At 67.0% G+C, this 50,120-nt stretch carries 39 protein-coding genes, 1 tRNA gene and 1 riboswitch (1 of these 41 cut by a window edge); of the genes, 14 read left to right on the top strand and 26 right to left on the bottom strand.

The window, feature by feature from the left end; translation table 11 throughout:
• Positions 1–1,062: transcriptional regulator (locus tag MJ797_RS03415; RefSeq protein WP_239331733.1), on the top strand; the 1,062-nt coding region annotated here is incomplete at its 5' end.
• Positions 1,059–1,622, top strand: a complete 564-nt coding sequence (locus MJ797_RS03410; RefSeq protein WP_239331731.1) for a GNAT family N-acetyltransferase — start codon at positions 1,059–1,061, stop codon at positions 1,620–1,622. The genes MJ797_RS03415 and MJ797_RS03410, both read left to right, overlap by 4 nt.
• A 56-nt stretch (positions 1,623–1,678) precedes the next feature.
• Here the strand turns inward: MJ797_RS03410 and MJ797_RS03405 are convergent, their stop codons facing one another.
• The 6 genes from MJ797_RS03405 to MJ797_RS03380 form a co-directional block, all read right to left on the bottom strand.
• The gene (locus MJ797_RS03405) at positions 1,679–2,431 is read right to left on the bottom strand and encodes a type III pantothenate kinase (protein ID WP_239331729.1); all 753 of its coding nucleotides are present in this window, start codon (positions 2,429–2,431) and stop codon (positions 1,679–1,681) included.
• On the bottom strand, positions 2,431–3,486 hold the full coding sequence (gene nadC / locus MJ797_RS03400; RefSeq protein ID WP_239331727.1) for a carboxylating nicotinate-nucleotide diphosphorylase: 1,056 nt from the start codon (positions 3,484–3,486) through the stop codon (positions 2,431–2,433). Before nadC ends, MJ797_RS03405 begins: the two co-directional genes overlap by 1 nt.
• A gap of 41 nt (positions 3,487–3,527) precedes the next feature.
• On the bottom strand, positions 3,528–5,306 hold the full coding sequence (locus MJ797_RS03395) for an L-aspartate oxidase (protein WP_239331726.1): 1,779 nt from the start codon (positions 5,304–5,306) through the stop codon (positions 3,528–3,530).
• Entirely contained in the window at positions 5,303–5,806 is a 504-nt protein-coding gene (panD, locus tag MJ797_RS03390) for an aspartate 1-decarboxylase (RefSeq protein ID WP_239331724.1), read from the bottom strand. The genes MJ797_RS03395 and panD overlap by 4 nt, the downstream gene beginning before the upstream one ends.
• Before the next feature lie 2 nt (positions 5,807–5,808).
• On the bottom strand, positions 5,809–6,708 hold the full coding sequence (gene panC, locus MJ797_RS03385; protein ID WP_239331722.1) for a pantoate--beta-alanine ligase: 900 nt from the start codon (positions 6,706–6,708) through the stop codon (positions 5,809–5,811).
• Between the two features lie 391 nt (positions 6,709–7,099).
• Entirely contained in the window at positions 7,100–8,011 is a 912-nt protein-coding gene (locus MJ797_RS03380; protein ID WP_239331720.1) for a phosphoribosylaminoimidazolesuccinocarboxamide synthase, read from the bottom strand.
• Positions 8,012–8,285: 274 nt separating this feature from the next.
• On the opposite strand from MJ797_RS03380, the gene MJ797_RS03375 reads away from it, so the two are divergent.
• On the top strand, positions 8,286–8,867 hold the full coding sequence (locus tag MJ797_RS03375; protein ID WP_239331718.1) for a hypothetical protein: 582 nt from the start codon (positions 8,286–8,288) through the stop codon (positions 8,865–8,867).
• Between the two features lie 112 nt (positions 8,868–8,979).
• Positions 8,980–10,413: an adenylosuccinate lyase gene (gene purB, locus MJ797_RS03370; protein WP_239331716.1), complete on the top strand. Its 1,434-nt coding sequence runs from the start codon at positions 8,980–8,982 to the stop codon at positions 10,411–10,413.
• A gap of 63 nt (positions 10,414–10,476) precedes the next feature.
• On the opposite strand, the gene purE is transcribed toward purB, so the two are convergent.
• The 3 genes from purE to MJ797_RS03355 form a co-directional block, all read right to left on the bottom strand.
• Positions 10,477–10,998, bottom strand: a complete 522-nt coding sequence (purE, locus tag MJ797_RS03365) for a 5-(carboxyamino)imidazole ribonucleotide mutase (protein WP_239331714.1) — start codon at positions 10,996–10,998, stop codon at positions 10,477–10,479.
• Between the two features lie 189 nt (positions 10,999–11,187).
• Entirely contained in the window at positions 11,188–12,462 is a 1,275-nt protein-coding gene (gene purD, locus MJ797_RS03360; protein WP_239331712.1) for a phosphoribosylamine--glycine ligase, read from the bottom strand.
• Between the two features lie 191 nt (positions 12,463–12,653).
• The gene (locus tag MJ797_RS03355; RefSeq protein WP_239331710.1) at positions 12,654–13,694 is read right to left on the bottom strand and encodes a hypothetical protein; all 1,041 of its coding nucleotides are present in this window, start codon (positions 13,692–13,694) and stop codon (positions 12,654–12,656) included.
• Positions 13,695–13,985: 291 nt separating this feature from the next.
• Between MJ797_RS03355 and MJ797_RS03350 the strand changes: the two genes are divergently transcribed.
• Positions 13,986–15,269 (top strand): adenylosuccinate synthase, encoded by a 1,284-nt coding sequence (locus MJ797_RS03350; protein WP_239331708.1) that lies wholly within the window; start codon positions 13,986–13,988, stop codon positions 15,267–15,269.
• Positions 15,270–16,272: 1,003 nt separating this feature from the next.
• Positions 16,273–17,649, top strand: a complete 1,377-nt coding sequence (locus MJ797_RS03345) for an aspartate aminotransferase family protein (protein WP_374581327.1) — start codon at positions 16,273–16,275, stop codon at positions 17,647–17,649.
• A gap of 405 nt (positions 17,650–18,054) precedes the next feature.
• On the opposite strand, the gene MJ797_RS03340 is transcribed toward MJ797_RS03345, so the two are convergent.
• From MJ797_RS03340 to MJ797_RS03330, 3 genes are all read right to left on the bottom strand, one after another.
• Positions 18,055–18,522 carry a hypothetical protein gene (locus MJ797_RS03340; RefSeq protein WP_239331704.1) on the bottom strand — a complete coding sequence of 156 codons (468 nt, stop codon included), beginning with the start codon at positions 18,520–18,522 and terminating at the stop codon, positions 18,055–18,057.
• A gap of 28 nt (positions 18,523–18,550) precedes the next feature.
• Positions 18,551–18,772, bottom strand: a complete 222-nt coding sequence (locus MJ797_RS03335) for a hypothetical protein (RefSeq protein ID WP_239331702.1) — start codon at positions 18,770–18,772, stop codon at positions 18,551–18,553.
• 423 nt (positions 18,773–19,195) lie between these two features.
• A complete protein-coding gene (locus MJ797_RS03330) occupies positions 19,196–20,431 on the bottom strand; it encodes a helix-turn-helix domain-containing protein (protein WP_239331700.1) in 1,236 nt (411 codons plus the stop codon).
• A gap of 505 nt (positions 20,432–20,936) precedes the next feature.
• On the opposite strand from MJ797_RS03330, the gene MJ797_RS03325 reads away from it, so the two are divergent.
• A complete protein-coding gene (locus MJ797_RS03325) occupies positions 20,937–21,995 on the top strand; it encodes a methyltransferase domain-containing protein (RefSeq protein WP_239331698.1) in 1,059 nt (352 codons plus the stop codon).
• A 168-nt stretch (positions 21,996–22,163) separates the two neighbouring features.
• Here the strand turns inward: MJ797_RS03325 and MJ797_RS03320 are convergent.
• The 3 genes from MJ797_RS03320 to MJ797_RS03310 all read right to left on the bottom strand — a co-directional run bounded on the left by MJ797_RS03320 (position 22,164) and on the right by MJ797_RS03310 (position 23,339).
• A tRNA-Ser gene (locus tag MJ797_RS03320) sits at positions 22,164–22,250 on the bottom strand.
• Between the two features lie 104 nt (positions 22,251–22,354).
• Entirely contained in the window at positions 22,355–22,810 is a 456-nt protein-coding gene (gene tadA, locus MJ797_RS03315) for a tRNA adenosine(34) deaminase TadA (protein WP_239331776.1), read from the bottom strand.
• A gap of 43 nt (positions 22,811–22,853) precedes the next feature.
• Positions 22,854–23,339 carry a tRNA adenosine deaminase-associated protein gene (locus tag MJ797_RS03310; RefSeq protein ID WP_239331696.1) on the bottom strand — a complete coding sequence of 162 codons (486 nt, stop codon included), beginning with the start codon at positions 23,337–23,339 and terminating at the stop codon, positions 22,854–22,856.
• 374 nt (positions 23,340–23,713) lie between these two features.
• On the opposite strand from MJ797_RS03310, the gene MJ797_RS03305 reads away from it, so the two are divergent.
• The 3 genes from MJ797_RS03305 to MJ797_RS03295 all read left to right on the top strand — a co-directional run bounded on the left by MJ797_RS03305 (position 23,714) and on the right by MJ797_RS03295 (position 27,163).
• Complete coding sequence (locus MJ797_RS03305) at positions 23,714–25,015, top strand: M23 family metallopeptidase (RefSeq protein WP_239331694.1); 1,302 nt, start codon at positions 23,714–23,716, stop codon at positions 25,013–25,015.
• Between the two features lie 116 nt (positions 25,016–25,131).
• The gene (locus MJ797_RS03300; protein WP_239331692.1) at positions 25,132–26,397 is read left to right on the top strand and encodes a Mur ligase family protein; all 1,266 of its coding nucleotides are present in this window, start codon (positions 25,132–25,134) and stop codon (positions 26,395–26,397) included.
• Positions 26,398–26,410: 13 nt separating this feature from the next.
• Positions 26,411–27,163, top strand: coding sequence for a type 1 glutamine amidotransferase (locus MJ797_RS03295; RefSeq protein ID WP_239331690.1), 753 nt, complete (start codon positions 26,411–26,413; stop codon positions 27,161–27,163).
• Here MJ797_RS03295 and MJ797_RS03290 read toward each other — a convergent pair.
• Positions 27,127–27,642: a MarR family winged helix-turn-helix transcriptional regulator gene (locus tag MJ797_RS03290; protein ID WP_239331688.1), complete on the bottom strand. Its 516-nt coding sequence runs from the start codon at positions 27,640–27,642 to the stop codon at positions 27,127–27,129. The genes MJ797_RS03295 and MJ797_RS03290 overlap by 37 nt on opposite strands.
• A 273-nt stretch (positions 27,643–27,915) precedes the next feature.
• Here MJ797_RS03290 and MJ797_RS03285 point away from each other — a divergent pair, with 273 nt between their 5' ends.
• On the top strand, positions 27,916–28,572 hold the full coding sequence (locus MJ797_RS03285) for a plasmid partitioning protein (RefSeq protein ID WP_239331686.1): 657 nt from the start codon (positions 27,916–27,918) through the stop codon (positions 28,570–28,572).
• A gap of 483 nt (positions 28,573–29,055) precedes the next feature.
• Here the strand turns inward: MJ797_RS03285 and MJ797_RS03280 are convergent, their stop codons facing one another.
• From MJ797_RS03280 to corA, 3 genes are all read right to left on the bottom strand, one after another.
• Positions 29,056–30,039, bottom strand: coding sequence for a C40 family peptidase (locus tag MJ797_RS03280; RefSeq protein ID WP_239331684.1), 984 nt, complete (start codon positions 30,037–30,039; stop codon positions 29,056–29,058).
• 185 nt (positions 30,040–30,224) lie between these two features.
• Positions 30,225–30,395, bottom strand: a riboswitch (cyclic di-AMP (ydaO/yuaA leader).
• A gap of 448 nt (positions 30,396–30,843) precedes the next feature.
• On the bottom strand, positions 30,844–31,215 hold the full coding sequence (locus tag MJ797_RS03275; RefSeq protein WP_239331682.1) for a hypothetical protein: 372 nt from the start codon (positions 31,213–31,215) through the stop codon (positions 30,844–30,846).
• A gap of 686 nt (positions 31,216–31,901) precedes the next feature.
• Complete coding sequence (gene corA / locus MJ797_RS03270; RefSeq protein ID WP_239331680.1) at positions 31,902–33,089, bottom strand: magnesium/cobalt transporter CorA; 1,188 nt, start codon at positions 33,087–33,089, stop codon at positions 31,902–31,904.
• Positions 33,090–33,994: 905 nt separating this feature from the next.
• Here corA and MJ797_RS03265 point away from each other — a divergent pair.
• Together MJ797_RS03265 and MJ797_RS03260 are read left to right on the top strand one after the other, a co-directional pair.
• Positions 33,995–34,837 carry a hemerythrin domain-containing protein gene (locus MJ797_RS03265; protein WP_239331678.1) on the top strand — a complete coding sequence of 281 codons (843 nt, stop codon included), beginning with the start codon at positions 33,995–33,997 and terminating at the stop codon, positions 34,835–34,837.
• A 37-nt stretch (positions 34,838–34,874) separates the two neighbouring features.
• The gene (locus MJ797_RS03260; RefSeq protein WP_239331676.1) at positions 34,875–35,510 is read left to right on the top strand and encodes a TIGR03085 family metal-binding protein; all 636 of its coding nucleotides are present in this window, start codon (positions 34,875–34,877) and stop codon (positions 35,508–35,510) included.
• Positions 35,511–35,530: 20 nt separating this feature from the next.
• Here the strand turns inward: MJ797_RS03260 and MJ797_RS03255 are convergent, their stop codons facing one another.
• Positions 35,531–36,736, bottom strand: coding sequence for a glycoside hydrolase family 26 protein (locus MJ797_RS03255; protein ID WP_239331674.1), 1,206 nt, complete (start codon positions 36,734–36,736; stop codon positions 35,531–35,533).
• A gap of 509 nt (positions 36,737–37,245) precedes the next feature.
• On the bottom strand, positions 37,246–37,866 hold the full coding sequence (locus tag MJ797_RS03250; protein ID WP_239331672.1) for a TetR family transcriptional regulator: 621 nt from the start codon (positions 37,864–37,866) through the stop codon (positions 37,246–37,248).
• A gap of 276 nt (positions 37,867–38,142) precedes the next feature.
• Here MJ797_RS03250 and MJ797_RS03245 point away from each other — a divergent pair, with 276 nt between their 5' ends.
• Positions 38,143–39,636, top strand: coding sequence for an MFS transporter (locus MJ797_RS03245; RefSeq protein ID WP_239331670.1), 1,494 nt, complete (start codon positions 38,143–38,145; stop codon positions 39,634–39,636).
• A 64-nt stretch (positions 39,637–39,700) separates the two neighbouring features.
• Here the strand turns inward: MJ797_RS03245 and MJ797_RS03240 are convergent, their stop codons facing one another.
• The 5 genes from MJ797_RS03240 to MJ797_RS03220 form a co-directional block, all read right to left on the bottom strand.
• Positions 39,701–40,705: a beta-ketoacyl-ACP synthase III gene (locus MJ797_RS03240; RefSeq protein ID WP_255738224.1), complete on the bottom strand. Its 1,005-nt coding sequence runs from the start codon at positions 40,703–40,705 to the stop codon at positions 39,701–39,703.
• An 80-nt stretch (positions 40,706–40,785) separates the two neighbouring features.
• The gene (locus tag MJ797_RS03235; RefSeq protein WP_239331668.1) at positions 40,786–42,024 is read right to left on the bottom strand and encodes a DNA polymerase III subunit delta'; all 1,239 of its coding nucleotides are present in this window, start codon (positions 42,022–42,024) and stop codon (positions 40,786–40,788) included.
• 83 nt (positions 42,025–42,107) lie between these two features.
• Positions 42,108–44,498, bottom strand: coding sequence for a dTMP kinase (tmk, locus tag MJ797_RS03230; protein WP_239331666.1), 2,391 nt, complete (start codon positions 44,496–44,498; stop codon positions 42,108–42,110).
• Entirely contained in the window at positions 44,498–47,527 is a 3,030-nt protein-coding gene (gene topA / locus MJ797_RS03225) for a type I DNA topoisomerase (protein WP_239331664.1), read from the bottom strand. Before topA ends, tmk begins: the two co-directional genes overlap by 1 nt.
• 382 nt (positions 47,528–47,909) lie before the next feature.
• Positions 47,910–50,120 carry the 3' portion of a sodium-translocating pyrophosphatase gene (locus tag MJ797_RS03220; protein WP_239331662.1) on the bottom strand. Its footprint extends 129 nt past the window's final position, so the window shows 2,211 of its 2,340 coding nt (coding positions 130–2,340); its start codon lies off the right edge, out of view — the gene reads right to left on this strand; its stop codon occupies positions 47,910–47,912.

Genomic DNA, 50,120 nt, shown 5'->3' with positions numbered 1-50,120 from the left:
TTGGTGCAGCTCCGTGCGCGGATCTACCGGGCGCGGCACGGCATCGGCGAACCGCAGGAGGTGAGTTCCACGGACCGGCGGCAGATGTTGGGGGCAGGCGCGTTCACCATGCTGTCCGCGCTTGCTGCGGACACCTCCCGGGAGATCGCGCGCGGCGACCCTGATCCGCTGACGCTCGTGGACATCGATGACGACATCGACCGCATCGCCGCGGTCTACGCCGTCACCCCGCACGCCGTGCTTCTTCCCCAGGTTGAACGGCGCTGGCTTCAGGTTGACGCCGCGCTGAAGGGCCGGAGCAGCCTGGCCGTACATCGCCAGTTGAGTCTGGCGGCCGGAAGGCTGTCCTACTTCGCTTCCCGGCTAGCGTTCAACTTCGGTGACTTCGCCATGGCTCGGCATCTCGCTGTGCTCGCCGGACAGTACGCCGAGCAGACGCAGGACACGGTGTTGCTCGCGTCGGTTGCCGGGATGCACTCGTCGATCGCCTACTACCGGAAGCGGTATGAGGCGGCCGTGGCTGTCTTCGACGGGTGCCCGTCTGATCCGCCGTACCTGCGTGCCCGGAACGCAGCGTACCGGGCACGCGCCCACGGACGCCTCGGCAACGCGGCGGCGGCCCGGGCCGAACTGGCGCTGATGCACCGCTCCCTGGCTGATGGACCGCAGCAGCTGGGGGACCTCCCGCTCGGGGAGGCGGCTGCGGGCATGTTCACGGCCGGCACTCTCGCGTCGATCGGGCACGGCCAGGAGGCGGAGCCATGGGCGCGGCAGTCCGTAGCCGCGCATGAAGCCGCCGGGCCGCGAGCGAACCGGGAGGAGTGGGGACATGCTCTGCTCACCCTGTCCGCAGCGTTGATCTCCCGGGAACGCCCAGAGCCGGAAGAGGCTGCCCGGGTCGGTATCCAGGTCCTGGACGTCGTCGATGGCCATCCCACCCACACCGTGACCCACCGCGCCGGGGAGATGCTGACCATGCTGGCCGACCATCGCGCGCTACCTGCGGTCAGAGACTTCCGTGACCGGCTCGCTGCCGCACCACGGGCGGAGCTGACGGCGTGAGCGGCCCGCTCGGCAAGCCGACCGTCATCGTCGTACCCACCGTGGTCACCGACCGGCTGATCCTGCGCTGCTGGCGGGCGGGTGATATCGACCCGTACGCGGCGATGAACGCCGACGAGGAGACTATGCGCCACCTCAACGGCGCCTTCGACCGGGACGCTACAGAGCGGCTGATCAGCCATCTGATCGGTATGTGGGTGCTGCTCGGCCATGGCATGTGGGCCGTCGAGGATAAGGGCACCGGCGAATTTCTCGGTCGGGCCGGGCTCTACTTCGGTCCAGGATGGCCCGGGGTCGAGGTCGCCGTGTCGATCCGCCGGGACCGCTGGGGGGAAGGACTCGGTATGGAAGCATGCCGTGCCGCGATCGCCTGGGGGTTCGCCACCCTTGCCGTGGGCGAGATCGTCACCTTCACGAACCGGGACAACGCCGGGATGAACGCGATCGCCCGGAAGCTCGGGATGACCTTCCAAGGTGAGGCGTCCGCCATCGGCCCATGGCGGGACAACAACGTCTACGCCATCACCCGGCAGACGTGGGAGGCCCGTACCAGCGGGTGAGGTCCGCAGGCGCTGGCGGTCTGGCGGGGTCCTGGGCCCGGGGGTCGAAAACCCGTCTACGTGTTCTTGGTGAAGACCAGGCGCAGCCCGATAAGGGTGAGATGCGGTTCGTGATACGCCAGCGTCTCGCTTTCAGCAATGATCAACGAGGCGAGCCCGCCGGTCGCGATAACCACGGGCGCTGTGTCCAGCTCGTTGATGATGCGCCGTACCAGGCCGTCCACCTGCCCGACCACACCATAGATCATTCCTGACTGCAGTGCCTCCACCGTGCTTTTCCCGATCACTGACCGCGGCGGTGTGAGCTCGACCTTCCGTAGCTGCGCGGCCCGCGACGCGAGCGCGTCAAGGGCGATCTCGATGCCGGGAGCGAGGGCGCCACCGAGGAACTCACCCCGGCTGGAGACGACATCCAGATTCGTGGACGTCCCGAAGTCGACAACGATTGCCGGCCCCCCGTACAGGTGGTGTGCGGCGAGGGTGTTCATGATGCGGTCGGCGCCGGCTTCCTTGGGGTTATCGATGAGGATCGGCACTCCGGTGCGGGTGCCGGGCTCCACCACGACCGCGGGGATCCCGTCAAACGTCCGCACCAGCATGCGGCGGATCTCTCGTAACGCCGCCGGCACCGTGGAGCAGACCGATACTCCGTTGACGTTGTAGCCCCGCAGCAGCCCGCGGAACAGCAGTGACAGTTCGTCCGCCGTGGCGTGTGGGTCGGTACGTATCCGCCAGGAATCGATGAGCTCGTCGTTGTCGAAGACGCCTAGAACGGTGTTGGTGTTGCCGATGTCGATCGCGAGCAGCATCAGTCCGTCTCCGTCTCCGTGGTGCGACCGGGCTGGCCACCAGAATCCGGGCTCGGCTCAAGACTCAGATCGAGACCGAGATCCAGCGCGGGCGCGGAGTGGGTCAGCGCGCCCACCGCCAGGAAGTCGACACCGGTCTCGGCGACCGCCCGCGCGACCCGTAGCGTCAGCCCTCCGCTGGCCTCCACCCGCACCCCGGCCGGGTGCGCGATCGCGACCGATTCACGTAACTCGTCCGGGGCCATGTTGTCGCAGAGAATCAGATCCGCACCAGCTGTCACAGCCTCGGTTACCTGGGCCGGCGTGTCGCATTCCACTTCGATCGGCAGACCGGGGAAACGGGTGCGCACGGCGGTGAAGGCCGCCAGCACTCCGCCCGCGGCGATCAGGTGGTTGTCCTTCACGAGCGCGGCGTCCGCCAGCGACATCCGGTGGTTGACCCCGCCGCCGCAACGTACCGCGTACTTCTCCAGAGCGCGTAGCCCTGGCAGGGTCTTGCGGGTGTCGCGGATCAATGCGCCGGTGCCGTTGACCGCGTCTACCCAGCGGCGGGTCGCGGTCGCGATCCCGGACAGGTGACATATCAGGTTCAGCGCGCTGCGCTCCGCGGTGAGCAGCGCGAGTACCGGGCCGGCCACGGTCAGGACGGTGTCACCGGGGCTCACCCGGTCGCCGTCCGAAACAATGATCTTTGTATTCAGCTCCCCGGCAGGCTCGGCGACGGACCGCGGCGCCTGCTCGGCATCAGCCGTGTCATACCGTAGCCCGTACTCCTCGGCCAGAACCAGCTCGAACACCGCGGCCGCCACCGAGAGGCCGGCGACGATTCCAGGCGCGCGTGAGACGATCGCGGCCCGGCCGTGCAGCCCCGGGGTCACGGTCGCGACCGACGTCGCGTCCACCGGTCCCGCCGGGCCGTCGGCAAGATCCTCGGCGACGGCCCGGCGGACGAGCCCGATGACCGCTTCCGGGTCGAGACCGGCGGCTAGCAGCCTGCCCCGGGTTGCCGCCGACAGTGGTGACACGCTCGGCGACGGCTCGCCGCCGGCCGGCATGGGCAGCGATGCTGGGGGTGGCAGCGGCGGTGACGGCGGCATCAGGCGGCGTCCGACGCCCGCCCCGTGGCGGCGCTCGTGTCCAGGACGCGCGGGCCACCCGCGGCGTTTGACATATCCGAAATATCCAATGCCTCGTATGTTACTGATAGCTCACCCTCCGCGTCCAGGCGGGTGAGGATGTGGCCACGCCACGCAACATCATCAGTATCGGGGAAATCCTCCCGCCAGTGGGAGCCTCGTGTCTCGTGACGCATCGCCGCGGCAGCGACCAGCACGGTGGCGACCGTCCGCAGGTTCGTCGTCTCCCAGGCGTCTGGCCCGGCTGTGACCGTGTTCCCGCCAGCCCGTGGCATCCCGAGGGCGGTGAGCGTTCTGGCGCTCCTGCGCAGGCTGTCCGCGCTGCGCAGCACCCCCGCGCCGTCGGCCATCGCCCGGGCCAGGCTGGCGCGGGTTGTGGGGTCGGTAAGCCCGGCCGAGCCGCGTCCCACTACCGGGTCCTCGGGCCGCGCCGGTGCCGGCAGCCCCCGGGCGAGGTCGGTGGCGATCCGGGCGGCGAAAACCAGCCCTTCCAGCAGGCTGTTGGAGGCCAGCCGGTTCGCGCCGTGCACGCCTGTGCACGCGACCTCGCCGCAGGCATAGAGCCCGGGGACGCTGGTGCGGCCCCAACTGTCCGTCCGGACACCACCGCTGGCATAGTGCGCGGCCGGAGCGACCGGAATCGGGGCGCTGACCGGGTCCACCCCGGCGGCACGGCAGCGGGCGGTGATCGTCGGGAAGCGGCGCAGCAGCGTGGAGCCGCCCAGCCCGCGGGCGTCCAGGTAGAGATGATCGACGCCCTGGGCCGCCATGACGCGCGACATCTGTTTCGCCACGACGTCGCGTGGGGCGAGATCCGCCAGCGGGTGGACACCTGCCATGACAGCGGTGCCGGCGGCGTCCACCAGCCGGGCGCCCTCGCCGCGCATGGCCTCGCTGACCAGGGGCTGCTGGCCGGGCACGAGGTCGCCTCGATTGTGGGCCGTACCGGCGGCGCCGGGTCCGGCCAGCCACAGCGCGGTCGGGTGGAACTGGACGAACTCCAGGTCGGTGACGATTGCCCCAGCCCGCAGGGCCAGCGCCACGCCGTCCCCCGTCGAGACCGGCGGATTCGTGGTCGAAGCGAATACCTGTCCCATCCCGCCGGTCGCGAGGATCACCGCGCGGGCGGTTACGGCGCCCACGCCGTCTGCCGTCCCCTCACCGAGGACGTGCAGGGTCACTCCGGCGGCGTTGCCGTCCGCGTCCAACAGCAGGTCGAGGACGAGCGCGTGTTCGATCACCTCGACACCCGGGTCCGCGCGCAGCGCCGCGATCAGCGCCCGCTCGACCTCCAGGCCGGTGGCGTCCCCGCCGGCGTGCACAACTCGGTTGCGCAGGTGGCCGCCTTCCCGGGTCAACGCGAACCCACCAGTGGAGCTGTCGCGGTCGAACGCGGCACCGAGGTCGGCGAGCTCCCGAACCCGGGCCGGGCCTTCGGTGACCAGGATCCGGACGGCATCGACGTCACACAGCCCGACTCCGGCGACCAGGGTGTCAGTCAGGTGATCGTCGGGGGAGTCCTCGGGAGCGAGCGCCGCGGCAATCCCACCCTGCGCCCACCTGGTCGAGCCCTCGTCGAGGCGCGCCTTGGTGACCAGCAGCACCCGACCGCCGGGCACGGCCGTGCGGGCGTGCAGCACGGCGGTCAGCCCGGCGATCCCGGACCCGATCACGACGATGTCGGTTCCGCGGGTCCACCCCGGCCGGGGTGCGCCGAGCCGGCATGGCAGGACCGTCACGTACGGATCCGGTGGTTGGCCGATGCCTGGCCGGCTGCTGCCAGCCGTCCCGCCGGCTGGATCGCGGCGTTCTGGCCGGCGTTCTGGCCGACGATGTCCCCGCGCAGGCTCGACGGGTCGTCCGGGATTGCCTGCGCCGGGTCGTCCCCGTGGGCGACGACCCGGTTGGCGGCATCCACGAAGAGCACCCGTGGAGCGAACCGGCGGGCGTCCGTATCGGTCATGACCGCGTACGACAATATGATCACCAGATCGCCGGGATGGACGAGCCTGGCCGCGGCGCCGTTGATCCCGATGACCCCGCTGCCCCGCGGGCCGGCGATCGCATAGGTTTCCAGCCGGGCACCGTTGTCGATGTCAACGATTGTGACCTGCTCGCCGGGGAGCAGATCCGCATCCTCCAGCAGGCCGGCATCGATCGTTACCGAGCCAACATAGTGCAGGTCGGCCTGAGTGACCGTGGCTCGATGGATCTTTGATTTGAGCATGGTCCGGAACACGGTCAGCCGGCCTCCTCGGGCAGCGTGAGCTCAATGTTGTCGATCAGTCGGGTGGTGCCGACACGAGCCGCCACCAGCAGCAGCGCCTGGCCGGTGCGTACCGGCGTCAGGTCGTCGGGACTGGCGAGAGTGAGGTAGTCAACGTCAATACCGGGTTCGGACGCAAGGACGTTCCCGGCGGCCTCGAGCACCACGTCCGCGCCTTCGTCCGCGACGCTCACCCCCACGGCCAGCGCCCGCGACAGCGCGAGTGCGGCCTGGTGCTGATGGGTCGTCAGATAGGAGTTGCGGCTGGACAGGGCCAGCCCATCCGGTGCCCGGACGGTTGACACCCCGACGACCTCGGTCGGGAAGGCGAGGTCTCGCACCATGCGGCGGACAAGGACGAGCTGCTGGGCGTCCTTCTTGCCGAAGAAGGCCAGCTGCGGGCGGGTGAGGTGCAGCAGTGTCGCGACGATCGTGAGAACACCGTCGAAATGACCGGGACGGCTCGCGCCTTCCAGCAGATCGCCGAGGGGGCCGGCGCAGACCCGGACCGCCGGTGGGGCCTCGTGCACGATCGCCGGCGCGAAGATTATGTCTGCTCCCTCGCGGGCGCATGTTTCCAGGTCGGCATCGAGCGTCCGGGGGTAGCGCGAGAGATCCTCCCGCGGGCCGAACTGGAGCGGGTTAACAAAGATCGTTACGATCAGTTGATCGGCGCGTGCGCGAGCGGCCCGGATCAGTTCGCTGTGCCCGGCGTGCAGTGCCCCCATTGTCATTACGACCGCACGTGTTTGGTTGTGTTCCAAGGGTAATGAATGCAGCAGTCCCTCAAGATCTGCTCGGCTGCGTGCCAGCGCGGGCTCTCCGCCGCCGGGCGGTCGGGGGCGCGCCGAAGTCGTGGTTCCAGCTTTGGCCATCAGTGTCGTTCCAGTCCTCGTGGGGGTACCGGACGTCGGCGGTCAGCGTAACGCGCCCGCAATCGCCCGCGCTCAACTGTTGCCCACCGCACATCGCACTCATGTCCGTCCTCATGCCGGGACGAACAGAAAGATCTTCCACAAGAAGATCAATTAATGGCGACAGCAGTGGCCTGGCCTTGGCTTGTCCCGGCCTGACGGACATCCGCCCGAGGTTGACCGGAAGCGCGGAAAACATGGACACGGGCGCGGGCGGCTGGCCGCGACAGTGAAAGAACCGGCGCTGGCCGCGCACCGGGTTCGGCGCGGACACCGGGTCCGGTACGGACAGAGGAGCATCCGGCGTGACCACGCGGCCGAACCCACCGGCACCGGACCACCGTGCGTCAGCCTATGCCGCGGCGATGTAGTCGGCGAAGGACATACCTGTCAGGCGTTCGTACGCCTCCACATAACGGGCGCGGGTGGCTTCGACGATCTGGTCGGGAAGTTCGGGGCCGGGCGCGGAGCGGTCCCAGCCACTGGAGATCAGATAATCACGGACGAACTGCTTGTCGAAGGACGGCTGGGGGCGGCCGGGCTGCCATTTGTCGATCGGCCAGAATCTGGACGAGTCCGGGGTCAGCACCTCGTCGGCCAGCCGTAGCACGCTGTCGGTGTCATGACCGAACTCGAACTTGGTATCGGCGAGAATGATGCCGCGCTCGGCAGCGAGGCCGGTGGCGCGTTCGAAGATTGCCAGCGTGAGTCTCTCCACCTCGGCGGCGAGCCGGGTGCCGACGCGGGCGGCCGCGTCCGCCCGGCTGATGTTCTCGTCGTGCTCGCCGACCGGGGCTTTCGTCGACGGTGTGTAGATCGGTGCCGGCAGCCTGCTGCCGTCGAGGAGACCGGTCGGCAGGGCGTGGCCGCTGACCGTGCCGGTGCGGCGGTAATCGTTGAGTCCGCTGCCGGTCAGGTATCCGCGGGCCACGCACTCGATCGGCACCATGGACAGCCGCCGGCACAGCATCGACCGGCCGCGTAGCTGTTCGGCATAGGGCGACAGCTCATCGGGGTACTCGTCCACATTCGCGCTGATCACATGGGACGGCACGATGTCGGCGAGCTGGTCGAACCACCACAGGGACAGCCCGGTGAGAACGGCGCCCTTGTCCGGGATGCCAGTCGGCAGCACGACGTCGAAGGCGGAGATCCGGTCGCTGGCGACCAGCAGGACCGAATCGTCGCCGACAGCGAATATTTCCCGTACCTTGCCAGATCCGAGGTGGGTGAGCCCGGCGAACTCCTCGTGCGTCAGCGGCATACCCAGACCGTATCGAGCCCCGCCGGTCGTATCGAGCGTCGGTAGGCAGTCGTGGGCAGCGGGCGGCACGGGCGGTACGGGTGGCGGCGGTGCCGCCAGGCCGCCGTGTGCTCCGGCGCACATGTCCCGACGTGCGGGCTCGCTGTCCGCGGCCGACGATGGTAACGGTAAGCGAACGACCTTGGCGGTAAGCGAACGACCTTGGCGGGCCAGGCACGGCCTGGGCAAGGCCAGCCGGCGCCGCTGGCTGCCGGGCGTTGTCGTAAGGGGGATCGTGACGGAGCGACAATCGCCGCTGCCATCCGCGGACGCCCACACCGAGGTGGCTGGGCCGGCTGTCGCTGCCGGGGTGCCGGCGTGGCGTCGGGGTATCGCCCGCTGGCTGATCCTGCCGACCGGCGACCCCGCAAACGCCATCTACGGGACGATTCTCGTCGCGGCCGTCGTCGCGGCCGAGGATCCGCAGCAGACCCAGAGCTACGAGATCGCGTTGACGGTCGCCGTGACCGTCGCCGTCTTCTGGCTCGCGCACGGCTACGCGCGCGTCATCAGCAGCCGGCTCAGTACAGGCGCGGGACTGTCGCTGCGTGAGGTCCGCGCGGCACTGGCTGAGCACTGGCCGATCGTGCAGGCGGCCGTGCCGCCGATGGCGGTGCTGGCCATCGCCGCCGGGGAGGGTGCCACGGTGGAGGGCGCCCAGCAGGCGGCCTTGTGGACGTCGGTGGTCCTGCTCGGGATCTGGAGCACGGTGGCCGGCCGGGCCTCTCGGCTGGTCGGCTGGCGCCTGGTGTGCTATGCGGGCAGCAGCGCGGCGCTCGGTTTCCTAATGATCATCTTGGAGGTCCTCATCCACTGACTGACCGTACGAATCCTGACCGTACGGACCTTGAAAGATCCGGTCGCTCAGAGATCCGGCGGCGGGATCCGGCGCTGGGGATCCGGACCCGGGGTGGGGCACGATGGCCTGTATGGCGACCGAGTATGTGATCCCTGACGTCCTGGCGACCCGCTATGCCTCGGCTGAGCTGACCGACCTGTGGTCACCAGCGAACAAGGTTGTCCAGGAACGCAGGTTGTGGCTGGCGGTGCTGCGCGCCCAGCGGGACCTGGGCCTCGACGTCCCCGCGGGGGTGATCGAGGACTATGAGCGGGTTCTCCCCGACGTTGATCTCGATTCGATCGCGCGCCGGGAGCGAATCCGCCGGCATGACGTGAAGGCCCGGATCGAGGAGTTCAACGCTCTTGCCGGCCATGAGCACATACACAAGGGCATGACATCGCGGGATCTTACCGAGAATGTCGAACAGCTCCAGGTACGCGGCTCGTTGTTGTTGATCCAGAGGCGCATGGTCGCGGCGCTGGCCCGCCTCGGGCGCTTGGCCGCCGAATACGACACACTGGTGCTGACCGGACGCAGCCACAACGTCCCCGCACAGGCCACCACGCTCGGCAAACGCTTCGCTTCGGCCGGGCAGGAGCTGCTCGTCGCCTTTGAGCGGGTCGAGGAGCTGCTTGCCCGCTATCCGCTGCGTGGGATGAAGGGCCCGGTCGGGACCGGCCAGGACATGCTCGACCTGCTGGACGCGGATCCGGCGAAACTGGCCGAGCTGGAACGGCGGATCGCGGAGTTTCTCGGCTTCGGACGGGTGCTGACCAGCGTCGGGCAGGTCTACCCGCGGTCGCTGGACTTCGACGTCCTCAGCGCGCTGGCGCAGGCGGTGGCGGCGCCGGCGAGTCTCGCGGTGACCATCCGGCTGATGGCCGGCCATGAACTGGCTACCGAGGGTTTCGCCGCCGGTCAGGTGGGCTCGTCGGCGATGCCGCACAAGATGAACACGCGTTCGTGCGAGCGAGTCAGTGGCCTGGCCGTGGTGCTGCGCGGGTTCACGGCCATGACCGGTGAGCTTGCCGGGAACCAGTGGAACGAGGGGGACGTGTCCTGTTCGGTCGTGCGCAGGGTGGCTCTTCCGGGCGCCTTCTTCGCCGCGGACGGACTCTACGAGACCTTTCTCACCGTCCTCGACGACTTCGGGGCCTACCCTGCGGTGATCGCCCGGGAGCTGGACCGCAACCTGCCGTTCCTGGCCACGACCAAGGTCCTGATGGCGGCGGTGCGCCGTGGGGCCGGGCGGGAGACCGCCCACGAGGTCATCCGTGAGCATGCGGTCGCGGTCGCCCTCGCGATGCGGGAGAAGGGAGCTGACCACAACGATTTGATGAAGCGGCTCGCCAGCGATGAGCGGCTGGGGCTGGATGCCGCCGAGCTGTCGTCGGTGCTGGCCGAGCCGCTTGCCTTCACGGGCGCGGCCCAAGCGCAGGTCGCGGACTTCCACACCCGTGTTGACGACGTAGTACGTCGCTACCCCGACGCCGCGGGGTACCTTCCCGCGCCCATCCTGTGACCCGTCCCAGCGGGCTGTTCAGCGGCTGTCCAGTGTTGATCAGTTTGGTTGCTCGCCATGCGGTCAGCCGCTGGGGGGCAGCATCTCCGCGAGGCCCGCGGCCGCGGCCTTTTCGAAGTCGTCCTTGAACGCGGTGAGCAGGATGCGTAGGTCCGGGTCGCTCAGCGCGAGGATCTGGGTAGCCAGCACGGCCGCGTTCGTGGAGTTGTTCAGCCCGACCGTGGCGACGGGGACGCCGGGTGGCATCTGCGCAATGGCGAGCAGGGCGTCCATACCGTCCAGCGCACCACCCGAGATCGGGACGCCGATCACGGGCAGCGTCGTGAGCGCGGCGACCGCGCCGGGCAGGGCCGCGGCGAGGCCAGCCCCGGCGATGACGACCGCGATCCCGCGGGTCCGCAGCTCACCCACGTACCGGGCGAGGGCGTGGGGGGCGCGATGAGCTGACAGGGAGACCTGCTCGTAGGGGACGCCGAAACGTTCCAGCGTCGCGCCTGCCTTGCTCATCGTCTGCGCGTCGGAGGGAGAGCCGTACACGATGGCCACCCTGGGCGGCAACGCGGTGGAGATGGTCTGGTCGGCCATGTTCATACCTGCTCGCTCACTCACTTTCTCGGTGTGCCCCTACCAGTAGCAAGCTGGGCCAAAGGCCGTGCGATCGTGGCGGGTCGCACGGCCGGAGGCCTGGTGGAGGATGTGGGCCAAAGGCCGTGCGATCGTGGTGGGTCGCACGGCCGGAGGCCTGGTGGAGGATGTGGGCCGAAGGTCGTGCGATCATGGTGTGGGTCGCACGACCGGAGGTCCGGAGTAGCCCAACCGGCCCGGGTCCCCGATGTCGGTCCGGTAGTGTGCGCCGGCCAGGGAGATGCGGCTGACGGCTTCGTAGGCTGATCCTCTCGCGGCCTCCAGATGCGAGCCGATCGCGGTGACGCACAGTACGCGTCCGCCGGACGACACGATTCTGCCATCGGTGTCCCGGCGGGTTCCGGCATGCAGGACGTCCACGCCGGTGAGGGCAGTGGCGGCGGCAAGACCACCGATCGGATCACCGACTCTCGGCGCCTGCGGATAGCCGGCCGCCGCGACGACGACCGTGACCGCGGCGCCCGACCGCCACACCGGTGCCTGGTGCCCGGTCAGGACGCCGGTCAGTGGGCTGGACAGCAGGGCCAGGATTGCCTGTATCTCGGGGTCCCCGAACCTGACGTTGAACTCGATCACCCGTACACCGCGGGAGGTCAACGCGAGACCGGCGTAGAGAAGGCCGTGGAAGGGGGTGCCGCGGCGCGCCATCTCGTCCACGGTGGGCTGGATAACCGTCTGGACGACCTGGGCGGACAAGCCGTGCGGCGCCCACGGAAGCGGCGCATATGCGCCCATCCCGCCGGTGTTCGGTCCGGCGTCGCCGTCCCCGACCCGCTTGTGGTCCTGGGCGGGCAGCAGGGGAATGACGGCTCCGGCTTCGGTAACGATCGCGAACAGGGAGACCTCTTGCCCGTCCAGGTACTCCTCGATCACGACCCGGTCGCCCGGATTGCGCAGGCAGGCGTGTACCGCGCGGACCGCAGCCTGCCGGTCGGCGGTGACGGTGACGCCCTTGCCCGCGGCGAGACCGTCGTACTTGACGACGTATGGCGGGCCGAACTCGTCGAGATCGGCGAGGGCGGGCTCGACCTCGGTGTGATCACGTGATGATGCGGTGGGAACGCCGGCCGCGCGCATCACGTTCTTGGCGAAGGCTTTGCTGCCCTCCAGCCGCGCGGCCGCGGCGGTCGGCCCGAAACAGCGTTGGCCTCTGGCTCGCAGCTTGTCGGCCGCGCCGGCAACCAGGGGGATCTCCGGGCCGATGATGGTCAGCTCCGCCTGGACGGCTTCGGCCAGGTCGGCTACTGCGCCCGGGTCCGTGACATCGAGCGGATGCGGTTGTGCCAGCTCGGCGGTGCCGGCGTTACCGGGGGCGCAGACCAACGAGCCCACCGCCGGGTCACGCGCCAGCGCTCGGCACAGCGCGTGTTCCCGGCCGCCCGAACCGACGACGAGGATCTTCACCTCGCCACCCGTGCCGGCCCGGTTTGCCGGCGGCGGGCTGCCAGCGCGCAGCGCCCGGACTCGTCTCCGGTCACGGCGCCCGCGTCGCGGGCGCCGCGGTCGGTGGGGAAGGGCACGCGGTACAGGGTAGCGCCCGTGCCGACCACGTCATCCGGACTTGCGGACGGAGCTGGCGGTTGCGGAGCTGGCGGTTACAGGCTGATGCCGGCATTCCAGAGCAGGTGCGCCATGGCGTAGACGAGCTGGTGCGCGCAGCGCCGGGCGTCGACTTCCGCCATGGCCCCGATGACCGTGTGGACGTCCACCGGCCACACCCGGACCTCGCGACCGAGGACAGCCCGTGGCCCGGGGTCCTCGCGGCTTTCGAAGGTCCGCCCGGCGGAGTCCACGAACAGGTGCAGGGATCGGCCGGTATACGGGAAACTCTGATTGCGCCAGTGGAGTATCGGCCAGGCTCGGTGCTGGGCGCGCCGCCCGCGTCGAGGCGTCCCGTCGGCGGGTGGATCCGGTTCCTGGTCCGCGATCACTCGGATCGCGAAGGTCGGGGCAAGCTCCTCGGCCGCGCAGATGGCGAGGAACTCGGCAATCTGCGCGACCGCGTAGTTGGCGATGGCGTCCGCGCGTTCCTTGCGCTGCTCCTCGACCTGCTTGGCGCTGCGCACCGCATGGCTGCCGCGGTTGAGTACCTCGGGCAGGGTGGCGGGAAGCAGGTCGCCGATGGGCGAGAAGCCGACTGGCCAGGCCCGTATACCGATAACCGGGCTCGCTGCCTGCGACTGGCGAACGAGATTGGTGCGCAGCGCCGGTGTCCAGTGAACCGTGAGCGGACCGACCAGGCTGTCGGGCCGGGGGTCGGCTGACGCGGCCGCGACAGGTGGCGAGCTGTCCGGTGAGCCGTCTCCGTCGGGTTGCCGCAGCGCTGGTGGCAGGGGGGTATTGGGTAGATTCAGTGTGGTCAGGCCTCTCCCAGGTGGGTCCCCGGCCGGCGTTGGCGGCTGGACCGGCTGTGCTGATAGGGATCTGTTGGACGGATGCGGCGAATGGGCCGACGACTCCCTGCTGATCGTTTGTTCGTGTCGCCGTCGGTTGGCGGAAGCGCTCTCCGATGCCAGGTCGTCCGCCGTGCCGGTGCTCTGGCCGGAGCCTTCGGCAGGCACGGACCGGGCGGTGACAGCGGCCACCGTGACACCCCCGTCCCGATCGACTACTCCTGTTACCAGAACAGCCTCCACAGTAACTCTTGGTAATGCAAGTAGGACTTTCTTTTAGACGATCAAGTGTGCCCCCCCGCGCACCTCGGGTGCCCTGGGGCGCCCTGCACGATGATCTTTTTGAGTCTCTTATGGATCTTCCCGGGTTGCCGGAAGTGGAAAGAACCATGATTCTTTTTCTGACTGATTGGCGTGCCATGGAGCGTGCGAAGCTCTGGAGAAGGCGCGGCTTCTCCCTTGTCTGCCTAGATCAATATCAGGGTGCGCTGGCCTTCCGCACTCCATGGCCGGCGGGCCAGGTAACCTCGCTCGGTGCCCGCGCTCGTGCTCATCGGCGCCCAGTGGGGCGATGAAGGCAAGGGAAAAGCGACTGACCTCCTTGGTGGGGCGGTTGACTTCGTCGTCCGTTACCAGGGTGGTAACAACGCCGGACACACGGTTGTCATCGGCGAGGAAAGCTACGCTTTGCATCTGATTCCGAGCGGTGTGCTACGGACAGACTGTGTGCCCGTGATCGGTAACGGTGTTGTGATCGATCCTGGAGTCCTGCTCCAGGAGATGGACGGGCTGACCGCCCGTGGCATCGATGTATCCCGCCTGCTGATCAGCGCGGACGCTCATTTGATCATGCCGCATCATCGTGCGCTCGATAAAGTTACAGAGCGTTACCTTGGCAAGGCCCGGATCGGGACCACGGGTCGCGGGATAGGTCCGACTTACGGTGACAAGATCGCCCGGACCGGGATTCGCGTCCAGGATCTGCTCGATCCCGGGATCTTCCGGGCCAAGCTGGAGCTGGCGCTGCGGGAGAAGAACCAGATACTGACCAAGATCTATAATCGGCGGGCTCTCGACGCGGATGCGATCGTCGAGGAGTACGCCGGATACGCTCGCCAGCTCGGGCCGCATATCGTCGATACCGGGCTTGTCCTCGATCGGGCATTACGCGATGGTAAAGTTGTTCTGCTGGAGGGCTCGCAGGGTACGCTGCTAGATGTTGATCATGGAACCTATCCGTTTGTCACCTCGTCGAACCCGACGGCGGGCGGGGCCGCGACCGGTTCGGGCATCGGTCCGACTCGGATCACGCGGGTGATCGGTATCTGCAAGGCATACACGACCCGGGTCGGCTCTGGCCCGTTTCCGACAGAGCTCACAGACAAGGTCGGCGATGAGCTCCGTGCCGTGGGCGGCGAGTTTGGTGTGACCACCGGTCGAGCGCGGCGTACCGGGTGGTTCGACGCTGTCATCGCCCGCTACGCCGTACGGGTGAACGGACTGACTGATATTTTTCTCACCAAATTGGATGTTTTGTCTGGATTTGATCGAGTTCCGATCTGTGTCGGATATGATGTTCATGGTGTACGTCACGACGACATGCCCATGACGCAGACCGAGTTTCACCACGCCAGGCCTATTTACGATGAGCTGCCGGGCTGGGGTGAGAACATTGCGGGAGCCACCTCCTTCGACCAGCTGCCGCGGGCCGCTCGCGACTACGTGAAGGCTGTTGAGGAGCTGGCCGGAGCGCCGGTGTCAGCGGTTGGGGTCGGCCCCGGCCGGGATCAGACCATATCTATTCGTGATCTTCTTTGAGATCGTCACGGTTGGGCTGCCCGGCGGCTGGGAAACGGCCTCCGTATGATGGTCGGCATCCGGGGCTGCCTGCTCTCCTGTCGGCGGTGGGCATGGCATGCTCAGGCTTGGTCCGCCACCGATCCGCATGGGTTCGGTCCGTTGTTCAAGATGATATTGCTGGTGTGTCCCATGGCCGATGCGCCAGGGGCGATGCCGGTGTTGGAATGTTCTGTAACGCCTTTTGTCCGCATCGTGGAGGTACGCAATGAAGCGTTTCGCGCTGATCGCCCTGTTGGCCGCTATCGCTGGCGGCGGTTTCCTCTTCCGCAGGCGGGGCAAGCAGGACGTCTGAGCCGAGCAGCAGGCCGCGGGGCGTGCGATCGCGGCTCCTCGCGCGCCTGGGGCGACCCAGCGAGCATCTGCCTCTGACCGCGGGCGATCATGGCCCACGGTCGGCGCTCCGATACCCGTCATCGGCACTCCGATACCCGTCAAAGGGCAGGCGGTGGCCTGCCACCGATCCGGGCTGTTCGGCCGGTCCCGTTGAGAAGGCTGCGGTCGTGCTGTCGACCAACTGACTGACGGCCAGTTGGTCGATGGTCAACTTTTTGTTGATCCCTCATGATCCGTCTGGGTGTCACGCCCCGTTCCACGGGCTCGGATGCCCCGTTCCGGGGGCTCGGATCGGTTCGCGTCCGTGACGATCGCCGCGCGCCGCACACCTGGAATGCGGCAGCTGGGGGCTCCGGCGGTAAGAGCGCTCGGCCGAGGAGCGGCGTCCTGGGTGGATGGATCGCGGGTGACGGAGGGAACGATCCATCACCTCCGGTGGCTCCCTCCGCCGCCTTGCGATGCACGCGCCCCAGCCACGCTCCTTGATCGGTGCTCCTGTCGCCGGACCTTCTCGTTCCGTATTATTTTTTACATGTTTCCGGCTGTGCATCAATGCACATGAAATGCACATATTTTCACCGTGATATTCGGCCTCTATTGTCAGATGTGGCTGGCTATACTCTGTTCCGTGCATCGTTATGACAGGGATAGCGAGAATCTGACTCAGGCCATTGTTGACTATGCGCGGGAGCGCCTGCGTATGCATCCGGTCCCGCTGGACGGCTCCCGGTCACATGCGGACCTCGCCGCCACGGTGGGCGAGACCATAACTCCCGACGGTATGGGCGGCGTCGCGGTGCTCGGCCTTTTCGACAAGCTCTTGTCCAGGGCCTGCATTTCGGTCGATCATCCACGCAACCTCTCGTTCATCCCGGCGGCTCCCACCAAGGCCGCAGTCCTGTTCGATCTTGTTGTCGGAGCCTCCTCGGTATACGCGGGCAGTTGGCTGGAGGGCGCCGGCGCCGTCTACGCGGAAAACCAGGCACTACGCTGGCTGGCCGAGCTGGCCGGTTTCCCGCTCCAGGCGGGCGGTGTCTTCGTCCAGGGGGGGACGGTTGGTAACCTTTCCGCGCTGGTCACGGCCAGACACGCGGCGCAGCAGGCCAGGCACCGGGCGGCAGGTTCCAACACCGGGCCCATAGCTTGGCGCGTCGTCTGCGGTTCCGAGGCACATTCCTCGATCGAGACCGCCGCCCGGATTATGGGCGTCGACGTCCTGGTTGTCCCGACGGACCCCGACGGACGGTTCACCGGCGCTGCCCTGGCAAAGGCGTTGGACCTTGCCGGTACCGCTGTATCGGACACGGTCTTCGCGGTCGTGGCAACAGCCGGTACCACGCAGTTCGGTATTGTCGACGATATTCGAGGTATTGTCGAAGTAGCCCGTGAACGTGGTATCTGGGTACATGTGGACGGTGCCTACGGGCTGGCCGCGTTGGCTGCGGAATCAGTCCGTCATCTTTTTGCCGGCGTGGCGGCGGCGGATTCTTTCATCGTCGACCCGCATAAATGGTTGTTCGCGCCGTTCGACGCCTGCGCGCTGATTTACCGAGAACCAGCGCTGGCCCGCGCGGCACATGCGCAGAAGGCGGGTTACCTCAAGGTCCTGGAGTCTCCAGACGCCTGGAACCCGGCGGACTACGCGATCGGCCTGTCCCGGCGGGCGCGCGGGCTGCCCTTCTGGTTCTCGCTCGCCGTGCACGGTACCCGTGCGTACAGTGCCGCTGTCGAGAAGTCGTTGGCCACCGCCCGTGCCGCGGCAGAGCAGATCCGGGCGTTGCCCTACGTGGAGCTCGTGCGTGAGCCCCAGCTCTCCGTGGTTGTTCTGCGGCGTCTGAACTGGCCGCCGCAGACATACTACGAGTGGACGGAAAAGCTGCTGCAGTCAGGCTTCGCGTTGGTCACCCCGACCGTCCACGAGGGGGAGACGGTGACCCGTTTCGCGATCATCAATCCGTGCACCGAGCCGGCGGACATCGCCGCCATCCTGGAGACCATGGCCTGACCGGCTGCGCCCGAGCGCATCGAGCAGGAGAACCGAAGCGGGGGAGAGCCCCGAGCCGGGGGTGCTGGGTCGTTGGTGGGGGCTGTCTCGGGGCTGGGATGGCTCTCCGGGCTGGACAACAAGTATGAAAAGCCGACACAGACCCAAATTGGGGATTTGTAACCGAGTGGAGTCTTTCAACTACTGTTGATTGACGGGAGTTGTCGGCCACCGCGCCGACGGATCTCGATCAAGTCCGGGACTGATCTCGACATGATCCGATGAGATAACGCACACGGTCGCTTCGACGAAGCGCATCGTCCGCATGCCGATCTTTGACCCCGTCGCCCGGTTTTCGGCAGAGTACGCGCGTCTCAGCTCCGCGGAGCGGATACGGTCAGGCCGGGGAGGATTCCCCGCGACGATTCAGGCCGGGAACAGCACCTCCCACACCTCCACCACCGACACCGCGTCGTCCTCACGTAGCCGCACCGGATGGCCGGAGAAGCTCACCCCGGCCGGTACCAGATCCGCTGTCGGGCGTGCCCCCGTCATCACCACCCGAGGATCCGCACCCGCCAGCAGGCGTTGCCGCCGCAATCGGATGCCCACCGCCCACGCCACCCGGGACTGCACCAGTGGCGTGAACCGCCGATGCAGCATCACCAAGCCCACCGTCGACAGCTGCACGACGCCAATACCGGCCCCGACCATCACATCCGGCGCGACATCCACCATGTCGGACGCCATCATCTGCTGACCGTCCGAATCGGGGCCGAGCGGTTCGGGTAGCAGACCGATGATCAGACCGTCCTGATAGCCCACCCGCAGCTCCGGCAGATCCCCCACGGCGAGCTCCCAGCCCGCCGTACCCGCCGCCACGACCACCGTCATGAGCCCGCCCCCGACCGCTGCACCGGGATCACCGGATCGAGATCCGGCCCAGCCGCACGAACGGCAACGCCGCATACCCGCCCGATGGCAGCCCCAGATCCCCCGCATACCGCTCCACATCGCCGACGCCGACGAACGGCGCTACCACTCGTACTCCGGGCACCACCAGCGCCCACACCCCCGCCGGAGTGATCACTTTTCGGGTGTTCACCAGCCGCGCCAACGCCGGATTGATACCCGTTCTCGTCATCCCGCACCCAAGCATCGCCATCGCCATCGTCGTAGCCGTCCTCGTCGCCGAAACCGTCCCTGCCGTCGTAGCCCTCGCCAGGACCGTCACTTCTGCTCATCGGCACTCCCCGAATCAGTCAGATCGTCGAATTCCCGCTGAACGCTCATACGTCACCGTCATGACCGAGAACCGAGGGGACAACACTGAGGTTTTCCGTTCGGACGGCTTCACAGAAGGCGCGCCATTCAACAAACGGAACCAGCAGCGAGGACCATCCGGCCAGTCCGCCAGCCGCACCGCTATACCCACTCCGCATCTCAACCAGCCCCGGAGACCATGCGAAGAACCTAATGCCAAGCGGTAATCGGGACGAGTCGTGTAGCGTGGTAGTCTGCTCGATACGCTACGCGCAACTACCACGCCATATGGTAGCTAAACGATCTATTGCACCTGCATGAAGTCGGCAAGCTCGCGTAGCTCCGAGCTCAGCTTCCGCTTCCGCGAGTGCAGAACCGTGCTCAGAATGTCCTTGCCCTTGCGCTGATGTCGCAGCCACTCCGGCGCGCTGCGAAGCAGCAGCGTCAGCACGTCGACCGCATCCCCGAAGTCCCGAAGCGCCGCATGCGCAGCCGCCACGTCAAGCAGATGACGGCTGTAGTTGTCCGACCGCCGCAGCTTCCCACCGATGCCGCCAACGTCCTCCGCGATACGCAGCACCCCACGCGGATCATCAACGATCATCAGAGCCTCAGCCCGCTTCATCCGCACAACATTCGGACCGAACGTCGTCAGATACTGGTGGTATCGTCCAGTGGCCTCAGATCCCGTGATCCTGGACGCGGCGACCTCGGCAAGCGACAAGAAGTCATCCGAAGCATCAACCCGGTTATTCCGCACCGCCGCCGCCGAGCCACGCAGCAACAACCATCCCCACGCCGACAGCTCTGCATCACTCGCCATCGACAGGCGCGGCTCAACCTGCGATGCTGTCTCCCGGGCAAGCCGCTCCGCATCATCGAACCGCCCCTGACGTATAAACAGCCATGACTGTGAGATGGCACCCACCGCAGCCGTCAGCGGATCCTCGGAATCAAGCGCATCTCGCATCGCATCGCGAATTGCCGCATAGGCAAGATCGTATTGACGTACCTGGGTCAGAAACCAACCCGCGACCTGGAAAATCTCCGCCCGCAGCCGCGCCGTCTCCCGCCGGTCACCATCGTTCTCCGCACCGTCGACAAGCCCGCGACTTTCCTCGATCATCACCGGCAACATCGCAGCCACCGTGCCGAAGTCGTCAGTCTGGTAGACGCGGACCGCGTTCGACAGCGCGTCTCGAAGCTGGGACTGTGATTCCCGCACCGACCTGCCAGCAGGCGGCCGCGAAACGCCGATCAAGCCAACAGCAGGCGTGAGGACCTGGCGCAGCGGCAGCAGGTTCAGCTTCTCGTCTTCCATCGCATCAGTCACCGGCTCAGGCGAACGTGCCCCGAACAGCGACGACGTCTCCGTATCCAACGCACCGGCCAGTGTGCGCAGCGTTTCGATCCGCGCGCTTCCACCCTGCTCGATCTTCCGCACCGTCGACACGCTCAACCCAGCCTCGTCAGCCAGCCTCTCCTGGGAGAAGCCACGCCGCAGCCGGAGAGCCCGCAGACGAACGCCCGGATCGTCCACCACTTCGCACCCCTCCCCGCGCGTGCCTAGTAGTCAGGGTACGTGCACGCACAGCGCAACCGGTCGACCTGCACAAACAGACCACACGACGTGTCGGGCACGGATCAGGGAGCGGGGTTGGGGCGCGTGCGTCGCGAGGCTGCGGAGGGAGTCACCGGAGGTGTTGGGTGGGGAGCGACGACAACGCGGCGAGGTGCGTGCCCCAGCCCCGCGACGCCGCGTCCCCTATTGCCGGGCGCTCTTAACTCCCCCTTGCCCGTCAGCGATCTCGTGACGGAGGTTGTACAGATCGACTACCGTGTACAGCGCGGACATCCGCGCTGTACACGGTGCACGGGGCAGTTGCGAACGGGGGCCAGATGGGCAAGCACGCGCAGCCGCCACCGGACTGCCCGGCCTGCGATGGCAAGGGAACAGTCGTGGTCACAACCGACGGCGACGGCACGGCGGACGGCGAGCAGGTTCAGAAAGTCACGTGCGGGACGTGCAAGGGATCAGGAAAGGCGTGAGGCGGGCCGACTTCATCCCTGATGTGATCTGGGTCCGTGACGGCGAGAGCTGGATGCGTCCGCTGGATCGTCGTGATGACCCGGATCGGTGGCAGACTCTGGTCGACGGTGACGACTCGGTTGTTACGCAGGCTGACGACGGCACGGGCCGGTTCGGCGTCGACAAGGGTGTGTTCCCGACGAGTTCCAGCAGCGCGCCGCGGGTGACGGAGCGGATGCTCGGGTTGCTCGATGTCGGGGCCGGCATGGACGTTCTGGAGATCGGTGCTGGCACTGGCTACAATGCGGCCCTGCTCGACGACCGGGTTGCGCCGGGGCGCGTTACGACGATTGAGGTCGACCCGGCCATCGCCGAGCACGGGCGGCGAGCCTTGGCGCGTGCTGGCCGGGCAGTCACCGTCGTCACCGGCGACGGCGCCCTCGGTCACCCCGGCAACGCGCCTTACGACCGCGTCATCGCGACCGTGAGCGCTGTGACGGTGCCTTACGCATGGGTGGCGCAGTCCCGGCCTGGCGGCGTGATCGTGCTGCCGGTCGCCGGTAGTTTTGACCGCCAGGCGTTCGCGCGGCTGGTCGTCGGCAGTGATGGGACCGCGCATGGCCGCTTCCACGGCGCGGCGTCCTTCATGCGCCTGCGGGAGCAACGTGACGACCCGGCGATCTGGTGGAAAGACACGAGCGGTCTCCAGGTCGGCTCGACGACGATCTTCCCTCGTGAGCCCTTCGAGCAGTACGAGGCGGGCTTCGTTCTCGGCCTGCTGTGTCCGAGGTGGGTCCATTGCCGCCGTGTCCAGAACGACGGTGTCGAAACGTTCCGGCTTTCGCACGCGCCGTCGGGCTCCTGGGCCTCGATCGCCCTTGACTGTGGCGGATTCGATCATGAGGTCATCCAGCACGGGCCGCGGCGGCTGTGGGACGAGTTGGAGACCGCTTACCGCTGGTGGCTCGATGCCGGCCAGCCAGGCCATACCCGGATCGGGATCAGCGTCACGCCCAATGGCCAGTCGTTCTGGCTCGACACCCCGAATCAGCCCGCGCCAAACACACGAGAGTGAACACTGGCGGTTGCCCGTCATTCTGTTCGTCGTCAATGGGCACGGGGGAGCCAGTCGAAGGATCTTCCCGCGGGATGGTCCGGCGCCCACCGACAGACCGAATGGGACCGGATGATCCACGGACAGATTCAGCTGTGGGCCGCCGGTGCGACTGGCCTGGTAGAGGGGCGGTGGAGGTGGGATTTGAACCCACGGAGGGGTTGCCCCCTCACACGCTTTCGAGGCGTGCGCCCTCGGCCACTAGGCGACTCCACCACTGGCTAGCTTACTGGACGCGGCGGGCATGCTGGCGATTGCCTGTCGGCGGGCGCGCGGCGGCGTGAGCCGGTCGCGTTTAGTGGTCGGGTGCTGTTAGTCAATCATGAATCGGATGTCCGGCGCGGGAGCCGGCGGGCGGCGAAAAAGTCCGTGAGCAGACGTGCGCATTCCTCTTCCCGCACGCCTGTGATCACCTCGGGGCGATGGTTGAGGCGCGGGTCGCGGACGGCATCCCACACTGATCCGGCTGCTCCGGCCTTGGGATCATACGCTCCGTAGACCAGCCGGCCGACCCGGGCGAGGACCAGCGCGCCCGCGCACATCGTGCATGGTTCCAGGGTGACAACCAGGGTTGCGGCCGACAGCCGCCATGAGCCGACTGCCGCCGCCGCGGCGCGCAACGCGACCACCTCCGCGTGAGCGGTCGGATCCTGGTCGGCTTCCCGGGCGTTACAGCCCCGGCCGATGATGGTTCCGTCCGCGGCGGACACGACGGCACCCACCGGAACGTCCCCGGTGGGCAGAGCTCGTCTGGCCTCTTCCAGCGCGGCACCCATCAGGTCGGCGAACCGGGCCGCGCCGCCGTGTCCGGCCGCCACCTCAGTTCCCGATTTCGTCCAGAATGTCCGCGCAGCCAGCGCGTTCACTGATCGCGAATATGACGTCGGCGGGTAGCAGCCCCTTTTCCGTAATCAGTTCGAGGAGGGCGTCCGCATCCGTGCCGACGTCCGCAAGCAAGTCGATGTCGCCTGCTGGTGTCGCGCCCGCGAGCAGGTCGTCGGACTCGTCGTCGATGTTGGTACTGCCCGCCGGCGGCAGCGCACCCGCGAACAGCCGATCGGCCAGCGCCGAGGTGAACAGCACCCGATGGTCGGACAGGAACACCCTGGGATCACTGGTGTCACCGTCGATCCGGACAATGCCCAGGTACTCGTCATCCTCCTCGATGAAGGCGATGACGAGTTCGGCGGAGATGTCATGCATGAAATCCGCGAGCCCGTCAAGGTCTTCCGCGTCGTCAAGACTGATCTCGTGTGCGCTCCAGCGTCCGCGCTCGCGGCCGATGGCACTGGCTCTCTGCGTCACCGAACTCCCCCACGTCCTTCTATCGCGTCCATACCCAACTTCAGCACCCGGCTCCGTGCCTCCGCTCGGCGTTGTGGCGACCACGGTGGCCGCCCAGCCCGCGGAGCCGCCCGAGCGGTCACCGGAGCCGGTGAGCGGCTGTCCGCCGCCGCTGTCCGCCGCCGCGCGGGCTGGGGCATGCCCCGGTCGGACGACGGTCACCTTGCTTTCGCCCATCGGACGCCCATATCGGGCACGTCATATCACACCTTGCAGCACACTTGTACCTGATCAGCCTACTGGCAGACGCAACGCACCAAGGACGGCGCAATCGTGCTGTCGCGCTGTTTTCGTGCGGCCGACGGCCTGGAAGATTACTACGGGGGTGACGTTGGGTGTGGACCCAGCCGGGTGTCCGGGCGGCTGTTCCGGCGGCCGATGCTGGCACCCACCGCGGTTCGCGCGGCTCGGCCGGTGTGCCGCCGCTGGTTGCGGGCGCGGCGGCTGCGCTGTTACTGGCGGGCACAGTGGTGAGCGTGAGCGTACTCGGCGCGGGAAGTGTCAGCCTGAGGACGCGGGCTGGCGCCCATCCGCCCGTCGCGGCTGCGTTCGGCGCGCTCGTGGGTCCCCGAGCTTCGGTGGGCCCGCTGACTCACCGCGCCGATCCGTACCTGTTCGTCACCACTGATCGCAGTCTTACCCGGACTGAGATCGATCGACTCGGCCGGGCCGTGGGCGCATCCGAGGCGGTTGTCGCCGATTTTGCCGAGGTGAGTGTGGGAAGTGGCCGTACAGGCGCGATCGGGGCTGATCCAAACCTGCTGCGTACCGTCGCTCCCGCGGGCACTGCCGAGGTCACCGCGCTGTGGCAGCGAATCGCGGATGGGGAGATCGCGGTTGCGCACAGTGTTGCGGCGGCGCTGGACGTGCGGTTGGGCGGGCAGGTCGATGTCGGCCATGACCGGCCGGTTGGTTTACGGATCGGTGCGTTAGCAACAATCCGTCTGCCAGGTGTCGGGGTGGTGGTGGACCGATCCCGGTCCGCCGCGCTCGGCCTGGTCGCCGACAGCGCGGTGGCGCTCGTCGTCCCCGGGACGCCGGACCCGGTGCTGCTTGCCGCCACAGCCCGCCAAGCTGTCCAGGGCCTGCGGGTCATGTCGCTGCGGACTGTTCTGCCGCCACCCGCGGTGGCTCCCTCAGCTCCCTCGGCTTCGAGCTGGTCCGCGCCTGGAACGCCGCCACAGGATGATCCGCCCGCGCCCGGAGCGGCACCGCGATCGCCGCAGCCACCAGCCGCGGCCGATACGGTGGAGTCGGGCTGGGTGCCACCGGTGATCGGGACGATCTCCCGCGGTTTCAACCCCACCACCGGCTCCGAGCGTCACCTCGGGCTTGACATCGCCGCGCCACTCGGCACTCCCATCATGGCCGCAGCCGCCGGTTATGTACTCTACGCCGGGCCCGCCTCCGGCTTTGGGAACGAGATTGTGCTGCAGCACGGGGACGGTGTCGAGACGGTTTACGGGCACATGCGGGTCTTCATGATCCGGGGAGGAACCGTCGCGGCTGGTCAGCAGATCGCCCTGGTGGGAAACGAAGGTCATTCCACCGGCCCCCACCTGCATTTCGAGGTGCATGTCGGGGACCGCCCGGTGGATCCGTTGGCCTGGCTCCGCGAGCACCATGTCCGGATCTGACGATTTCCCGTCTTCACCGTCTTCACCGTCGTCGGCGCCTGCCTGGGCCTGGCTCCTGTGGAGATGTGCGGGGTCTCTGTAACAGGCGAGGCGAGTCATGGCACGCTGATGAGGCGATGACCACACCACCCCCACGCCGCTTCTCCACCCGGACCCGCGCCGCGCTCGCGGTGGAGAAACTCGCGTCCTCAGCCTCCCGCCGGCTGGGACGTGGATCAGGCGAGATGATCGGCGGTAAGCTCGCCCTACAGGTATCCCCGCGGATCCTCGCCGAGGTCGCGGCTGGCCGGATGGCGGTCTGCGTCAGCGGGACCAACGGCAAGACCACGACCACTCGGCTGCTGGCCCGCGCGCTGGGCACCCTCGGCCCGGTGAAGAGCAACAGCGGCGGCGCGAATATGGCGCCGGGGGTGCTCGCCGCGTTGTCCCGTCCGCCCTTCGACGCGGCCGCCGTGCTTGAGGTGGACGAAATCTGGTTGCCCAAGGTCGCCAGGCAGATCCTTCCTCGGGCGGTTGTGCTGCTCAACATCAGCCGTGACCAGCTCGACCGGTCGAACGAGACCCGGCGGATCGCGAGCCTCTGGCGTGAGCTCGGGGCGGATCTGCCCGCCGCGACAGTGGTCGCCAACGTCGACGACCCGCTGGTCGCCTGGGCCGCGTCCGGGTGGTCGAACCAGATCTGGGTGTCGGTCGGGCAGAACTGGACAGCGGATGCGATGGTGTGTCCGCAGTGTGCTCGGCTGCTGCATCGCAACTCTTCGGGGTGGTGGTGCGACTGCGGGCTGGCCCGCCCGGAGCCGATCGTCGCCGTCACCGGGCCTGGCGAACTGCTGTGGTTCGGTCGTCACATCATGGCCTCCATCGACCTGCCGGGGCGGGTGAACCTCGGCAACGCGGCGATGGCCGCCGCCGCCGCGAAGCTCTTCGGGGTCGAGGTCGCGGACGCGCTTGCCGCGATGACCGGTCTCGATGACGTTCAAGGTCGCTATCAGGAGGTCGAGCTCGGTGAGAGTGGTGTACGCGGGCGGCTCCTGCTGGCCAAGAACCCGGCCGGCTGGGTGGAGATGATGGAGCTGCTCAACACGGCGCCCGCGCGCCCAGTGATCATAGATTTCAACTCCCAGACCGCTGACGGCCGTGATCCTTCCTGGATCTGGGATGTCCCGTTCGAGCGGCTCGCGGGCCGCGACGTGCTGGTGACCGGCGAGCGTAAGGAGGACATGAGCGTCCGGCTGGCCTATGCGGAGGTTCCGCACACGGTGCACCCCGACGCCGAGAGCGCGGCGGCGACGGTCTTTGACAAGACCGTGGACGTGGTCGCCAACTACACCGCCTTCCGTGACATCCTGGGGCGGGTCGCCCCGGTGGGGACAACCAGATGACCAGGATGGCGGTATGATCTCCGACTCGGCGACCCGCATCGCTCTGATCTATCCGGAGCTGCTCGGAACCTATGGTGACGGCGGCAACGCGGTCGTGTTGGCACAGCGGCTGCGTTGGCGGGGGCTGGCGGCTGAGGTGATCGATGTGCCGGCCGGTGAGGTGGTGCCCGGCGGCTGCGACATCTACCTGCTGGGCGGGGGTGAGGACGCACCGCAGGTGCTGGCTGCTGACGGCCTGCGCAGAAGCACGTCGCTGCTGCGAGCGGTCAACGAAGGTGCTGTCGTCCTCGCGGTGTGTGCTGGCTATCAGGTGATCGGCGCATCCTTTCCCGCTGGCGACGGGGTGCATGACGGGCTCGGCCTGGTGGATGTGGAGACGCGCCGGTCGTTCGACCCGGCTGACCAGCCGGCGCCGCCCCGCGTGGTCGGTGACATCGTCGTGGAACCAACATCCGACCTTGGTCTTCCGGTGCTGCTCGGTTACGAGAACCACGCCGGGCGCACTCGACGATTGGCTGGCGGTCGGGGCAGGCCGTTGGGCGTGGTACGCAAGGGCGTCGGTAACGGCACCATAGACCAGACCGACGGCATCGTGGATCACCACGTGATTGGTACCTATCTGCACGGCCCGGTCCTCGCGCAGAACCCCGCACTGGCCGATCTGTTGCTGTCCTGGGTGCACGGCCCGCTGCCGGCGCTGGCTGAGCCGGCTGAGATACAGCTACTGCGTCAGGCGCGGCTGCGCGCTCTCGATGTCGCGTCCTGACTCCGTGGCGGCATCTGTGCTCTGTCGCGTTCGGCAATCGCCGCGTTGAGACGACCGAGAAGCGTTCCGAAACTGTCGCGTTCGTCCTTTTCCCAGCCGCTCACCAAGCCGCTGATGCTCGTTACCCGCGCTGCCCGGGTGACGACGTAGCGATCGCGTCCGCGTGCGCTCAGGGTCACCAGGCTGGCCCGGCGATCGGTGGGATCGGTGGCGCGTTCCACCAGCCCCTCGGTGGCCAGCGCGGCGACTTGGCGGCTCACCGTCGAGATGTCGAGGGCGAACACCGCGCCGAGGGTGGTCAACCGTACCGAGCCGTGGTCATACAGATAGCTGAGAAGCAGATAGGCGGAACGGTCGAGAGGCGGGCCGGAGTCGTCCGCGATGGCCATGCGGAACCGTTCGGCCCGGCGGCCGAGCACGGCCAGCTCATGCTCGATCTTCTCCAGCGCCCGATGATCGAGTGCTTGTTCATTGTCCACCTCGGCCTCATCCCTACGCCATGTCATCCGTCCGCGGCGTCTCGGATCTCTACAGATTCTTGTGGATACACCATCGGCGCGAAGCGGGTGTCCTGGGGCCGCCGCGGCGGATCCGTGGAGCGGCCGCTGGCGCCTGGCCGCGTCCGCCCGGCTGGTCGCCGTTGGCGTCAACCCGCACAGGTGTGTGCCAGAGCACGGCTGTGGTGCCCGACTCGTCCGCGCCACGTGTCGAATCTGCCGAATCAACGGCTCTCGGTGTGGTTCGGTTGTCTGGTGGCGTCGAATCCGCTCAAAGCCGGGAAAGAGCTGTGGAGCAAGAACCGTCGACGGGTGCTGGTGGCCGCTTGCGTGGTCGTCGTTGCCCTCGCCTACGGGCATCACTCACCCAAGGTGAAGACCGAGCGTGCCGAGATTCCGGCGGGCTACGAGTCCGCGGGACGGGAGCTTGCGGTCCACGCCGAGGCCAAGCCCGAGAAGCCGGTGCCGCTGCTCCTCGTCCTGCATGACGACGAGAGTGACGCGAAGACGATCGAGAAGGACAGCAAGGCGTCCGCGCTTGCTGATCAACAGAAGTTCGCCCTGGTGTATCCGGAGGCGGTGGCCAGTAACTGGCAGACCGACGGTAAGGACGCGCGGTATCTGTGGGACGTGGTCCGTTACGTCGCCAAGGAGCGATCGAACATCGATATGTCCCGGATCTACATCTGGGGTGCGGGAGAGGGCGGTCGCCTCGCGCTCACGGTGGCCTGCGGCCCGCTCGACCCCGCCCAGCAACCACTGTTTACGGCGGTCGGGACGGTGAACACGGTCGGGCCGCCCGCGTGTCCTGCACGGGTCCATGTCAAGCCAGTGACTCTTGCGCCAGGGCGGAAATGGAACGAAGCCACGACCAGCGAGCTGTGGAAATTCTCAAAGGACATCAAGGGCTAAGTGGTCGCCGAGGGCCACGCGATGATGGTGTTTTCGCGTGGCCCTCGGTCTGGAGCGAGCTGGAGATCCCAGCAATTTGCGGATCAATCCTCGACCTGCCTCGTCGGCTGTCGTTGAGAAGGCTCCCGCCGGCCGGCTTGGCCGGGGGGGGGTGGCACGGCCGACCAGCGGGAGCCCAGGACCTCCGCCGGCCAAGCGCACTGTGGGGGGGGTTCAGTGCGAAAGGCCGGGGAAGCCCGCGTTCCGCCGGGCGTTGCGAGCCGGGGGGGTTGGCTCGATCCGACCAGCGGAAGTCTTTGGAGACATCCAGTTGTGGTTTGGGGCCGCCAGATCGGTGTTTATATCGACAACACCGACCTGGCGGTGAGGTTCACGCGTAACCGGAGGGGGAGGATACGCGGAACCCGCTATATGTTTTTCAGAGGCTGCCTGCGTCAGTCATATCAGTGAGATGAAAGAGTCAATGAGCGAGGCCGCTGGCCGCTAACTGACCCGGCCGACTGAGTATGACGTGGTGTAGATATCCCTGAGCGAAACGACTTCACCGGACTTTGGTGCCGCCCACATCTTGCCACCGCCGGCATAGATGCCGATGTGGTAGATGTTTCCCGGCGTACCAAAGAAGATGAGGTCGCCGACCTGCTTATTGTACTGCGACACATGGACCGTGGCTTCGTACTGTTCTTCCGCGGTGCGGGGGAGACTGCGGCCGAGCTGTTTGAAAACATACTGAACCAGGCCGGAACAGTCGAAGGAGTAGGGGCCCTCCGCACCATACACATAAGGCTTGCCGGCTTGCTGCGCGGCCAGATAGACGGCTCTTTCACCGAGCGAGCCGACTGGCATCGTAGCATCCGCTGTATCGGGGGTGGATACCCGAAGTGCGGCAGCGGCGGCCGAGCTGGCGGCCTGCACCGGAGGCGCTGGGACCGAACTGGGCACCACCGTCATAGTACCAACGTTCGAGGAGCGAGCCGACTGCAGGGCATCCGTTCCGTCGAAGATAGCAGTGATCTGTGTGGTGGTGAGGACCTTGGCAGTGTAGCTTGCAAAGCCCTGCTCGTTGGTATACAGGTGCTTGAATGTTGCCCAGCCGTCAGGCAGCTTTACCTGAATTTTGATGAGCTGGTTCGACAACGGCGCGTGGGTCGTCCCGTCCTCGAGGGAGAAGCCCATGTCAATGGGCTGGTCGGCCTGTACTGACACGTCCGGATTAGTAACCCTGAGCGCGACACCCGACTTGGGGTGCAGGTCAGCCTGATCGATCACATGGCTGGTGATGGACCCCGGGCCAACCGAGGTGGCCGGGTTGATAACGGACGTGCGCAGACCGGCGAGTGACGCCTGGCTTCCGAACTGAGAGCCAAGGGTGATCCGGGAACTGACCGAAGTCTCGTCCATCCCTGAGTCGGTCGGGGCGCAGCCGGCCAGCGCGACGCCTGACACCGCAACCGTGCCGGTTGTCATCGCCGCGACCGCGGCACGTGCCCGGACGCGACCGGGGGCCGACGGCGGAGCGGGCGCACGGTGCCTGCCGCGGGCTGGACGCCCAGGCGTCTCGGCCTGAGGTCGCAGCGAGGACAGCGACGCCGTCGGCGACGAACATGGCCATGTTGCCGGATCAAGCTGCACATCGGGCGCAGACAAGACTGTGATCCTTCCCGTTCGCCTGCGAGGTGAGCTGTCGGGTTCGGGCTGGGCTGCCCGGTGGGCCGTGCGACCAGCACACGACTCACTTCACCCCTAGGTCGGCACCGTGGCTCGGTGCCAGCCGGTGGAGGATGGGTCCCCCGCTCCTGCCCTGGTGACGACTCGGAGGGGACACCGGGGCCGTGGGCAGGATTCGGCGTTCGGCCCGGTGTTGTCGTGACGTCGGCGCGAGACTAGTTCAAAAGGATGGTGCCAGCAAATACTAGTCCCTCACAACTACGGCGAGTACTCGCAGAAGTGACCATATCGGTTCCTCCCATCCTCCTTGCCGATCACTCGCCGCTCTATCTTGATCTGCTGGCCACTGCGGCAGGTCGCCTGGACGGAGGCTTGCCATGCCATGACCCACAGGATGCGGAAGATGACATTACGCCATAGCGGTGATGGTCTGGCGACGGGGGGGTGCTTGAGTGCCGACAGCTATATATCGCTGACATGTAGTAGCGAAAATTGTCTTAATGAATAATCTCGCTAGATTACGCACTGTGCCAGCCGTCATGGGATTTCCCGCTCCGAAATCCGCTGTGAGAGAGGATGCCCGCGGCCTGGGACGGGTCGGTGTCAGCGGCGCCGGGCGCGGGTGTCGCGGCGGGAGAGCAGGCCCGCGGTCTGCAGGACGTGCAGTTCGACCGCGAGTTCGTGAATCTCTGGGGGCAGGGAGCGGTACTGGCCGGACAGGGCCTCGACGGCCGCCTGCGCGCGATCCGCGAGATCGTCCAGTGCCCGCTGATGGGTGCGCATCTGCGCTCGCTCGTCCTGGATCGCGCGGACCGTCTCCTCCTGCCACCGCCGGGTGCGCATCAGGCGCTCGCTGGCGTCGGCGGCCTGCCGCTCGGCATCCTCCAGCCGTCCAAGGATCTGATCGAGCTGCTCCAGTCTTGTCGCCAGCTCGGCGATAAGATCGCTACGGACCGGGTATGTCGGCTGGGTCATCGGATCGCGTCGCGGATGTCGTGGATGTCGCGGATGTCGTGATCGACGTCACAGGTGATGGTGTGGATGCGGCGGAGGGCCTCGTCATCGCCACTCACGCCCGCGTTGCGACTGAGAACGGATTGTAACCGTACGCTGCCGCTAGCCTGCGGCTGGGACGGCAGTTGACAGTGAACTCCCGCACGAAGGCCTGACACAGGCGATTACGGTAGCCGACAGCGTGGTCTCCGTGAATCCCACTGTCGGGTGATATGTCGTTCTTCCTAGTATGAAATAGCTATCGAACGAAGCTGCGGTGCGGTCCTGCTGGGCACGGTATAGTCCTGACGGGCGGTATCCCAGCCGGGCCGGCGGGGCTGCGCCGTGGTAATTCCCATGGCCCGGGCCCGGCCTGTGGCACCGCGTTGTTCCGGTTGTGCTGGTTCGAACGGAGGCCACCGCGTCCGGTGGGGGCTTCGCGGCGCGGCCATCTCGGTGGATAATTTGCCTGGTATGTGGTGTTTTCAACACTCTGATCGATTTTTGTACACGGGGCACCACGAAACATGAGTTCGGCCGGTTTTGGGGCGTCAGCCACGCAAAAATAATGATCGCAGCCTTCTGCTACCGGCCGCGAAAGCCGGCAGCAATATTCACGAGCGTCCATCATGCTGTCAGTTGATATCTGAGCGTACCGCGGTACAAGGCTACAGCCAGCCATTCCGTTTGAAGGCTCGGTGCAGGGTGAAGCAGATTGCCGCCATCAGGCAGAGAGCAGCGGGATATCCCCACGGCTGCCGCAGTTCGGGCATGTGCTCGAAATTCATCCCGTAAATGGCGGCAACCGCTGTCGGAACCGCGGCGATGGCGACCCAGGCGCTGATGCGGCGCATGTCCTCGTTTTGTGCGATGGCCACCTGCGTCAGGGTCGCCTGAATAATTGACGACAGCAGCTCGTCGAATCGAGCTATTCGCTCGGTGACCTGTTCGAGGTGGTCGGCCACGTCACGGAAGTATTCCTGGATGCGCGGGGCAATCCCGCCGACGTCCGGTTCGGTGAGCGCTCGCAGCGGAGCGGCGAGTGGCGTGACAGCGTGCTTGAGCTCAAGCACCTCACGTTTGAGCTGGTAAACTTTACTGGCATCGGGCGGAATCGATCGGTGAAAGACCGAGCCCTCGGCGGCGTCGATGTCGATTTCGATCTTCTCGGTAACTGCCAGGTAATCGTCGACAATCTGGTCGCAGATAGCGTGGAGGACAGCCGACGGTCCGTGGCGGAGCATTTCCGGGTGCGCTTCCAGCCGGCTGCGCAGGGCTTGGAGCCCGCCATGTTCCCCATGCCGGACCGTGACTACGAAATCCTGGCCGAGAAACACCATGACCTCGCCGGTGTTGACGATCTCCGATGTCGCGGTCAGCTCCTCGTGTTCCACGTAACAGGCGGTCTTGAGGACGACGAAAAGGGTCTCCCCGTATCGCTCCAGTTTCGGCCGTTGATGGGCGGTGACGGCATCCTCGACCGCGAGCGGATGCAGCCCGTAGACATCGGCGATATTGGACAGTTCCGTCGCGCTCGGTTCGTACAGGCCGAGCCAGGCGAAACTGCCGCGGTGATCCCGGGCAACACGCAGCGCGTCGGTATGGTGGATCGATCGTGGATCGCGGTAGCCGTCCCGGTATATGTGACACGCGATCACTCGGCCGGGCGGTGTCGAAGGACTTTCCGGGCGTATGCGGCGGCGCTTGGGGACCATCCGGACCAGCGACACGGGCTTGCTCAGCGCGCCGGCCAGCCATCCTGCCGCGGTTGACGGATGGCTGGCGGCAGCCTGTGTGAACGGAAGCTGCCCGTTGTGCCGATTACCGCTGTCGTCAGCAGACTCCTTGTTGTTCATTTCCGGATCATCCTGTCCATGTCCTTCGGTTAATTGTTATGCGGTCGATAGTTATGCCGGTCTGGCTTTTTTTGGGTACCAGGTGTTTCGGGTGGGCGCTGGCGCATCGCCGTACCGTCGAACGGTGCTTCGCTGGCTGGCGCCACAGCATTGAGTAACCATCCTGTTCCAATCGGTTGCGGCTGGACTTTTTGCGGCCTTCTCGTCAGTACTTCTACCCGTACCTGCCTGATCCTTGTTACCGGCGGGGGTACTCGACGAGCCATCCTCCGATCATGCTCCGCTGAGAGCGTGTTTGAGATCGGGCTTGCGATCAGTGAGCCGCCTCCAGGCGCCCCTGGCAAGGCGGAAGGCTGAAGCGATACCGGATGAGTTGTATCGGTTTGGCCGGCAACGCAGCCAGGAGGCGGCCTGGATGCGCGATCCGGGCAGTCCTGTTGCCGGAGCCTCTTGGCCGTTTGCCGGCCGACCGCGATGGTGGTGGTGCTTAACGATCTTGCTGGCGATGGGCGGTTTGTGCCATGCCAGGCGTTGGTTGCCGTGCGCGCCGGCCGTGATTGAGCAGCTGGGCGATCTGTTGTGATTGACGGTGGATAGCGAAGTTGAAATGTTGGGTATAGAGTTTGTCTGGTGATTAAGGGCGTCTGACGACAGGGGTGTGGATCAAGGAGCGGGGCTGGGGTGCGTGCATCGCGCGGCTGCGCGGGGAGCCACCGGAGGTTGTGGGTGGCGGCCGACGAGCCGGGGTACCCATGTATCGCGTGGCGATGGATGGGGAGCGATGACGCGCGGCGGCGCCTGGGCGGCCCTGTTGCCGGGCGCTCCAAGGAGCGTCGATTCAGCCGCTGGCTCGGTCGTCGCATATTGGTCGCATATCGGCAGTACGCAGGCTGGGGGTGGCGATGATGTCCACAACAGGGCCGGGGAGGACTGCGACGACCGAGAAGGCCAGAGCCGGCGAGCGGGACGATTCGAGCGGGATGCCCCTGCCTGAAATGATCAAAGCGTCGCACGACGCCGCGACGCACCTTGTTGGTCTTACCTTCACTGAGGCTGCGACATCGGGGGACCCGAGACGCGCGTTGCGAGCCGCCGACACGGCGGTTGCGGCGATCAGTGCCCATATGTACGCCGTGCAGACATCCGTCTATCCCATGGCGCGTCGCCGCCTCCCGGACAGTCGGCCGCGCATCGCCGAACTGTGTGCCCAGGGGCGGGAAACCGCGTCGGTGCTACGCGGCATCTCCCAGTACATCCAAGGCGATGTCCACCGGCCGGACGAGTCGATGGGCAGACTGCGTGAGCGTCTTGCCGAGCTTGAGGAACAGCACATCGCGGCGGAGGACATCCTGGTCGCCGATCTCGAGAAGGCGCTCTCCCCAGACGACCGGCGCCGGATGGCCGCCGCGTTCCGACGATCGATGCGGCGGGCACCTACCCGCCCGCATCCGCACCTTCCCCGCACCGCTGTCGTCGGGAGCCTGGTGCTGCGGCTCGCCGGGAGCTGGGATCACATCCTTGACACCATGGACGCCCGCATTGCCGCGGATGGACCGGTGCGCGCACCAGCACCGGCGGGCCTGTGGGGCTGGTACCTGCTCGGCCGCCCGGTCCCGCCGCCGGACACCGGCGGCACCGCCGGCACCGACGCCGGTAGCACCGCCGCTCAGCGGCCGGCACCCAAGGGTTCCCCGGCGGCCGGGGCGGGGGAGGGCGGACCCCGAGGCGAGTGGCGACCGCGTCGGTAGCCAGCCAGGGGGATGCGAAGGTTTTAGCATTGCGTGCATGGGACGTGCCCGTGCGCAGCGTGTGGCTCTTGCGGATCTGCTGGACGAGGTCGGTCCGGCTCAGGCTACGCTGTGTGCCGGCTGGACCGCTCATGATCTTGTTGCCCATTTGGTGACTCGGGACCGGGTGCCATACGCGCTGCCTGGTTTCGTGATTAAATCACTGCATGGTGTGACGGCGATGGCGGAAAGAGCCACGATGCGCGGTGATACCTTCCCGAACCTGGTGAGGACATTCCGTGACGGTCCACCATGGTGGCATCCAACCCGTTTCGGCCTGGTCGATGACGCCACGAACCTGGTCGAGTTCTTCGTCCATCATGAGGATGTTCGACGGGCCAGGCCGGGTTGGAGCGGATCCCAGCTCGACGACGGGATGCAGCGGGCGCTTTGGCGATCGTTTCAGATGTTCGGCCGGGCCGCCTACCGACGGTCCGCTGTCGGGGTGGTTGCTGAGCGCGCCGACGGCCCGGGGCGGGTCGTACTGCGCCGTGGCACCGATGAGGTAACCCTCGTCGGTAATCCGGCCGAACTCCTCCTGTTCGCCTTCGGCCGCCGCGACCATGCCGTCGTTGATGTCCACGGTGACAATGGCGTGGTCGCGGCGTTCACCGGCGGAGAGGCCAGCCGGTGACCGGTCGCGCTCTGACGCCGTCACCACAACAACGCGTAGGTCTGGGCGCCGTTGGGCTGTTCAGTCGGGTTGACCAGGGCGGAATGGACGTTGCCCGCGTCCGGGCTGTTGAAGTACGCCTCGTAGGACAAGACGTCGGCGTTGGCGACGAACGTGTCGTGCATCTTCCGGATGTAGAAGGGGTTGTCCCCACCCGACTGCCCGGCTGCCGCGGCACCGGTGTCCTGCTTGCCGACCAGTCCCCATTCCGGTACGGAGAACTTCTTGCCGTGCGCGCGGGCAAATCTGATCACTGAGCAGAGCCCCTCGGCTTCGTTGCACTGGGTGTTCCAGGAGTTCTCGTCCGTGCTTGCCGGCCACATGTCGAAGGTGTCGATGCCGATGACATCGACGTACGCGTCACCCGGGTAGAAGCCGAATGCCCCGTCGGTATGTGAGTTCATCGTCCAGTCGATCCGGACCTGGGCATCTGTCTGCCGGATGGCACCAACCACCTGTTGGAAGCAGCCGACCCACGACCCCGGCCTGCTCGAGGCCGACCATGGGAACCAGCTGCCGTTGAATTCCCAGGCCAGCCGGACAACGGTGGCCGCGCGGCCCTGGTTGGTCAGCCACCGGCCGAACTCCTGCCAGTGGGAGTTGTAGGCTCCTGACGCGCAGGCGCCGATGTCGCCGCCGGAGGCGGGGAAGAACGGCTGACTGATCACCCAGGTGCCGGGGAAACCGGCGAACTTCTCCGGGCCCGCGCCGAGCCACGGATGGGTTATCGTTTCCCAGCTTGACCGGTCGGCGAAGGTGACGACCACGTCGACCGGCCGTCCGCGAAAGGCCGACCACTGGTTCGCCTGTGTCAGGGTGCCTGCGGCGACGCCGCTCATCCACCCGGCGGTTGCCTGCGCTGTGGCCGCCGATCCGGTGGGCTCGTCGGCCGTCATGGATGTGCCGGGCGCCCCGGCGGTCACGGCGGCTGATCGGACGGTGGCGGCGGACGGCGCCGCCTCAGGGGCGTCGTCCGCCGCGCCGGTGCCGGTACCGGGGCTGGCTGGGGGGGTGAGCGTGCCGGCGGTATCGGCCGCGGATGGAGCGGGCGGGGCTGCCACCATCACGCTCCTGACCTCGTTACGGCCGGTGGGAGCGATGTGGCAGCCGAGGCTCGTGGTTGCGATCGTCAGCACACCCAGGCCGGCGAACCAGAGCCGGCCGCGCCGCGACAGCACCTTGCGCACCGAGGTCCTCGGGCTGCCGGGCGCATGTGCGTACCTGTTCTCGACAGAGATCCGGTCGGCTTCGTGTCGCTCCGTTGTCAGACGTGTCGAATCAGCCGGCGTTGTGTTTCGGAGTGGCATCCGTGTTCTTTTGAAGATTTTTTGGTGTTTCATGGTCGATCCCCTCCGCCCGGGAGGGCTGCGACACAACAGAGTGCGCAAGATCTGTAGCTGGGGGGAGCGTCTGGGCGACGGGCTTCAGTGGATCTGACTTGGGCGGGCGGCAGCAAAGTCATCATCGGACGATGAGGCTACACGGACCCGCTTCAATGCCCTGCGGATGGGTATATCGGCAGGTCAAAGAGTTTTTGATCAGATCTCCGCGCGAAGGTGGAGCCGTTGCGGTCCGTCGTTTGTTGTGTTTATGTTGTTCTATCTTGATGAAGAAATGTGTTTCCAGGCAAAGTTGCCTGTTCCTGTTGTTGCTGTTTGAGTCCGTCAATATCTGGGCTGGATCGTGGGGGGCTTGTTCAGGGCTGTACGGCGGCTGTGGCGAACGCCGCGCCCACCGTCACGAACGCCTCGTCCACCAGATCGGCCAGGTCGGTGTCGTCGTCGGCGCTCAGCCATGCCGTGTGAGCGGCTTCGAACACGCTCAGGGTGACGCCGGCGATGAGCGCGGGCCGAAGGTCGGTCGCTGGATCCGTCGCCATCCGGTTCGCCATCGCATCGGCCAGCATCGTGCGCAGGACCAGCTGTTTGTCGATCCTGCGGGCACGCAGGGACGGGGTTCTCTCGATCAGGCCGTTGATCGCCACGGACCGCTCGCGGTTGCGGCTCATGTCTTCGATCAGGGGGGTGAGGGCGTTGCGTGCCGCCAGGAGCGCGGGCTCGCCGGCCGGCCGGGCCAGCGCGGCCTGGCGGAACTGTTCCCCACGGGCCTCGACATGCGCCAGGACCGCATCCTCCTTCGTCTGGAAATACCTGAAGAAGGTGCTGCGGGACACACCGGCCGCCGTGGCGATCGCATCCACCGTGACGGCGTCGAAGCCGTGCTCGAGGAACAGCTCGACCGCGACCTGCGCCAGGTCACCGCGGACGGTCGTCCGTAGCCGTTCCCGGAAGGCGGTTATCCCGGTCGGGTTGGTCATAGAAGTCACCTGCGTGGTCGTGGTCGTCGGATGCGTCCGTTGATGTTCGGGGTTACCACAATGATCATTGTTGCTCCGCGGCCGTTTCGCGAGGTGGTGATCTACGTCGCCAAGCCGATCTCAAGCCGATCGCCAGAGATGAAGTGTAGGCCACATCCCGGTGCCGTTTTTGATAAATAGATACTTGGTATCGTCAATGATACTGAGTCTCATCCTGTTGTATGTTTTGTTGATCATGGGATGTGCTCTTATCAGCGAACGAGAGGACTGTCCAGTATGACGGCCGGGGTGGATGGAAGACGCTCGTCATCGGTGACCTTCGCGGCTCTCAGCCTGTCGGCGCTGACCTTCTCGCTGCTGCAGACGATGGTCGCGCCAGCGCTGCCGACGATCCGGGCGGAGTTCGGCGCGAGTCAGGCGGGCATTGCCTGGATCATGACGACCTACCTGCTCAGCGCATCCGTGGCGACCCCGATCCTCGGGCGTCTCGGAGATGTCTACGGTAAGAAGCGCGTGCTCGTCGTTATGCTCGCGGTACTTGGTATCGGCACAGTGATTGCCGCGCTTGCGACGTCACTGCCCGTGATGCTCTTTGCCAGGGCTATCCAGGGGGTGGGTGGGGCGATCTTCCCGCTCGCGTTCGGGATCATCCGGGACGAGTTTTCGCCGGAGAAGGTCGGCGGCGCGATCGGTGTCGTGTCGGCCGTGCTCGGGGTTGGTTCCGGGACGGGGACGGTCATCTCCGGGCCGATCAGCAGCCACCTGGGCTATCACTGGCTGTTCTGGCTGCCCGCGATGGCCGTTGCCGTGGCGCTGGTGGCGACCGTGCTGCGGGTGCCGGAGTCACCCGTCCGCGTGGGTGGGAACGTGTCGGTCACCGGCGCGTTGCTGCTTGCCGCCTGGCTTGTCGTGCTGCTTCTCGGGATCAGCCAGGGGCCCCGGTGGGGATGGGAATCCGGTTCGGTCCTCGGTCTGTTCGCGTTGGCGGGGCTGCTCATCGCACTCTGGCTCGCTGTTGAGAGCCGTAGCGCCAAGCCGCTTGTGGACATGCGGATGATGCGGATTCCCACGGTGTACCGGACGAACATCACCGCGGTCCTCTTTGGCTTCACGATGTTCTCGGTGATGGTGTTCGTACCGCAGTTCGTGGAAACGCCTCGGTCGGCAGGCTACGGGTTCGGGGCGAGCGTCACCGGGGCTGGCCTCTACATGGTGCCGGCCAGCGTATTCATGCTGGTAGCCGGAATATTCGCCGGCCGTATCGGAGCCCTGTACGGCGCGAAGATCCCGCTCCTCCTGGGTACGCTCATCGCGACTTCCGCCACCAGCGTCCTCACGTTCGCGCACAGCCAGAGCTACATGATTTACATCGCCACCTCGTTGCTGGGAGTAGGTATCGGGCTGGGGTTCGCGGCGATGTCACACCTCGTGGTTGTAGCGGTTCGCCCTGACCAGACTGGAATCGCGTCCGGGATGAACGCCAACATCCGGACGATCGGTGGTTCCATCGGCACCACCGTTACCGCCACTGTCATCACAGCCGGTGCAGGCGTGGGAAAACTGCCGCATGAAAGTGGTTACACGAACGCGTTCCTGCTGATGACCGCCGGGTTCGCCGTGGCCGTGGTCGCCGCCGCCTCGCTGCCGAACGTCCGGCCGTCGTCGGGCGCCGACGGCATCGCGGTGGCCGCGCCGGAGCGGATGGATGCCAACCCCGTGCCGCGGCCCCGGAGCGCTCGTGGTTCCGGGGCCGCCGTCGCCGACAGGTAGCCCGCGCCGGCGGGAGACAGGCCCCTGCCGAAGACCCGTGACCCCGGAGGTCAGGGGCCAGAGGTCAGGGGAGCCGGACGACTTGGGCCGCGTAGACGAGACCCGCGCCGAAGCCGATGAGCAGCGCGAGGCCACCCGACGGCACCGCACCGCTCGCGAGAACCTCGTCCATCGCGAGCGGGATGGACGCACCCGAGGTGTTCCCGTGCACCGCGACGTCCCGGGCGACGGCCACGGTGCCGGGCAGGGCGAGCACCTTGCAGAGCATGTCAATGATGCGGATGTTGGCCTGATGGGGAATGAAGGCGGCGAGCTCGTCCGCGCTGATCCCGGCTATGTCGAGGGCCTGGCGCGCGACGGGCGCCATCTGCCATGATGCCCACCGGTATACCCGCTGCCCCGCCATCCGCATTGTCGGCCATGGCAGCTCTGGGTTGTCGCGCCATTCCAGATAGGAGCGATCGTGTCCGATCGCGTCCCGGCCCGAGGAATCAGAACCCCATACGACCGGCCCGATGCCCGCTGTTTCCGACGGCCCGACGACAATCGCTCCGGCGCCGTCCCCGAAAAGAAAAGCCGTTCCGCGGTCATGCGGGTCGATGATGTCCGACATCCGTTCGGCGCCGATCACCAGAACGTACTTGGCGCTGCCGGCGAGCACCATGTCGCTGGCCACCGCGAGAGCATGGCAGAAGCCCGCGCATGCTGCTGAGAGATCGAACGCGGCCGCCTGCCGGGCGCCGAGCCGGTTAGCTACGTCGGTGGCCACCGATGGCGACTGCGTGACATGGGACATGGTGGCCACCACGATGCAATCAACATCCGGGACTCCGACGCCGGCGCTGGCCAGAGCTTTGCCACCGGCTGTGGCTGCCATTGCTCCCAGCGATTCATCCACAGCCGCGAATCGCCTGCTGCGAATACCGGACCGAGATTCTATCCACTCGGGAGTGGAGTCTATCCGTTGACAGATCTCAGCATTGGACACTATTTTCATGGGACGATAGGCGCCCACGCCAAGAATTCGGCTGCCGGCGGGGCGGATCCGTGCCTGGATGATTCCACTCACATCCGGAGCATACTATGTTGTCCCCTGTTCACGGCACGGAATGACTTACTGGCACTGTTGTCTACACGGTGGGTAATGATCTACCCGGTGCGCAGTTCGAGGGTGAGTGCTTCTATAGCCAGTAGCGGGACGAGGGCGGGATTATCCGCGAGCTTCCGCCGGTACTTCAGCACCGCCTCGAGCCGGTGCAGCGTCTGCTCCGGGGTGGACGCCCGCGCGGCCCGCGTCACGGCATCGCCCTGGTCCGGGTGGATCGCGTCGACCGGTGCACCCAGCTGGACGACGAGCACGTCCCGATACCAGCCGGCGAGGTCGACCAGCGCCCGGTCAAGCGAGTCGAGCACGGTCCGTCGGCCACGGCTTTTCTGCGTTTTCGCTAGTTCCTTGAGAGCTCCGGCGGCACCCCGAACGGTCACGGCCCGGGTCTTCGCGCCGGGCTTTGGTGCCCGCGCACGCTTCGCCGTGCTGCCAGCGGATGTTGCACCCACACCGAGTGAGATCTTCAGCGCCTCGGTTTCGGCCTCATCACGATTCGTGTTCGCGGCGTCCGCGTCGGCGTTCGCGGCAGCCACCAGGTCCGCGGCCGCGTCGAGACAGTCCCCGGTGCGTTGCAGGCGGGTCGGGATACGCAGTACCTCGGTGCGCCGGTCCCGCGCCGCTTCGTCGGTGGCCAGCGACCGGGCCCGGTCCACATCGCCCGCGGCCGCCTGGGCCGCAAACTGGGCAAGGGCGGGATCGATCCCGTCCCGTCCCAGCACCGCGGCGACCTGTGTGGGGGTGGGCAGGCACAGCGAGACGACCCGGCAGCGCGACCGCACTGTCGGCAGGACGTCGTCGACCGACGGCGCGCAAAGAAGGAACACCGATCGCTTGGCGGGCTCCTCCAACGCCTTGAGCAGGGCGTTGGCGGCCTGATCGGTAAGCCGGTCGGCGTCTTCGAGAAGCAGCACCCGCCAGCGGCCGGATGTCGGCGCGCTCGCGGCGTCGCGCACCAGCTCCCGGATGTCCTTCACGCCCAGCGACAGCCCCTCCGGGCGTACCGAGCGCAGATCGGACGCGGTGTCCGTCAGCACGGTGTGGCAGCCATGACACCCACCGCATCCCGGGGGGGAGTTCTCGCAGTTCAACGCCGCCGCGAAGGCACGCGCTGCCGTCGACCGCCCAGCGCCCGCCGGGCCGGTGAACAGCCATGAATGGGTCATAGTGGCTCTGGTCGCGACGAGCCCACCGCTCCCGGTCACTCCGGCTGCCGTGCTGGCTGCGCCCGCGAGGGCCTCGATGACCGGTTCCTGGCCGATCAGGGCATCCCACACGCTCACCCGTCCATTGTCTGACGCCGCTGGTCGGCGGTTACCGGCGGGCCGCACCACGACCCGTGGGGAGCCACTGGACGGCAGGCGGGTTATCGAGCCGACGGAGCTTTCCCCGTTGCTGTGGGGCGGCCGGGCAACAGCTCGGCCGTAACCGCCGTAGTCGCCTCGGTGGCAATGCTCTCAGCCCGCACGGTCTCAGCCTGCCTGCTCTCGGCGGTCGCCACGGGCTCAGCGGTCACCGGAGCGGGCCGCGCCGCTGGTTCGGTGGAGGCGGGCCGAACAGGCGGGTCCGCGGCGACTGAGTCGCGATCAGCGCGCAGCCGTTCGCTGATGACATCCCGGATCTTGTTGTGCAGCGTCCGCGGCGGCTGGTCCGCGTCGAGTACCACGTAGCGGCCTGGCGCGCTGTCAGCGAGCCGGTGGAACCCCGCACGCACCCGCTCGTGAAAGGCAAGCTGCTCCGCCTCGATCCGGTCGATGCCGGCTGTGGGGCTGGTAGCCGGGCCGCTCGGGCCGCGGGTCGAGCTGTTGCGCTCGGCCCGTTCTCGGACCCGACGGAGGCCGATCTCGGCGGGAAGATCGAGGAGGATCGTGATGTCGGGGACCAGGGACTGGGTGGCCCACCGCGACAGCGCCGCGACCCCGTCCGCCCCGAGCTGACGGCCGGCGCCCTGATAGGCGACGGATGAGTCGATGAAGCGGTCACTGACGACGACCGCGCCCCGCGCCAGCGCCGGCTCGATGACCCGCGCGACATGCTCGGCACGGTCAGCGGCGTACAGCAGCGCCTCGGTACGCGGGTGCAGCCGCGTCGTGGGGTCGAGCAACAGTTTCCGTAGCGTTGCGCCGATGGTGGTCCCGCCGGGTTCATGGGTGATCACAACTTCGCGCCCCGCGGACGCAAGCCATGATCGTAAATGTTCGGCCTGTGTCGATTTACCGGATCCCTCGCCACCTTCGAGGGCTACGAACAGGCCGGCATGGCGAGGGCGCTGTGGTGATGTCCCACGCCCCAGCAGGGCGTTCCATAGTTCGGGAATGATCGCGATGCCGGTACGCTGGTCCATCTGCCGGTAGGCGAACAGGCCGACGGCCACCGCGAGCAGGCCGCCGGCAAGCAGGACGATCGTGACCCCGTCGGCACGGAGCTGGACGCCGCCAAACAGGCTGATGCGGTGTGATCCGATGAGTCCCACCAGCGCCGGCGCGGCCGCGAGCACCAACAACAGGTCGATACGGACCAGGGACTGGACCAGCGCGAAGGTTCGTCCACGCAGCTCGTCGCTTACCGCTGCCTGCAACAGGGTGTAGCCGGTGACCCATGCGATCCCGGCGAACATGCCGACGAAGACGACCAGGACACAGGCGAGAACAAGGTTGGGCATGACGGCCACCGCCAGCATGGCCACCCCGGCCGCGGTGACGCTCAGGCCGAACAGGCGGGACCGGCTGAAGTCACCGAGCAGCCGCGGTCCCAGCGCCATCCCGGTGGCGAGTCCCACGAACACCGCGCCGAACAGGACACCGTACGCGGAGTCGCCACCGCCGAGAATCTGGACGTAGAGCCGCCCGAGCGCCACCACGCAGCCGGCACCGGCGAACCCCCCGAGAATACCGATCACCAGACCGCGGACCAGCCGGTTGTGACCGACGAACCGCCAGCCCTCCGTGATCGACGACCACAGCCCGGGGTGCACATCGGCGCGTTGGAGTTCTGTCCGGCCGATCCCGCGCAGCCGGAAGATCACAACTGCTGATACCAGGAACGTCGTCGCGTTGAAGAAGAGCGCGAGGTCCAGCGGGGAGGTCTCGAAGAAGGACACACTGGTCGCCAACGCCCGCGACAGGGTGGCCAACAGCGAGAAGACCGCCGCACCCAGTGGCGCTGAACCGTACGTGGTGATCAGACTCAGCGTGTTCGCCGCGGCGAGCCGCCGCGCGGGTACCAGGTTCGGCACGCTCGCGTCCTTGGCCGGGTTCCAGAACAGGCTGACGCACTCGATCAGCAGCGATGCGACGAGCAGCCAGGTCAGCGTCCCGACCAGCGGAATGGACATGAACAGCCCGAACCGCAGGATGTCCGCGACGACCATCGTCAACCGTCGGTCGAGCCGGTCCGCCACGACACCGGCGAGCGGTCCGAAGATCAGCGCTGGCAGCAGTCGGACGATCAGTACGGAGCCGATGGCGAATGCCTTGTCGGAGAAGCTCGCCCGCAGTGAGCTAGCCAGCGCGGTCGTCGCGAGCAGGCCCATCCAGTCACCCAGGCTGGACAGGGCCAGCGCCAGCCAGAGCTGACGGAACTGCGCGATCCGCAGGACCGCGCGGAAATCTCCTTCGGTGTGCTGGCGCGGATCATCACGGGTTGCGGCGGACGTCGGTGATGTGCTGCCGGTAGACGGTCCGCCACCATCCGACGACGCTGCCGGGGCCGGCCGCGAACGGGGTGGGCCGTGGCCGCCGCCTACCGGGTTGCCCATCAGTCCGTCCGGCGTGGTTGGGTTGACGAGGCGCCCGTCGTGCCGCCGTCCGTCCCGGTCGTGCTTTTCTCGCTCGCCGCCTTCTTGGCCGGGGCTTTCCGGACGGTGGCCCGTTTCGTGGCGGCCGGCTCCTTGGCGCCTGATGCGGCGGCGCGCGCTGTCCGCCGTTTGGGCGCCGGCCCGCGGGCGCGCCGTTCGGCCAGCAGCTCAGCTGCCCGTTCCACAGTGATCGACGCAACCTCGTCACCCTTGCGGAGGCTCGCGTTCGTCTCACCATCGGTGACGTATGGGCCGAATCGGCCCTCCCGTAGCACCATCGGCGCACCGCTGGCCGGGTCGGCGCCGAGTTCGCGCAGCGGCGGGGCTTGCGCGGCTCGCTTGCGTCCTCGTGCCTTCGGCTGTGCGATCAGCGCCAGGGCCTCATCCAATGTCACGGTGAACAACTGCTCCTCAGACTCCAGCGACCGGCTCTCCGCTCCCTTCTTGACGTAGGGTCCGTACCGGCCATTCTGGGCCGTCACCTCTTCGCCGTCCTGTGCAACGCCCAGCGATCGGGGCAGGGTGAGCAGCTTGCGCGCATCGGCGAGGGTGACCGTCTCAACGGACATCGTGGCCAACAGGCTCGCCCGGCGCGGCGGGTCGTCGTCCGTGCTGACGTACGGGCCGAAACGTCCGATCTTGACGGTGATGGTCGCGCCGCTGTCCGGGTCGGTGCCAAGCGACCGGTCCCCACTCGGCGCGTCGAGCAGTTCCATCGCCCTCGCCACGGTGAGCTCGTCCGGAGCAAGATCTTCGGGGATGCTTGCCCGCTGGTCGCCGTGTTGGATGTACGGACCGTACTTGCCCACTCTGATCATTACGGGTTGCTCGTCATCCGCCGTACCCAGGTGGATCGAGTTCACCTCGCGGGCGTCGATCTCTCCGAGCCGCTCGCCGACCAGGTGCTTGAGCCCGCCTGACCGCGCGACGCCGCCCGGCTGGCCCACGTCCGAACCGAAGTAGAACCGGGTCAGCCAGTCGATCGACGCCGCCGTACCGGCCGCGATGTCGTCGAGGTCGTCCTCCATCGAGGCGGTGAAGCGGTAGTCGACCAGCCGGCCGAAATGCTCTTCCAACAGGCCGACCACGGCGAACGCGACGAAGCTGGGAATCAGCGCGCTGCCCTTCTTCCACACGTACCCGCGGTCCTGGATCGTCCCGATGATCGACGCATAGGTGGACGGCCGCCCGATGCCAAGTTCCTCAAGGGTCTTGACCAGGCTCGCCTCGGTGAAGCGCGGCGGCGGGCTGGTCGTGTGCCCGCGGGGATTCAACTCGCGGGTGGTCAACCGGTCGCCCTGGCGGACAGCTGGCAGGCGGCGCTCACGGTCCTCAAGCTCCGCGTCGGGGTCGTCCGCGCCCTCGACGTAGGCGCGCAGGAAGCCCGGAAAGGTGATGACCTTTCCCGACGCCGAGAACTCGGCATCCTCTCCCGCGCTGGACACCCCGCCGAGCCGGACCGTCGCCGACGTACCGAGAGCGTCGGCCATCTGGCTTGCGACCGTCCGCTGCCAGATCAGTTCATAGAGCCGATAGCCGTCGATGTCGTCGCGGAGTGCGGCACGCACCTCGCCGGGGGTCTGGAAGTGATCCCCGGCCGGTCGGATCGCCTCGTGCGCCTCCTGGGCGTTCTTGACCTTTTTCGTGTAGGTACGGGGCCGCTCGGGCACGTACTCCGGCCCGTAGAGGGTTCGGGCCTGCTCCCGGGCGGCGGTGAGCGCGGTTTCGGACAGGTTCGTCGAGTCCGTCCGCATATAGGTGATGTAGCCGTTCTCGTACAGCTTCTGCGCTACCTGCATCGTCCGCTGGCTGGAGAAGCGCAGCTTGCGGCCGGCCTCCTGCTGCAGGGTGGATGTCATGAACGGCGGGTAGGGAGAGCGGCGGTACGGTTTGGTCTCCACCGACCGAACCGTGAAGATCGTGTCAACAAGCCTGCCGGCCAGGGCGCGCGCCGCGGTCTCGTCGAGCCGCACCACGTCCGCGGCGGTGAGCTCCCCGGAGGAGCTGAAGTCGCGTCCGGTGGCCAGCCGTCGGCCGTCGAGCGCGACCAGGTTCGCCGGCAGTGGAGTGCCGTCGGGCGCCGCGGCAGCCGGTACCCGGTCCGGCGAAGCGCCGTCACGCGTCGCCCGCGTCCCGAAGACCCCTTCGATGTTCCAGTACTCGGCCGCGGTGAAGCGCATCCGGGCGCGTTCGCGTTCCACCAGGATGCGGGTCGCAACGCTCTGGACCCGACCGGCCGACAGCTTCGGCATCACCTTCTTCCACAGCACCGGGCTGACCTCGTAGCCGTAGAGCCGGTCGAGAATGCGCCGGGTCTCCTGCGCGTTGACCAGGTTCTCGTTGATCTCGCGCGGGTTGTCCACCGCTCGCTGGATCGCCTGAGGCGTGATTTCGTGGAAGACCATGCGTTTCACCGGCACGGTCGGCTTCAGCGTCTGCAGCAGGTGCCAGGCGATCGCCTCGCCCTCGCGGTCCTCATCTGTGGCGAGGTAGAGCTCGCTCGCTTCCTTGACCAGCGCCTTGAGCTTGCTGACCTGGGGTTTCTTGGTGGGCGTGACGACGTAGAGCGGCTCGAAGCCGTTGTCGACGTCCACCCCGAGCCGGGCCCACGGTTTGCCCTTGTGCGCGACTGGCACTTCCTCGGCGTTGCGCGGCAGGTCCCGGATGTGTCCGATACTGGACTCGACCTGCCAGCCGGGGCCGAGGTACCCGGCGATGGTCTTTGCCTTCGCGGGTGACTCAACAATCACCAGCCGGGTCCCGGTGCCGCTGGGAGCGGTCGATGAGGTACCGATTCGATTACTATTCGTGTTCGTCCGTGTGCTGGGACGGGATGCGGTGCCGTTGCCGGACGTGTCGATGTCCGTGTCGGGCTCGGCGCCGGTGCCGAAGGCCGTGGGCTCGACGACGGGCGTCGATGACCCGGCGCTCGATGACCCGGCGTTCGACCGGCGCGTCCCGCTATTTGTCGGCTTCGTGCGCGGGGGCACTTCTCTCCTCGTTGCAGGGGGTGGTTCGACTTCGGCTGTGCGGCTCGTAGGGTGTCGGGCTGCGGTGCGGACGGCCAAACTGCCGGTGGAAACCGGCCTGGGGCTCGTTGCGAGCTCCCGGGCCCATATCCCGACAGTAGGTCGACACACACCGGTATGTCAGCCGGCGGCGCGGCGGCTTTCTCCGGCGTCCGGTGTTGTGGACGCCGGAGGAGACCGTACGCCGTGTCGCGCACCCAGGTCTGCTGACGTCGACGGAGCGGGCCCTGACGGGACCCGATCCGTCACCGCCGGATGCCCCGTTCCGGCGGTGACGGTGACTCCGTCCTTCCGCTCCTTCTCCTCCTTCTGGTGCGCCGGGTGGGAGCGATGAGGGGATTGGCTACACTGTCGCCTTCGGGTCGGTTGCCGAGCGCTGTTCGGTCACTGCCGGTGCCAGCCCCAGCGCGGTATTACGTCGTTTCGAGTAGATGATGACGGTGGAAATCACCGCGACGACCACGACGGCGATGGCGATCCGTAGCGGTTTGTTCTCGTCATCGCCGACCGAGTACTTCACCACAGATGGCGCGATCAACAGGCTGACCAGATTCATTACCTTGATCAGAGGGTTGATCGACGGGCCGGCGGTGTCCTTGAACGGATCACCGACGGTGTCACCGATGACGGTGGCGGCGTGGACGTCGGAGCCCTTGCCACCGTAGTTGCCGTCTTCGACGAGTTTCTTCGCATTATCCCAGGCCCCACCGGAGTTGGCGAGAAAGACCGCCATGAGGACGCCGCCGGCGATCGCCCCGGCAAGGTAGGCGCCCAGCGGCGGGTAGCCGAGCCCGAAGCCAACCGCGATCGGCGCGAGAACCGCAAGAGTGCCTGGAGTGATCAGCTCTCGTAGTGAGTCCCGGGTGCAGATGTCGACAACAGCACCATAGTCGGGCTTCTGGGTACCATCCATGATTCCTGGCTTGGTTCGGAACTGGTCGCGTACCTCCTCCACCACCCGTCCAGCGGCGCGCCCGACCGCGTTGATCGCGAGCCCGGCGAACAGGAACACAACCGAGGCGCCGATGATCAGTCCGACCAGGGCGTCCGGATAGGCGATGTCGAGGGTGCGCGATCCCAGGGTGGTCCGGCCTGCGTCGATGAGCGCCTCGTTGACCGTGTCGGTGAACGATCCGAACAGAGCGGTGGCGGCCAGCACCGCGGTGGCGATCGCGATGCCCTTGGTGATGGCCTTGGTGGTGTTGCCGACCGCGTCGAGGGAGGTGAGGATCGCGGCACCTTCGCCGTCCATGCCCTCACCGGACATCTCGGCAATACCCTGGGCGTTGTCGCTGACCGGACCGAAGGTGTCCATGGATACGATCACTCCGACCGTTGTCAGCAGTCCGGTGCCGGCCAGGGCTACTGCGAAGAGCGCTACTGTGGTACTGCCGGACCCGAGCAGGTATGCGCCGAAGACCGCCGCGCTGATGAGCAACGCCGAATACACGGCCGACTCCAGCCCGACCCCGATACCGGAAAGAATGTTGGTTGCCGGGCCCGTGGTGGATGCCTTCACGATGTCCTGAACCGGCCTGCGGTTGGTTTCGGTGAAGTAACCGGTGAGGAGCTGGATTGCGGTAGCCAGTATGATACCGATGAGGACAGCTGTGATCGCGATGAACCGCGGGTCGCCACCCTGGCTGCTCTTCTCGAGGCCGGGGAAACCGGCGAAGCTGTCCGGCAGGTAGGCGAACGAGACGATGACAACGCCGACCGCGGAGACCAGCGCCGAGATGAAGAACCCTCGGTTGATCGCCGCCATGCCGTTGCGGTCGCCGGTACGCGGGGCGACTGAGAAGATGCCGATGATCGCGGTGAGTACACCCACCGCGGGAACGAGCAGCGGGAAGACCAGGCCGTTCTCGCCAAAGGCCTTGACGCCGAGGATCAACGCGGCTACCAGCATCACCGCGTAGGACTCGAACAGGTCGGCTGCCATTCCCGCGCAGTCTCCGACGTTGTCCCCCACGTTGTCGGCGATCGTGGCCGCGTTGCGTGGGTCGTCCTCGGGGATGCCCTGTTCGACCTTGCCGACGAGATCGGCTCCTACGTCCGCAGCCTTGGTGAAAATACCTCCACCGACTCGCATGAACATCGCCAGCAGGGCCGCTCCGAACCCGAATCCCTCCAGGACCTGCGGGGCTGTGTCACGGAAGGCCAATACGACGACCGCCGCTCCGAGCAGGCCCAGACCAACCGTGAACATCCCGACGACACCGCCGGTACGGAAGGCGATCCGCATGGCGGCGCGCTCCCCCTGCTGGATGGCCGCGGCGGCGGTACGGGTGTTCGCACGGGTGGCGAGCGACATGCCGACGAAGCCGACGAGCGCGGAGAAAACTGCTCCGAGGACGAAGAACACCGAGCGTCCCACCCGGGAGCCGGCCGTGTCCGCCGGCAGCAGCAGCAGCACAAACGGGATCACGACGACGAAGCCCGCCACGGTGAGGAACTGCCGTCGTAGATACGCTGCGGCGCCTTCTTGGACGGCCCGGCCGACCTCGATCATTCGGGGGCTTCCCTGGCTCGCGGCGAGCACTTCGCGGACCAG

The sequence above is a fragment of the Protofrankia sp. CiP3 genome, assembly GCF_917627345.1.
Lineage (GTDB): Bacteria > Actinomycetota > Actinomycetes > Frankiales > Frankiaceae > Protofrankia.
The sequence above is the reverse complement of the archived record's forward strand: the minus strand, read 5'-3'. Positions and strand labels throughout refer to the sequence as shown.

Bases quoted from the DNA above. Each gene is read 5' to 3' on its own strand.
- MJ797_RS03405 (WP_239331729.1), bottom strand. From the start codon at position 2,431: ATGCTGCTCGCGATCGACATCGGCAACACCAACACCGTTCTAGGCGTC.
- nadC (WP_239331727.1), bottom strand. From the start codon at position 3,486: ATGCCGGCCGGCGGCGAGCCGTCGCCGAGCGTGTCACCACTGTCGGCG.
- panC (WP_239331722.1), bottom strand. From the start codon at position 6,708: ATGGCCAAAGCTGGAACCACGACTTCGGCGCGCCCCCGACCGCCCGGC.
- MJ797_RS03380 (WP_239331720.1), bottom strand. From the start codon at position 8,011: ATGCCGCTGACGCACGAGGAGTTCGCCGGGCTCACCCACCTCGGATCT.
- purB (WP_239331716.1), top strand. From the start codon at position 8,980: ATGGCGACCGAGTATGTGATCCCTGACGTCCTGGCGACCCGCTATGCC.
- purE (WP_239331714.1), bottom strand. From the start codon at position 10,998: ATGGCCGACCAGACCATCTCCACCGCGTTGCCGCCCAGGGTGGCCATC.
- MJ797_RS03340 (WP_239331704.1), bottom strand. From the start codon at position 18,522: ATGACGGTGGTCGTGGCGGCGGGTACGGCGGGCTGGGAGCTCGCCGTG.
- MJ797_RS03335 (WP_239331702.1), bottom strand. From the start codon at position 18,772: ATGACGAGAACGGGTATCAATCCGGCGTTGGCGCGGCTGGTGAACACC.
- tadA (WP_239331776.1), bottom strand. From the start codon at position 22,810: ATGGGTGCCGCGCTGGAAGAGGCCAGACGAGCTCTGCCCACCGGGGAC.
- MJ797_RS03300 (WP_239331692.1), top strand. From the start codon at position 25,132: ATGACCACACCACCCCCACGCCGCTTCTCCACCCGGACCCGCGCCGCG.
- MJ797_RS03295 (WP_239331690.1), top strand. From the start codon at position 26,411: ATGATCTCCGACTCGGCGACCCGCATCGCTCTGATCTATCCGGAGCTG.
- MJ797_RS03280 (WP_239331684.1), bottom strand. From the start codon at position 30,039: ATGACAACCGGCACGGTTGCGGTGTCAGGCGTCGCGCTGGCCGGCTGC.
- MJ797_RS03275 (WP_239331682.1), bottom strand. From the start codon at position 31,215: ATGACCCAGCCGACATACCCGGTCCGTAGCGATCTTATCGCCGAGCTG.
- corA (WP_239331680.1), bottom strand. From the start codon at position 33,089: ATGAACAACAAGGAGTCTGCTGACGACAGCGGTAATCGGCACAACGGG.
- MJ797_RS03265 (WP_239331678.1), top strand. From the start codon at position 33,995: ATGTCCACAACAGGGCCGGGGAGGACTGCGACGACCGAGAAGGCCAGA.
- MJ797_RS03260 (WP_239331676.1), top strand. From the start codon at position 34,875: ATGGGACGTGCCCGTGCGCAGCGTGTGGCTCTTGCGGATCTGCTGGAC.
- MJ797_RS03250 (WP_239331672.1), bottom strand. From the start codon at position 37,866: ATGACCAACCCGACCGGGATAACCGCCTTCCGGGAACGGCTACGGACG.
- MJ797_RS03245 (WP_239331670.1), top strand. From the start codon at position 38,143: ATGACGGCCGGGGTGGATGGAAGACGCTCGTCATCGGTGACCTTCGCG.
- tmk (WP_239331666.1), bottom strand. From the start codon at position 44,498: ATGGGCAACCCGGTAGGCGGCGGCCACGGCCCACCCCGTTCGCGGCCG.